Below are 56,979 nucleotides of genomic sequence, written 5' to 3'. Positions count from 1 at the left end.
AGGTTGGGCTAAATTTCCCCGATACCTTCTGGTTGTATGCTCTACTGGGAGTTGAGAGTATCTTGCTGTTTGCGATCGCTCGTTTCACCCTCGACTTAGCAATTTATCGCAGCTGGCTAAAACCCTTCAAGTCAAGCTAAACTCCTCAAACTCAGCTTGCCCATACATCATATTTCTGTCAACAGCTGACAAAACTTTATTATTAGCAGTATCAGACTCAAGACATCGACAAACCAATTGCGCCACATCAGCCCGATGAATTGTTCCCGCAACTCGCGGATCTTCCGTTAAAACTCCGTTACCAGTTGCAGGTTCAGACTTCAGCCCACCAGGGCGAATAATTGTGTAAATAAGTCCGCTTTCAATCAAATATTGCTCAGCTTTCTCTTTTTCTATTAAAACTGGTTTTAGAGTTTCTAAAGCTTGCGGCGGCAAAGCAACAACACTATTGCCACTGCCAATAGAAGAAACTAAGATAAACTTTTTCACCCCCGCTTTCACCGCCGCATCTATGAGATTTTTGTTGCCCAAATAATCAGCCCTTTCGCCGTCTTTAGGTAAACCGCCAATGGTACTAATTACAGCATGAATCGATTCTCCCAGCATTGCCTGCTCCACAGAGGCAACATTTAGGGCATCTCCCATTACTACTTTAATTCCAATCCCTTCCAAATCAGCGCGAGACTGATCGGAGCGCAACATTGCCTTTACCTTTTGATTTTCCCCTGTTAAGTAATTGGCAATTTCTCTACCTACACCCCGACTTGCCCCACCTATAAAAATGTATGATTCAGCCATCATCTGCAAATTCCTACAAACAACTCAAAACTTTTCTTCTTGCCACCATCACCAGCCAAGATTGAGCCTCGCAGGGCAAACCAGGCGGACGATAGTAGTGGTGCAAAATTTCAAAATCAGCTTTTTCTAGACAAGCAGTTAAAGTTTCATATTCCCAACCAACAACATAACGATAACCAGTTGGACGAACGCTATAACCCTCATCATCGCCGCGACAAATAGAAATAACAATTGCGCCGCCAGGAACAAGTGTTTGATGCAAATCTTTCAACACCCTAACCATTTCCGCACGGGGAACGTGAAGCAAAGAAGCATTGGCAAAAATGCCATCAAAAGTTTCTGGAGGTAACTCAAGCCGGAGAAACGACTGTTGCCAAACCTCACAATCTGCCGCCTGTTGCGCCATCTCCACAAACGCTGGTGTGGCATCCAAACCAATCACCGTATGCCCCTGACGCTTAAAAGCAACCAAGTCACGCCCAGGCCCACAGCCTAAGTCGAGTATCTTACCAGGTATCTTAGGCATAGCCGCTACCAGAGCATCGCGATTTTGAGAGACATCGTGATCCCAAGTTCCATCCCGGAAAGATTCCGCCGTCGCCTGGTACTCCGCAATTGTCAGATGCTCGTGTTGTTCCACACTCCCTCCCTTTCCTCAAACATACTAAAATCTTAGAGGATGTCTGAGAAGTGTCAAAAATTAGCTTGATCCCCCCAGCACCCTTTGTTCAGAGGGATTTAAGGGAATCTCCACCCTCTAAGCGTCTCGATTATGACTTTTCAGACATCCTCTTACCAGCACTAATCGCATTGATTTGAGCAGTATTGATGTAGGCAACATTGGTTTGGGCAACAGTGGCTAACCCCGTAATCGAGAGGGGACTTCCTGCCAGAATAGTGGGACTGCGATCAAACCAGCTATCAACTGAATGCCACCAAAGATCGCAAGAGAAGGCCCAAATCCAAAGCGCAGTAGCTCTCCAAATATGAAACTGCCTACACCAAATCCAGTAAAGAGAGTAAATACCTTCAGTCCCATCGTTTGCCCCAAATTGTTGTCATCTCCGAGATCGGTCACAATTCCGACAAACAACGGTTGAGTCAGGTCATACCCTAAAGACAAAATAAGAACTGCGATCGTCGTTCCGATTGGCGGAATCTCAAAAATCATTCCAATCCCAGCCAGAGCAGCCATGACCAACCCGGCTGGAACTAGCCAACGCCGTCCCCACCGATCCACGGCTTGACCAATTAGAGAACTCAGCAATAATCCGGGAATGCCGTACCCAAGAATGTTTAAACCAATGCTCAAGGCATCCATGTTGTACCGTTGCGATAAATACAACCCTAGCCATGTATATACCCCAGAGTGGTAAATACCATTCCACAGAACATAAATATATGTACGTTTTCCCCGAAAGGTGGCTAATATCTGGCTGTATCCCCTAAATATTTGGCGAATAGTCGGTAATTTCGTGACTTTTGGTGTATCAAATAAAGAGCCGTAAGGATGAAGCCGCCAAAGGACAACAGCAGCAAGCACAGCAGTACCTATAAAGAGCGATCGCCAACCGACAAATGGCTCAAGAATCGCTCCCCCCGCAGAGCCTGCTGCCATTCCCCCTTCCATTGCTGCAAACACCAATCCTAGCTTGCCACCTCGCTGATTAAACGGGAATAAATCGCCAATTAAGGCGAAGGTAAGAGGAATCACACCACTTGCTCCAATCCCGGTTAATAGCCGCCAGGTTGCCATCTGCGAAGCAGTTTGAGCGGTGGCAGTTAAAGCAGTGCAAATGACAAAAAGAGCAAGCGAGATGCGAATAATAGACCATCGACCAAAGCGATCGGACAGGAGGCCGAAGAATAATGCCATCAGTGCATAGGACAGCATATAGGCTGGAACGATAAAGCCGATTTCCTGAACCGGAACATTAAAAACTTCAGCCAAACGTGGAATCAGGGGAGCAATCATGTACCCCTGTAGAAAAATTAGCCCCGCCGCGATTGAAAGCAATAAAAACAGGTCTTTATGCTGCTTTAGGCGAATCCCGAGATCGGCTGATTCGGTATGGGGTAAGTGATTAAAAGATTCTTTGGATTTCGGCATTGATTTGGGAGATTTCAACTCACATCACATTTCACAGACGACTAAAATCTGAGAACTTAGCTGGAGTGCCAACGCCAGCAACCAAAGGCAATAGCCTGGTGAAAGCTTGGAATGCCTTCCCAACTCTAGAACTCACAAGTTTTGCAGGTGTAGAAGCTATTTGTTAATGTCAGGATAACTTGATAGATGTCATGATTTAAATAAAAATTGTATATTTAGATACAGAATTTTTTATATGAATTATTAAAGCAGGCTATCCACAAAGCTAGAACTTACCAGAAATCTTTTAATCCCACAAAGTTGTTTTATGGCTGTGCGATCGCATTCAATTTCCCAATGAATCGAATGTGTAGCGAGAAAATCTACACATTCAAGTCGGCTTCGTAAACGAAAAATCCCCGAAATGCTATTTCGGGGATTCTCAAGAAGATTAAAAAGGTTACAAAAACTCCCATCCAGTGCCTTGATATCCGAAGTGGAAGATGTCTGGATGGATAATTTCGGCTAATATCTCCAAAGAGTCTACTAATCTAGGGCCGGGACGGTTGAAGTAGGCGTTGCCATCGGTAAGATAGATTCTGCCAGTTTGTACAGCTTGCAAGCTTTGCCATTCGGGACGCTGAATTACCTCAATTGCTTCAGAACGGGTGCGGCTTAAGTCGAAACCACAGGGCATGAAGATAATTATGGCAGGGTTTGCGATCGCCATCTCTTCCCACTTCAACCACGGAGAATGCTCTCCCGCAACACCAAACAGCGATTCTCCTCCCGCCATTTTGACTAATTCTGGAATCCAATTTCCCGCCGCCATCAATGGATCGATCCACTCGATACAAGCAACAGTGGGACGAGTTGTTAAGGATAGCGATCGCGTCTTTTCCACACAACCATCAATCCGAGATTGTAACCCAGTCAGAACTGGTTGCGATTCCACCCCCAAAGCCGCAGCAACTCTGGCAATATCATCCCAGACATCGCTCAAGAAATTGGGCTGTAACGAAATAATTTGCGCCTGACTATGGGTAAGACTGGCAACAGCTTTCTCAACTTCTGCCAGACTAACAGCACACACTTCACATTGAGCTTGAGTAACAATGTGCGTAGGTTGCAGCTGTTCTAGAATGTCGGTTTCAACTTTATAGACACTCAGAGCCGATTGCAACAAATCCGTAACGCGATCGTGAATTTCTGGACTGCTGCCTTCAGGATTAAATTTAGGCTGAGTACAGACAGGTAGATTTTGGATTTCTCTTGGATAGTCGCATTCATGCGATCGCCCAACAATAGCATCAGTCAGCCCCAATATCGCTAAAATTTCGGTAGCACTCGGAATAAGAGAGACAAGTTTCAATTCTTTTTGTTTCATTATTTTTTAGTCAATTCATCAATTGTCAGTGATTAGGATCACTTCTTATTAGAAAAATAACTAAGTATGTAGACATAATTAAACTAAACATCTGATATAGGGAATGCTTGAGGAACGAAACCCAACATTGACTGGGGTTTGATAGGTAACGCTCGCGTCGTACCCATAATAATTATATCCATCTACTTATAACAATCCTAAATCCTCCATAAAATCGTCTGTCTCTCTTCTTTCTCTTCCTTGGCGCTCTTTGCGTTCTTTGCGGTTCATTATTTTCTCCAACTCCGGCAAGCATTTCTATAACAACTTAAAACTAACAACATACACTATCAAAGCCAACCCAAAATTATGCAGCAAACTAACTTGCGTCTGAGCAAATACCTGCAATCAATCTCTCAATCTGCCAGTATTATTGTATTTGCAATTGGCTGTCTTGTCATAATCGGATGGATTTTTGACATTACCATCCTCAAGAGCGTTTTTCCGGGATTTGTGACAATGAAAGCCAACGCAGCACTTTTGTTTATCCTCGCAGGTGCTTCCCTGTATAAAGAAGGCAAGAGGCGAAAGGTAAAAATGAATAAACTGGAAATTGGCGAATTTTCAAAAGTTAATAGTCAAGATTCAAGAGTCCCGATTTATCATTTAGTTTTACCTTTTATCGTTGCTTTAATTGGTTTATTGACGTTGATACAATATGGGTTTAGCGTAGACTTCGGTATCGATAAATTACTGATAAAAGACTCAATTAATGCCATTCACAGTTTCCCTCCAGGCAGGATGGCATTTAATACAGCTCTAAATTTTCTCATTCTTGGCGTTTCCCAGATATTACTATTAAGAAAACGTCCCAATTATCATTTTGCTCAGATGTTGAGCATCGCGGCTTTTTTAGTCGGATGGCTGGCTTTTTTGGGGTATTTATATGGCATTTCCTCATTTTACGGAATTAGTGTCTACACCAAAATAGCGCTGCACAGTGCGATCGCGTTCATGCTGTTGAGTATCGGGATTTTATTTGCTTGTCCGGACAAAGGATTGATGGCGGTCATCACCAGCAATAACGCTGGCGGCATGATGGCGAGGCGTTTATCTTTAGCTGTAATTCTGATTCCGCCAATCTTATCGTGGTTTATCCTCGTCGGTTATCGTCACGATAAGGTTAATGCCGAAGAAGGATTTACAGTAATTGGAGTGATGAATCTGGTGATTTTTAGTATTTTGATTTGGGGAAATGCCAAATCATTAAATACTATAGACGAGCAGCGGCAAAAAGCAGAAGAGGAACTTCGCCAACTCAATGCAGAACTGGAGGAGCGAATCGAGCATAACATGACAGAATTGAAACGCTCTAACGAACAATTAGCAAGTGAAATCGTCGAACGTCAACAAGCTTTAGTGGCGCTACAGGAGAGTGAAGAACGCTTCCGTCAGATTACTAATAATATCCGGGAAGTATTCTGGATGAGTGACCCGGATAAGAACAAGATAATCTACATTAATCCTGCATACGAAGAAATTTGGGGACGCACGCGAGAGAGTCTTTACGAGCAACCTAAATCTTTTGTGGATGCTATCCATGAGGAAGATCGCGATCGCATCCTCGCTGATTTCGCCAAACAAGCTTCAGGCGAGTATGATGAACAATACCGGATTATTCAGCCAAACGGTCAACAATGCTGGATACGCGATCGCGCTTTCCCCATTCGTAATGCCCAAGGGCAAGTTTACCGTATTGTCGGCATTGCCGAAGATATTAGCGATCGCCAACAAGTAGAGTCAGCGTTGCGAAAAGCCACCGAAGAATTAGAAATTCGCGTTCAAGAAAGAACGGCAGAACTAGCATTAGCTAATGCAGATTTGCAAGAGCAAATACAAGAACGTAAAGCAGCGGAAGCGGCTTTGCAAAGGACAACCAGCCTGCAACGGGCAATTTTAGATGGTGCCAATTACACAATTATTTCTACTTCAGTAGATGGCACAATTCTTACCTTTAATCGAGCGGCTGAAGCCTTATTAGGATATGCTGCCGAAGAAGTAGTGGGGAAAACAACCCCCGCCATATTTCATGATACAGAGGAATTAAAGCAGCGATCGCTCTTGCTTGGGGAACAAGCGGAGCAGTTCCCATTATTCGAGGTTCTTATTGCCAAAGCTCGTCTCGGAGAAACAGACGAGCAGGAGTGGACTTATATCTGTAAAGATGGCCGCCGTTCTAGAATGCTGCTGTCGGTGACAGCTTTACACGACGCAGAGGGGAACATCACCGGGTTTCTGGGAATTGGCAGCGACATCACTGAGAGTAAAAAGGCTCAGGAGGAACTGAGAGAAAGCCAACAGCGCCTACAGGCAATTTTAGATAACTCCCCAGCGTTCATTTACTTAACTGATACTCAGAATAAATACCAGTTGGTCAATCGCAGGTATGAAGAATTGTTCCGGGTTCCTAAAGAGCAGATTGTAGGTAAAAGCCTGTACGACATTTGGCCATTGGAGATAGCCGATAGATTTGCCGAAAATAACTTGAATGTACTTCAAGCCACAACTTCTTTAGAGATTGAAGAAAGTGTTCCTCTTGACGACGGGATACACACTTATCTTTCCATCAAATTTCCCCTTTATGACTCTAGTGGTGTCCCTTATGCCGTTTGTGGCATTTCCACCGACATCACCCAGCGCAAACAAGCCGAGGAAGCTTTACAAAAACTGAATGCAGAGCTTGAGAGCAGAGTAAAAGAGCGTACATCTGAGCTAACGCTGGCTAATGAACACTTAAAAATTGAAATCCTTGAGCGCCAGATAGCCGAGGAGCGACTACAACATCTACTCACTTCTAGCCCAGCTGTAATCTATAGCTGCAAGGCTTCAAATGATTACGGTGCCACCTTCATTAGCGAGAACGTCATCTCGCAACTTGGCTATGAAGCGCGGGAATTTATCGAGGATTCCGGCTTCTGGATGAACCATATTCACCCGGAGGATAGACCGGATATTCTTGCTGGGCTGTCAAACCTATTTGAGCGCGGGCATCATAATCATGAATACCGCTTCCTACGTCCGGATGGTACCTATCGCTGGATGCACGACGAATTAAAACTGGTGCGGGATGAAGCTGGCAACCCGATAGAAGTTGTCGGTTCTTGGTGGGACATTACCGAACGCAAGCTCTCAGAAGAAGAACGCGCCCACCTTTTGTTGCGGGAACAGGCTGCTCGTGAGTTGGCTCAGGCAAACGAGCAACGCTATCGTTCTTTAGCCGAAGCGATGCCACAGATCGTGTTTTCTGCACAGCCAGATGGTAGTTGCGATTACTTCAATCAGCGCTGGGTTGATTATACTGGTTTAACTCTACAAGAAAGTCTGGGCTACAAATGGGTATCTGCGGTGCATCCGGATGATCGACAGCAAATTCGCCGCGACTGGTATCACGCTGTTGGCAGGGGCATAAGTTACGAAGGCGAACATCGCCTGAAGCGATCGCTTGATGGACAATATCGCTGGCACCTGAATCGGATAGTGCCTCTGCATGACCAGGATGGGCAGATTGTCAAGTGGCTCGGAACTTCTACAGATATCCACGATCGCAAGCAGATGGAGTCGGCCCTGCGAGAAAGTGAGACGCGGTTTAGGCGGGTTGTTGATTCCAACATGATTGGCATCAACTTCTGGGATGTTTTCGGCAACGTTACCGAAGCCAACGATGCTTTTTTGGGGATGATCGGCTACACGCGGGAGGATTTGCTTTCCGGGAAAGTGCTTTGGAAAGACATGACACCTCTGGAATACAAAGCGCTGGATGAGCAAAAACTCCAAGAGGTAGCAGCTACCGGAATTTGTACACCTTTCGAGAAGGAATTCATTCGCGCTGATGGCAGGCGCGTCCCGGTTCTGATTGGTGGCGCTCTTCTCGAAGGAAATGAATATCAAGGTGTGTGCTATATCATCGATATTACCGAGCGTAAGCAGATGGAGGAGACACTTTCTAAACAGGCACAAGAACTAGCCCGCTCCAATGCTGAACTGGAAGAATTTGCTTATGTCGCTTCCCACGACTTGCAGGAGCCGTTGCGAATGGTTGCCAGCTATACCCAGCTTTTGTCTCGGCGTTACAAAGGGAAACTAGATGAAGATGCCGACGAATTTATTACATTCGCGGTAGATGGTGCCAACCGGATGCAAAGGTTGATTAAAGATTTGCTGGAGTATTCGCGAGTGGGAACGCGAGGCAACGAGTTTGATCCCGTCGAGTGCGAGGATGTGTTACACGAAGCGATCGCTAATCTGGAATTCGCTATTGATGAAAGTAACGCCATCATCACTTACGATCCGTTACCCACGGTTAGGGGAGATAGTACGCAACTCGGTCAACTGTTACAGAACTTGATCGGCAATGCTATCAAGTTTCGCCAAGATACTCCCCCTCGGATTCACATTGGTGTCCAGCCAACAGAGAATGAATGGATCTTCTCAGTTCGCGATAACGGCATTGGTCTAAATCCCCAAGAGTGCGATCGCATCTTTGTCATTTTTCAACGCTTACACGCTCGCGAAGCTTATCCCGGAACAGGGATTGGTTTAGCTATCTGCAAAAAAATCGTTGAACGGCACGGCGGACAAATCTGGGTAGAGTCTCAAGTGGGGCAGGGAAGTGTATTTTACTTTACAATTCCCCGAACAGGAGTGCATTAAAGGTGAATTCGGGTGATATACCAGTGGAAATTCTACTAGTTGAAGATAACGAGGGTGATATTCGTCTCACTAAAGAAGCGTTTAGAGAAAGTATGGTTTGGAATCACATGAATGTTGTCAGGGATGGTGCTGAGGCGCTAGCTTTCCTACGAAGAGAAGGTAAGTATACAAATGCCATTCGTCCCGGTATTATCTTGCTTGACCTCAACTTACCCAAGCGAAGCGGTATTGAAGTGCTAGAAGAAATTAAGCGCGACAACGAACTAAAACATATTCCTGTGGTAGTTCTCACCTCCTCGCAAGCCGAGCAAGATATTCTCAACAGCTACAATTTCCATGCTAACTGTTTCATCAGCAAGCCTCTTGACCTTGAACAGTTCCTGCAAGTGGTACAGTCAATAAAAGACTTCTGGCTGACCATAGTCAAATTGCCACCAGCTAACTAGTAGCTAATTTCTTGGGTGAGGTTTCTCAAACGCCACGCACCGAGGGCGTTATTAACACAGCAAAGGGGTGGCTCCGATTCCCTACAACTAGATATTTTCCCGGCACGGGAAACAGAAAGATTATTTTACTTATTAGAAAAATTTTCATAAATCAACCTGAAATTCATCTAAAACAGATTTCCGAGGCAGAGCCTCGCTTATCAGCGTTTCCACGCTCAGTCTGGGAACGCACAAAAAATTTTTTGGTTTAGAGTTTCTTTATGAGTGTATAATGAAAGTTTTGCAAAGTTAAAGCAGAATAGCCAAGAGGAAGGTATATGTCCCGATATAGAGGCCCACGCCTCAGAGTTGTGCGTCGTTTGGGTGAACTGCCTGGTTTAAGCCGCAAGTCGCCGCGTCGCGCATATCCGCCCGGTCAGCACGGGCAAGCCCGCAAAAAGCGTTCAGAGTATGCTATCCGACTTGAGGAAAAGCAAAAACTCCGCTTTAACTATGGGTTGAGTGAAAAGCAGCTGCTGCGTTACGTGCGTAAGGCACGTCGCGCCACGGGTTCAACGGGTCAAGCATTGCTGCAATTGTTGGAGATGCGTCTGGATAACACCGTCTTCCGCTTGGGGATGGCTCCCACGATCCCTGCGGCGCGTCAGTTAGTGAATCACGGTCATGTGACGGTTAATGGTCGCATAGTCAATATTCCTAGCTATCAGTGTCGCGCTGGAGAGGCGATTGGTGTCCGCGACAATGACGCATCCCGTCGTTTAGTGCAAGCAAACCTGGAATATCCAGGTTTGGCAAATATGCCAAGCCATTTGGAGTTTGACAAAACCAAGCTGGCTGGTAAGGTGAATGGCGTTATTGAGCGCGAATGGATCGCGCTGCAAATCAACGAACTGCTGGTGGTTGAATACTACTCACGGCAAGCGTAAGCAAGGGGCTGGGGACTGGCGGATAGGGACAGGGACTGGGGACTGGATAAGATTCTCCCCAATCCCCAATCCCCAATTCCCAATCCCCCATTACCCACCAATTTGCGACATGGTGCGGCTATACGCACCAGTCGTTCCTGAATCTCGCTGCTTGAAGTTAATTTCTGGTTTCAGAAAGAGCAACTGCCGCACTTTCTCGCGTAGTTCAGCCATTTCCATGCCAGTGCGGAGGGCAGTTTTCAGGTCAATTTGACCAGTTTCATTGAGCAGACAGGGGCGCAACCAGCCGTCTGCTGAAAGACGCATCCGGTTACAGCGATCGCAAAAACATTCTGACATCTGACTGATAAATCCCAGCGTACCTTTGGCTCCGGGGATCTGGAAAACATCCGCAGGCCCGTTACCACGGACGGAAGATTCTGTCAAGCCAAAAACGTCGCGAATGCGTTGCCGCAAATCCGCAGAGGACACCCAACCCTTTCCCGCAAAAAGCTGGTCGTTGCCAATGGGCATGAATTCAATAAACCGGACGTGCCATTGTCGCTCAAGTGTCAGGGCGGCTAAATCTAAAACTTCGTGGTCGTTGACACCAGGAATCACTACTACATTGAGTTTCAGGGGATCAAAACCGACGCGATGAGCAGCTTGGATTCCATCCCAGACTTCTTGCCAGCGGGAACGGCCGCGATTACCACTAATTTGGGCAAATGTATCTGGATCGAGAGAGTCGAGACTGATATTGAGCCGTCGCAAACCAGCATTGTAGAGGTCTTGCGCTATCGGGGAAAGTAAAAAGGCGTTAGTGGTCATCGAGAGGTCTTGGGTTTCTCTTAGGGATGCGATCGCGCTTACCAATTCCACCACCCGCGGACGCAGCAAAGGTTCGCCACCAGTCAGGCGAAACCGACTAAATCCCACAGGGATAAACACCTCTTTAAGCAGGGTAAGCAGTTCCTGATTAGTTAACAGCTCCTGCTGCAAAATATAGTCAAGTTCAGCCCCCTCCGGCATACAGTATTGACACCGAAAATTGCAGCGGTCAATTAAGCTGATACGGAGATAATCTACTTGGTTCATAAGATTTGCTGACCCTTACCCAGTTTTGTTGTTAATCACCACTACTGGGAACACTGGGGTATATTCACCATACTAAAGACTGCTCCAGAGGAAAGCTTACCTGATACAGTCGTTGACAACCTTTGGGGCTTAAATCATGTTTAATAGAGTCACTTCCCAGACCAGCCGCGGCTGAGCATAGCCCCGGAGATATTCGCGGGCTTTTTCTAGATGCTGTAAGGGCAATTTAGAAATTTTTCTGTCTAAGAATTGCTGCCAGTAACTGTGCTGTAAATAATCAACCAACCACAGTTGGGCTTCTGTATCTAGAGTTTTATCAATTTTTTTGGCGAGTTGGAGAGCATTGCGATGAGATTTGGGCAACTGGGTAATGTCTTGGAGTAAGTCTGGGGGAATGGTGGCGAGTTGCGTGAAGGATGCGATCGCATTTCCCGGACTGCCTTGCGCGATCGCTAACACTGGTGGATGCTTCAAAATCTCTTCGTGACCCGTTTGCAGCAGCACTTGCTTCATCGCCGCCTTATCTAAACCGTAAAAAGGAATCCGCTGACAACGCGATACCAGCGTCGGTAACAACGAGGACTCTGATGGTGCCATCAAAATCAGTGTTGCCTGTCCCGGTTCTTCCAGCGTTTTGAGTAAGCCATTCGCCGCCGCCTCTGCCATTGTTTCCGCGGCCTCCAGCACCACCACATTCCTTGGTGCCTCCAGAGGATAACGTCCCAAAAACTGACCGATTTCCCGAATTTGCTCCAGCCGTATTTGTGGCGGGGCCTTGCGCTTCACACCTTTCTCGGCTGCTTGGGCGGCAGATAATCTTTCCCCCTGGTGGAGATAAGTCGGCTGCACCCACAGCAAATCTGGATGGTTGCCAGCAGCCAAGCGTTTTTGTAACGCGAAACCATGTTTTATGTTTGCCTCGTCAGCAAGCGTATTGGAATTTAGTTTTGCCAGATGGGTGCAGAATAGAAGCTCCACAAAGCACCGGGCCGCTATACTTCTGCCAACACCTTCTGGCCCAGTAAACAGGTAGGCAGGTGCAACCCGGTTTTGGGCAACTGCCTGGGTTAGTAACTCAACGGCTCGATTTTGTCCTACAAGTGGTGCAAAAAAGTTCATTAAACTGGTGGATAAAGGCAGGGAAAGGAGCAAATAGAGACAGATTATCTATTTTCTCGTTCCCAGGATTAGTCTGGATACCATTGGGCAAATTTCTGAGTCAAAATCATCTGAATTTGCTCTTGTACTTCTGCCTCGCTGCGACTGGCATCCACCCGTACAATCCGATGCGGATGGGCTGCTGCCAATGCGGTGAAGCCTTGCTGTACCCGTCGATGAAACGCTAAGTCTGCTTGCTCCATCCGGTCAGCAGTTCCACGAGCCTTGGCTCGTGCTAAACCAACTTCGACATCAACATCCAGCCACAGGGTGAGGTCACTTGTCCTACCATCGGTCGCTACCTGGCAGATATTCTCGATTAATTCTAGGCTAAGGCCGCGACCATAACCTTGATAGGCAATTGTGGAATCTGTGAAGCGATCGCACAAAATAATTCCTCCCGCCAAGAGAGTCGGGTTAATAACTTCCTCAACGTGTTGAGCGCGATCTGCTGCAAAAATTAGTAGTTCAGTCCTGTCTTGGATTGGGTGCTGGTGTCCTTGCAGCAACAATTGGCGCAAACGACTGCCTAATGTTGTCCCTCCCGGTTCCCTGGTTACTACAACGTTGGATGGCTTTTGATTCATCCTTTCCAGAAGCCAATGGCGCGATCGCTGTATCTGGGTGGTTTTACCGCTACCTTCGACTCCCTCAAACACAATCAGCTTGCCCTGCATTACCCAATTCTCATCATCACAGCACTTTTTTCCTTTTACATTCAGCCCTCCGTCCTATTCTGGTTCTTTCCGGAGAGATGACTGGTATGCTAGAAGCTGATAAAAGCTTTATTAATGGCTCTAGCCTTAGAAGAAAGCATACTTATTATGACCCTAAACTAAGGTTCGGTATGATGAGAGGGTCTAGGGATATGACTCGGGGGTTTATTTAATGGCTCGCTATACCTGTTCATTTATCATTGCAGTTCCCCTTGAGCGTCTCCAACAGGTGCTCATAGAAGTTTTGGAGTCCTGCAATTTCGATATTATCTACAACACTGGAGACTACCTGATGGCGAGGGAAATACCAGGCCACGTCTCCTTTGCCAAGCTGGTGACGGTCGAGGTGCTGATTGATAAATCTACCGCCACAGAGCAAGAAGTGCGGATGAATTTTGTGATTAAAAACGAAGAATTGCCCCTCCAGGTTGACAACCACTGTCATCAAATGTTCCACCAGGTGCAGCAGGCGATCGCCCAAAATCGCCATTGGCAACTGGTTGAAAGCGTAGCCGGATAGGCGATCGCTCACTTTTGGGAGCCGGAGGTTGAGCTTTCGATGTGAAGAGCTTAAGTTTCGTCTTCGCCTACCATGTTGGGGCTAATCAGAGTGATGTCCCACTCATCGGGAGGCCCCGTCGGGATTGATTCTTTCTTCAAGTGGAAATATCTCGCCCGTACTTGCGGCCCAAAAACAATCTCGTCCTCATCTTCAAGATCGTGGGATTGAAGTTTACGCCCGTTAATCAACAGTCCGTTGGCACTAGGCTTGCCTTTGTCGCCATCGACAATCCTGTAGTAATAGGAGCCATCCCCACGCATTTTTTGCACTAAAGTTGCGTGCCTACGGGATACAAACTGTGAGTATAGCCGAATATCGCATTTTTGGTCTCTGCCAACGCAATATTCAGGCTTTTCTAAGGTAAACTCCTTGCGTCCCTGATCATCCTCAATAATCAATAAATGGTTCAGATGCAGTTTTGAAGGCATTGAAAAAATAGTTTAGAGAGAGCGGTTGGTTGGGAAAAAACAGTTACTTCAACTAACAATGGCACCATCTTCAACTGGCGGGGTAAGCGCCTGTGCCTGCACCCGGATTGACAACCAGCAACCAGATATTATCTTGAGGAAAACAAGAGTAGCTATGGCTGATGTTGTCCGGACTCCAGCGTAACACCCTCTACACCTTTGAAGCCAGTATTGTCAAGTTGCAGCAGGCATGATAGTGCTTTTGGGTTACAATGTTCCCCCTATCATATTGTAGTTATTAGAGATCCCGTAATGACTACAACCGATAACCTACAAACTCCGGACAAACTTCAATCCTGATTTTTCAGGCTTTGACGGAGTAACAACGAATTGGTGACGACGCTTACAGAGCTAAATGCCATCAATGCTCCGGCGGCAGATGGGCCTAAAACAATGCCGAAACTTGGTAGTAAGATGCCAGCAGCAACGGGCAATGAGAGTGTATTGTAGGCAAAAGCCCAGAAGAGATTTTGACGAATTTTGTTGAAGGTGGCACGGGAGAGTTGGATTGACTGCACCACGTCAGATAAGCGATCGCGTATTAAAACAATTTGGGCAGTTTCAATAGCAACATCTGTCCCACCTTGGAGAGAAATTCCAACATCGGCTTGTGCTAACGCCGGAGCATCGTTGATGCCATCGCCAACCATTGCCACTCGTTGTCCTAAAGTTTGCAACTGTTGCACTGCGGTGGCTTTAGCCTCTGGGCGGACGTTTGCCAAAACGTCATCAGGGTGCAGTTCTAGTTGAGATGCGATCGCGACAGCAGCTTCCATCCTATCCCCAGTCAGCAGCATCACCCGCAATCCCATTGAACGCAATCGCTCCACCGTAGCTTTCGCATCCGGTCTCAGGGTATCGGTTACAGCAATCAACCCAGCTAAATTACCGTCCACTGCCACATAAACCACCGTTTTCCCGGCAGCAAATAGCGATAAAGTGCGATCCGTCGCTGTATCGCTAATCGCAATCCCCTGCTTAGTTAGCCAGTCAGCGTTACCCAAGAAAACCCGCGAATTATCTACTAAAGCCGATACCCCCAACCCCGGTTCCGTATAAAACTCCACAGCCGGGGGAATTGCTAATTCTTGCCGATGTGCTTCCTCCAAAATTGCCTTTGCTAGAGGATGTGTCGTGCCACTTTCTGCCGCCGCCGCTAGTAGGAGAAGAGTTTCTGGGGTGATTCCTATTGGCAAGCAATCTGTCACCGTAGGATGACCAGTCGTTAGCGTTCCCGTCTTATCAAATACCACTGTATTCAGATGGTGTACCCGTTCCAGCACGTCCCCACCTTTGATCAACAGCCCGCGTTCTGCCCCAAGACCAGTCCCTACTAGAATTGCTGTGGGTGTCGCCAAGCCCAAAGCGCAGGGACAGGCGATGACCGAGACAGAAATCGCCAGCTTCAAACTTAATAACATTGGTGAGTGGTTGCTGAGAGCGTGGTGCATTGTGGCATGGTTATCAATGCCAACAACCCGCAATATGGAGACATCAGGCCAAAGTTGAGAGCCGACAAAGTACCAGAATAGGAACGTTAAAGCCGCAGCTGCTAGAACCCCATAGGTGAAGTAACCCGCCACCGTATCCGCCAACTGTTGTACTGGTGCTTTACGGGTTTGGGCTGCTTCCACCAATGCCACGATTTGAGCTAAAGTCGTGTCCTTGCCAGTACGAGTTGCCTTAATAGCGATCGCTCCCGACTGATTGAGCGTCCCCGCAGCCACCGCGTCCCCTGGCTGCTTCATTACTGGTACAGGCTCCCCCGTCAGCATCGACTCATTCACGGTCGTCTGCCCAGCTACCACTTCTCCATCGACTGGGATCTGCTCACCTGGTAACACCCGCAACCACTCGCCCACACGGACTTGATCGACTGGGATTTCTACTTCTGATTGGGGATTGGGGATTGGGGATTGGGGATTGGGGATTGATAAATCTGCTCCTCTGCCTTTCTCTCCTGCTCCTCTGCCCAAATTAGTTGGATTGGCAATCAAACGAGCTACTTTTGGCTGTAATGCTAATAATGCCTCAAACGCCGCAGCCGCACGACCTCTTGCCCGTTGCTCCAAAGTGCGCCCCAGTAAGATAAATCCCAATAGCATTACAGGCTCATCAAAGAAACACTCCCAACCCAGCTGGGGGAAGAACAGCGCCACACAACTTGCTGTGTATGCCGTCAGGGTTCCCAATCCCACCAGCGTGTTCATATTGGGAGCATTTCGCCGCAAACCTCGCCAGCCATCTAGTAATATTTCGCGCCCTGGTAACAGCAACGCCGCTGTTGCTAATCCCCAGTGAAACCAAATATTTGTCAGCAGTAACAACTGCGGCAAAAGTAAAGAGTGTTGCCCAAGATGACCAATTCCGGAGAAGAGAATCAGCACACCCGCAACTACCAAGCGCCACATTTGCTTACGATTTTCCTCGGCGTGTCGCTGGGCTGGACTCAAAGCCTCTTTTCCATCGCCTGTAGTAGCTACGCGAGACTGGGTGGGAAATCCAGCGTCACTCACCTGCTTTGCCAAAGCTGTTGGATCTACTGCGCCAGATTCGCATTCTACGACAGCCACTTCTGTCACCAGATTGACGCAGGCGGAAATGACACCTGGATGCTCTTTGAGCTGCTTTTCTACAACCTTCACGCAGCCTGCACATCTCATTCCCCCCACGTCGAGGGTAATAGTCTCTACCGACGATTCGGGGGTAGCAACTACAGATTTGGTCGAAACTTGCATAGATTTGGGACTTACCGCGACACCAAGAGTGCCAGATTAATCTAGCGCCTCTATTTTGAGGTTAGGCGAAAGTCCGCGTCTTGGAGCAAAAATTGTGAATTTTTTTTAAGTTACTTGCCCCTGGTTGGGTCAACGATTCGCCCAGCGCAGATAAAGCACAAAGCATCATGTAGAGCCACTGCCTAAGATGAAGAGACTCACAAGGGTGGCGCTATTCCAGAGAGAGTGGAGGAGCATGGGGGCGAGGAGGTTGCGCGATCGCGTGTAAACTGTACCCAAAACAAACCCCAAAGTCGCCAAAGGCAGGATTTCCGAGAGGTGGAGGTGAACAACAGCAAATAGTAAGCTAGAGACCGCGATCGCGCCCCACACTGGCATGTAACGAGTCAAAGACGGCAACAGAAACCCGCGAAACAAAAATTCCTCAAACAGCGGTGCCGCCACAGCCGCCGTCAAGAAAAATATCGTCAGTGCCACGCTATCCCGTCCCTCTAGGGCAATTGGGAGAATCGGATTACTCCCGCCTTGTCCCTGCCATAGTTTTTGGTTAATCAGCGACACTATGATCACCAGCGGTAGCGCTACCAAGTAGCCTCCCAATCCCCACAAAATCCAGTTTCCCCGCCAATCAAAGCGAAACCAACCTTCAGGCAGCGGAAAAAATGGTTTTATGGAGAAATACAGCACTAAAAGACACGGAATTGCCAAAAATAGGTAAGTAGCTAGAACGAACAAAGCTTGCGTCCGACTATCGAAGCTGGCTCGGTTTAGCGGCAGTAAGCTGAAAAAGATCGGCAGCAGAAATTGACCGATAAAGAAAAAGCCGACAACAAACACTTGCCAGATAGTTTCCCCATTCCAGGGTGTTGTCCATTTAACATCGCCATTGTGAGCCAGAAGGGATTCTTTTCCCTTAATCAATCGTCCAGCTAACAGAAAAATTAGCAATCCTATGCCGACAATTACCCCGAAAAGCGGCACTGTAGCGACCATTGCTAATTTAAAAACTGCTTGTTCGGCTATTTCCTGTTCTTGTGCTTTGAGAGCCGAAAGCGCCTCTGTTCGCTCCTGTAATTCGTACAGCTTGCTTAAAGCGCGATAGCGGAACCAACCGTCTAAATGCTGTTCAATTTGCTCCTGGGCATTTGGCAACAGGCGCGGGGGATTGCTCCAAAGCCCGATCAAAACATTAGCCGTTTGAGAGCGCGATCGCTCACCCGTCTCTTTCCAGGTTGCGATCGCTGCATCCGTTTCTCCTGGCACCTGTAAGATTCCCACTCGCAAGTACAGCTCATCAATCACTTTTTTTAACTTGTCTATTGACAAAAGTAATTGCTGCAGATCCAATTTATTTGGATCTGTATCAGCTTCAACTTGCAGCTTTTTCAGTTGCCCTTGGAGCTTTGCGAGGGTATTTTTATCCTCCGAAAGTGCATCCTGATACTGCTTTTGGGCAGCTTTTAAGGGTTCGTCACCCAAGATGGCGTTACGGGCGGTCGTCAAATTTGAGCCACCGGAATTTTCCGGCTGCCACTCGGTTGCGTGCAGCAACAGATTCGTTTGGTACAATTCCAAACGACTTTGAATCTGAGGCTGACTCCAGCTGCCTTGCAAGGACAGGGCAACTTGGACAATAGCCAAAATTGTCAGCAACCCCAAAATCAACCGCTTAATTGTCATGCGTTCTCCTATAAACATTTAGTATCGTGTCGCCTCTGGAGAATATCTTAGCGACGTGTCCCGAACAGGTTAAAATTCTCCTGAACCTTTTTTGTTCACTGATTGAGGCAGCAGCCTTGCTCAACTCGTTCTCAGGCAGCAGCCCAAAAACGAGAAATCCTTGCATCCGATCCCCCCTACCCCCTTATCAAGGGGGGTGTCTAAAATCTAAAATCTACAATCGATTCGCGGAGGATATTACCCTGAATACTCGTGTCATTCTCGTGCGTCATGGTCAGAGCAGCTATAACACTGAGCGTAGAATTCAGGGCCGCTGTGATGAATCAATTTTGACCGAAAAAGGTCGTGTCACTGCTGGTCAACTTGGTGCTGCTCTAGGTGGCATAAAATTTGATGCAATCTATACCAGTCCCTTACAAAGAGCAAAACAGACAGCAGAGGTAATCGTATCCTGTTTGGCGACACCTGCGCCCTTACAAGCGTCAGATAAGCTGATGGAAATCGATTTGCCTGCTTGGGAGAAAATGCTTTCTTCTGAGGTGAAGGAGAAATTTTCCGAAGATTATCGCTGCTGGCAGGAACGTCCCCACGAACTGCGAATGATGATACAGGAAGCGGAGGGCGTGAGGGAACATTTTCCAGTTTTAGCTCTTTACGCGCAAGCGCGACAGTTTTGGCAGGAAATTCTCCCGCGCCATGCGGGGGGAACTATTTTATTGGTGGGGCATAACGGCATCAATCGAGCTTTGATTGCGAATGCGATCGCTATGTCACCTGAGCGTTACCATTCGATTCAGCAGTCGAACTGTGGCATCAGCGTACTAAATTTTGCTGATGGCTGGGGCAAACCTGCTCAATTAGAGTCGATGAATTTGACTGCTCATGTGGGCGAAACTCTGCCTAGTTTTCGTCCGGGACATAAGGGGTTACGTTTGTTGCTGGTACGCCACGGCGAAACTGAGTGGAATCGTCAGAAACGCTTTCAGGGACAAATTGATGTCCCGCTTAACGACAATGGGCGAGAACAAGCCGAAAAAGCGGCTGAATTTCTCAAAGATGTGCAAATTGACTTTGCTGTTAGTAGTCCACTGCTGCGTCCCAAGGAAACAGCGGAAATTATTCTCAAATATCATCCCCATGTCCAGATTGAACTACAGCCACCTTTGGCGGAAATCAGTCACGGACTGTGGGAAGGGAAATTTGAGGAAGAAATTGAGCTAACGTACCCAGGTATGTTGGAACAGTGGCGAGATTACCCCCAGACCGTGCAGATGCCAGAGGGAGAAAATTTGCAGCAGGTGTGGGAACGCAGCGTAGCCGCTTGGCAAATGGCGATCGCATCTTATTCTGGAGATCAGCCAAAAACTGGTTTAGTGGTGGCTCACGATGCCACTAACAAAGTTTTGCTTTGTCACATTTTAGGTTTAAAGCCAGAAAATTTCTGGAGCATTAAGCAGGGTAATGGGGCAGTCACCGTAATCGATTATCCCCAAGGCCCGGATGGTATACCAGTGCTGCAAGCGATGAATATCACAACTCACTTAGGGGGAGGTGTTCTGGATAAAACGGCTGCTGGTGCGTTGTAATTGAATCTTGCACCATTCTCAATAAGCCTCAAAACCAGCCTAAAAATAAATTTTCTGGCTAATCGCGAAAGTCTATTAAAATAGACTGAAATCTTTATCTGGTAAGCCTTTAGTCGTCTTAAGAGGAATGGTGCTTAATTGAGCCAGGAAATTTATCTCCGGCTTAAAGCTAAAGTAAGCGAAAGCTTACTGAATAAGTCTTTCAACTCTTTAAAACGGGTTACAAGCTTTGGGTCTGCCGATTTAGTTCAGGGCATAAGTCAATGCCATTCGTCTTAAGAAAACTTTCGCTATTAGCCAGAAAAATCTCTGGCGGGTTATTGCAACTGGTGCAAGATGTGGTTTGTAAACAACTGAGAAGTTCAGGACTGAGGGCTGAGAACAAACAGAATTAACAACGTCCTCAGTCCTTAGCCCTCGGTACTCATATATGAATAGTGAACTACTTCAACAAGTAAGGGTAATAGATCCTGTTTCTGGAACTGACCAGATTGCCGATGTTCTGATTGCGGATGGTTACATAAAAGCAATCGAAACTCAAATTTCTGCAAATCCCGCAGAAACATCGGTGCGGGATTGTCGTGGATTGGTGCTGGGGCCAGGACTGGTGGATTTATACAGCCACTCCGGTGAACCTGGGTTTGAAGAACGGGAAACCTTAGTAACGCTTGTTTCCGCGGGGGCGGCTGGAGGCTTTACCCGGTTGACAATTTTGCCGGACACATTGCCAGCTATCGATAACCCAGCTGGTTTAGCTTATCTTCAACAATCCACAATCCGAAATCCACAATCGAAAATTGGATTTTGGGGTGCTTTAACTTTGGGTGTGCAAGGCCAGCAAATGACAGAGTTGGCAGAACTTGCAGCGGCTGGAGTGGTGGGTTTTGCTGATGGTAAGCCGATATCGAATTTGGCGCTGCTGCGAAGAATTTTGGAATATCTTCAGCCTCTAGGAAAACCAGTGGCTTTGTGGGCTTGCGATCGCCATCTTTCTACCAATGGGGTGATGCGAGAAGGTGCGGCTTCAATTCGTTTTGGTTTGCCAGGAAATCCCGCGATCGCGGAAACATCTGCTCTGGCTGCTTTGTTGGAAGTGGTAGAATCCACTGGCACGACCGTCCACATCATGCGCGTTTCTACAGGTCGCAGCGTTAAGCTAATTCAGGATGCTAAGGCGCGGGGTTTGCCAATAACGGCGAGTACCACTTGGATGCACTTGCTGCTGAATGCTGAGGATGTGGGGAGTTATAATCCTTCTTTACGTCTGGAACCACCTCTGGGCAACCCATCTGACCAAGCAGCATTAATTGAGGGTGTGCGGAGTGGGGTACTTGATGCGATCGCTATTGACCACACTCCCTACACTTACGAAGAAAAAACCGTCGCCTTCGCCGAAGCACCAGCAGGCGCGATTGGTTTAGAGTTAGCTTTGCCGCTACTTTGGCACATCCTGGTCGAGAATGGCGACTGGAGTTCTTTAGAACTGTGGCGGGTTTTGAGTACCCGTCCCGCCCAGTGTTTACAACAAAAACCAGCTGCGATCGCAGCTGGTCAACTCGCTGAAATTATTTTATTTGACCCCCAACTAACTTGGAAAGTCGAGAGGCAAAACCTCAAATCCCTCTCACTCAACACTCCCTGGCTAGGTCAACAGTTGCAGGGTCGCGTCGTCCAAAATTGGAGTCACGGCTAATCACAGCTAATATAAATGAACAATTAGCCCTCAGGCTTCTGGCAAAAGCCTTAAATAAATTTTAGGCTTAAAACTTAAACCCGTTTTAACGGGTTGAAACATTTACCCAGTCATTAAATGACTTTAGCTATTAGCCCGAACTAAAGTTCAGGGCTGACTTTTGCCATTAGCCATTAGCCCTTTCACTTATCCGAGGAATCAACTGGAGACTGATCCACTTCTCCGGCGCGATTCAAAGGCCAGAAACGTACTATCGCCCGACCAATTATCTTGTCGCGGGGGACAAAACCCCAGTAATGGCTATCATAGCTGTTGTTGCGATTATCACCAAGTACCAAATAAGCGTTAGGTGGCACCTTCACTGGGCCATAACGGTAATTAGGCTGTTCGTCTATATATTTTTCCCGCAAGGCTTGATCGTTGACATAAACTCGTCCCCCTTTCACCTCTACCTTGTCTCCCGGTATACCAATCACCCGCTTAATGAAGGCATCGTGGAAATTTTGCTTTTCTAGGGCTTCGGTGGGATTAAATACTACAATGTCTCCCCGTTCTGGAGAGGTAAACTTGTAACTAACCTTGTCTATAATCAGACGGTCATTGATTTGTAGCGTTGGTAGCATCGATCCGGAAGGGATGTAGCGTGCTTCTGCTACAAAAGAGCGAATTCCAAAGGCTAAAATGGCGCTAAGCCCAATCGTTTTAATTCCCTCTATAAAGGGATTTTCAACTTGTTGTTGGGTTTTGCTGTCTGGTTCTTGATTCTGCACGTCAGTCATAAACGGTTAATCACTCAAAGCAAAGGGATATAACGGATTACCCATCTAATGATTTATATCAAGGAAAACAATGTTTCTACCTATATTTTGTCTAAATTTTGCCTAAATACATCCTGCCATCATTAAAAATATTTGGCTGGCGTGTTTACCGTAATTTCCTCGGCTCCAGTAAAAAAATGCCTTATTGCGCTAAAGTCTAAGCACAGCATACACTTTTCGCGCTCACTTGACGATTGCATAAACCACTGATTGCCATGCTCCTCTGTTTATCCGCAACGCTAACATTCTTCTGCCCAATGGTGAGTTTTTAATTGGGGATGTCGAAACTCGTGGCGGGGAAATTGTCCAGGTTGCGTCAGAAATCCCAAGAGATGACTCTGGTAAAGAAATAGACGGTTCGGGTCTGACTTTGTTGCCGGGAGTTCTTGATCCGCAGGTACATTTCCGGGAACCGGGGTTGGAACACAAAGAAGACTTGTTTACTGCGAGTTGCACTTGTGCCCAGGAGGGGTAACGTCATTTCTGGAGATGCCTAATACTCGCCCTCTGACAACTACGCAGGCGGCTTTGGATGACAAGCTGCGGCGGGCGCAAGAAAAGTGCTTAGTTAATTATGGCTTTTTTATTGGGGCAACGGCGGAAATTTTGCTGGATCTTTTAGAGGCGCATCCGACTCCTGGAATTACAATTTTTATGGGATCGATGCACGGTCAGTTGTTGGTAGAACAGGATACGGCGCTGGAGTCCATTTTTGCACAAGGCGATCGCTTAATTGCGGTTCACGCTGAAGATCAAGCCCGAATTAATCAACGTCGTCAGGAATTTGCCGGGATCAACAATCCGGCAATCCACTCCCAAATTCAGGATAATCAAGCTGCCCTTAATGCTACGCAACTGGCGTTAAATCTTTCTAAAAAATACCAGCGAAGGTTACATATTTTGCATATGTCTACAGCTGAGGAAGCCCAGTTACTGCGTCAGGATAAACCGAGTTGGGTGACTGCGGAAGTAACACCGCAACATTTGCTGCTAAACACTAGCGCTTATGAAAAAATTGGCACACTGGCGCAGGTGAATCCGCCTTTGCGATCGCTTCATGACAACGAAGTTCTCTGGCAAGCTCTTCTCAATGGTGTAATTGATTTTATCGCTACCGATCATGCTTTCCAGACTTTGGAAGAAAAAGCCCAAGTCTACCCCAATACTCCTTCGAGAATGCCTGGTGTTGAAACATCTCTACCGCTGATGTTAACTTCTGCTATGCAGGGACGTTGTAGTGTTGTCCAAGTTTCTAACTGGATGTCTGCGGCTGTAGCCCAAGCTTATAATATTCCCAAAAAAAAAGGCGCGATCTCTCCTGGTTATGATGCCGATTTAATCTTTGTTGATTTGAACAGTTACCGTCCTGTTTTGCTCGAGGAATTACTTACCAAATGTGGTTGGAACCCCTTGTAAGGGTGGAACCTCACTGCCTGGACTGGTGTGACTATTGTCGGCGGTCAGGTTGTTTACGACCGAGGAAAACTTAATACAGAAGTCCGCGGTCAAGCTTTATGTTTTTGCTAATTTCTAACTTTTAAATTAGTCAATCTTTTTCGCAGAAACGGCTTGACAAACTCTTGTAATTATAGTTAAATAATAATCCAACAAGAGTTGACACGGTAGGCATCATGCCTACCGTGTAATTTTTTAAAAGGCAAGATGTAAACGCAAAGGTAGGCAAAGTTCTTTGCGTTTACCTTTGCTACCTAGAGCGTTTAAATCTTTAATGACCCCAAATTAAATGCACCTGCTGGGACAAGTTCAGCTTGACGACCATTATCAGCTGAATAAGTTAAGTGGATGCTCAAGAAGTTTAACGGTTTATACTGCAAACGTTCCGCCCATTCAATGGCGACAATGCCCAAAGGGACTTCAATGCCTTCCCAGTAAGTTTCCAAGTTTAACGCTGTCACTTCGGTAGGTTCTAAGCGGTATAAATCCAGGTGATACAGAGGAATGCGTCCTTCTCGATACTCGTTAATTAAGGTGAAGGTGGGACTAACAATTGGATCGATAATGCCCAAGCCTTCACCAATGCCTTGAACGAGAGTAGTTTTGCCAGCACCCAAGTCTCCTTCTAGCAAAATCGTACTACCAGCACTTAGCGATCGCCCAAGATTTACGCCCAGCGATCGCGTAGCTGTTGCATCTAGTAGAGAAATTACTTGCAATTCCTAACTTCCAACTCCTAACTCTATCCCTTGAGCGCGACTATACCACCTCAGCAAAATCCTAGCTAGACGTTGAGGATCGTGCCTTACATAACCTGTTTCTTCATCCTCATCCATCACATTCGCCAGAACAATTCTTCGCCCCAACTCTCCTACAGCTTCTCTGTCTAAAAAAACCGGATGAGAACTTTCCTGAGCATATCGAATCAGAGTATGAGCAGAGGGAACTTTTTTATGTACCAGGACGGCGTTAAATAATTGTTGACCGCAAGCAGCGTCAATGGCGCGGATGTGGTCTGAGACAGTGTAGCTTTGGGTTTCCCCTGGCTGGGTCATAATGTTACAGACGTAAATGATCGGAACTTGTTTTTGAGCGATCGCTGCGGCAATTTCCGGTACTAACAAATTCGGGATCACGCTGGTATAAAGGCTACCAGGGCCAATGATAATATAATCGGCTTCATGAATTGCCTGTAAAGCTTTGGGCAAGGCTGGGGGATTGCTGGGAATGCAACCAATTTTTTTAATTTTACCCCCCGCTTCCGTGATGCTGGACTCTCCTTCAATCCGCCGCCCATCTTCTAATTCTGCCCAGAGACGAACATCACTCAATGTTGCTGGTAACACCCGTCCCCGCACAGCTAAAACTTGGGAACTAGCAGCGATCGCTCTCTCCAAATCTCCAGTAATATCGCTCATCGCCGTTAAGAACAAGTTACCAAAACTGTGACCTACTAAACCATCCCCAGCCTTAAAGCGGTATTGAAACAGTTCTGTTAATAACTTCTCCTGGTCTGCCAAAGCCGCTATACAGTTGCGAATATCCCCAGGAGGTAGCACCCCAATTTCCCGCCGCAGACGACCGCTAGAGCCGCCATCATCTGCCACAGTGACAATAGCCGTAATATTGGCGCTGTAGTGCTTCAATCCTCTAAGCAAAGTAGAAAGCCCCGTACCGCCGCCAATTGCGACAATTTTTGGACCTCGGTTCAGTTTACGATGAGCTAACAGCACATCAATCAGTTGTTCATCTGATGAGGGCTTCAGCACCGAGGTAATCGCTCCCATAGAGCGAGTTTGCCCCAAAAAAATCAAAAACACCCCGAAAGCGATCGCAATCGGGCCAGACACATAGTTAGGAAGGATGGTGGTAATCGTTTCCAGTAGCTCCCCAATGAACTGAATCAACCAAAAAATCGGTGTCAGCTTCACCCAAATTGCCAAACCCAAAGTGGTTAGCAGCACACCACCCGCACTAATCACCAACCAACGTTTTACCAACAATCCGGGAGCCAACCATTTAAACCAGCTATTGACTCGGTGGGGAGTTCTGGAGTTCAAACCCCACGGGATGTGCGACTCTTGTCTCAGGGTGCGTAAGGCTTGTTTAAAAATAGCGTTTGACATTGCTGATTCCTGGGGAACACGAAGGCAAGATTCGACTTTAACGAGAAAGGGCGCAAAATCACTGAAATAGGAACGCTCCCATAAATCGCTTCTACGAGTTGATTGGACTGGCACACTTGTGTCTAAGTTGCCACTTTTAAAGAGCAACAGGGAGCCTTTGCCCATCAGAATACATTTTTTGCAGCTTCTTGGGATGTGACATACGAAACTAATAAAGTTTGTCTCCAAATTTTTAACTGAGCTTATGATACGCTTGCGACGTTCAGCAGCAAAATCAGGAATTAGAGGGAGCTAATATAAACATTGCATCAGAAGTCAGCTTGAGTCGCCATTTTAGGCGGCAGCTCGCTTGGTTTATCCCGTAAACTTGGCTAAATGGAAAAGCGAATTTTAGGATTAGACCCTGGACTTGCCACATTAGGATTTGGCGTAATTCTCTGCAAACCACCTGACTGCTTAGCTGTGGCGAATCTTCCTGCTGCCAAGCGCCCAGTAAAAACCGCGCCAGAAGTAGCAACATTGCTGGATTTTGGTGTTATCCAAACCTCCGCCAAAACGGAGATGGGAGAACGACTCCGCACAATTTACGACGATTTGCACACTTTGCTGGATCAGTGGGAACCCGATTTGGTGGCGATTGAGAAATTGTTCTTCTATCGGATGGGGAACACAATTTTGGTGGCTCAAGCGCGGGGGATAATGGTGTTAGTGTTGGCCCAGCACGGTATCCCCTATGTTGAATTTACGCCAGCACAGATTAAGCAGGGGCTTACTGGCATGGGTAATGCTGATAAGTCAGAAGTGCAGCAAGCCGTAGCGCGGGAATTAAATTTAGACTATATTCCCAAGCCAGACGATGCCGCAGATGCCCTTGCGGTGGCGCTGACAGCGTGGTATGGGCAGTAGCCGCAATCTACACATCCGTACAAAGGAAACACGCTCAGCCTATTTGCGTCATCAATCTTATGGAGTCATCCCTCTTAAATTCGGCTACTTACCTTTGAGTGTCATGAAACCTGAGCGCTGGTTGTTGTGTGCTGCTTCCCTTTGTTTGCTCAATACGCCTGCCGTGAGCAGTGTTCCCGTTCCCACGATTCTTGCCCAAGCTCAAGGTGAAGAACAAACTAGCATTGATGTTTATCGCACTGTCAGTCCGGCGGTAGTCACTATCAGTACCGGGAGAGGTTCCGGTTCTGGCACTATTGTTAGTCCAGAAGGGCTGGTTTTAACTAACGATCACGTTATTCGCAGCGCCAGAGGTGGTGTGGTGAGCGTCAGTACCACTACAGGCAAGCGCTATACCGGGCAAGTAATTGCTACTGACCGACCGAATGACTTAGCGCTAGTAAGATTGAATACGAGCGATCGCTTCCCCAGTGTCAAGCTGTCCAATCCCGCAAGCATTCAAGTCGGTCAGCGCGTCTTTGCTATTGGCAGCCCCTTTGGATTGTCGGGAACGTTGACAACAGGTATCTTAAGCCGTGTTGGTCGCAATGGCGACTTACAAACGGATGCAGCACTTAATCCGGGCAATTCCGGAGGACCTTTGCTTAACTCACGGGGCGAACTCATCGGTGTCAACAAAGCCATTCTCAGTCCCGGTGGCGGAGGCAATACGGGGATTGGGTTCGCTACCAGTGCTACAGTTGCCAGAAATTTTATTCAACAAAACCGTAACCGAACCGCTCCCCCGATTACTACCGCTCAAAGTCCGTCTGTGCCTTCAACTCGTGGCTTGGGTGTGACTGTAGATACAGGGACACTGGTAGTTTTGGGGGTACAGCCAGGCTCGCCTGCTGCGAATATCGGAATCAGACCCGGAGACAGAATCATTGCTATTAATGGTCGTCGTCTTAGGGGAGTTCAAGACTTGCAAACTTTCTTAGCTCGTCGTCCAGCTTCGGCAATTCTCACGGTGGGACGGAATCGCCGTTTGGCTGATGTCCGGGTGAATTTTTGAAGTTGGGAAAAAATGTGTCTTGAACTACAGGACTTACGCAGTTAATTAGTGAATGGCTGATTCTGTCGTAGGGGCATGGCAATGCCATGCCCCTACAGTGTGTTGACGTGCGTAAGCCCTGAACTACTGTAGGGCGGGCATCTTGCCTGCTCCACACGAGCCTACCCAATAACTTCACTTCCCGCACACCGCTTGACAATATTCCCCTTTTTCATGTATTTAACACTAATTTTTCTGTATGCTATTTGACTAAGAAGCTTCCGCGAACTTAACTATCCTATTGCTTAGTGATGTAGGGACGGGTTGATAGAAATGCGCCAGCTAATCAGTCAACCATTATGAAAAACAAGTCTCGACTGCGGGGATGCTTTTCGATGTGGAAGCTTCTAACACAAACGTTTTGGTGAGATGAGGAGTGTAGCGTATGAAAACAAAGAGCCACTGGGCAATGCCTGTTACCCTGTTTGCTGTCGGATTAACCGCTGCGGGGGGCTTGAATCTCTCCGCCACTGCGGTCACTAACAGCACCACATATAGCTCTATTCAAGAATCACAACCAAATTCTATTCAGCCTCAGGGCGAGTTGCTACTAGCACAGGGACTTGTGGGACAGTGCCGCGCCGTTAATCAGCGGATTTTTGTCTACGCACAGCGTTCAACCACGAGTCAAACGATTAGAACCTTAGCTCCCAACGAAACAGTTACTCTGGCAGATAATGGTAGTGCTGGTTGGATTGCCATTAATGCGCCTGCTACGGGTTACGTACAGGCACAATACCTTAAACCCTGCACTGGAGCAAACAATCCTCCCCCTGTTCAACCTTCCAGCCTCTGTCGCGTAGTTACGTACAGAGGAAGTGAGGGTTTGGCTATTCGTAGTGGCCCCAACAAAACTGGCACCAGAGTTGGTGGAATCAGACTTGGCGATCGCGTTACTCTCGCGAAGAGTCCTCCAGACTTAACTTACGATAGCGATCGCCGTGCTTGGGTACAAATTACCGCCCCGGTTGCCGGATGGATTTCTTACGGCTATCCTAGTTCAAACTCATTGAATGTCGGTCGTTGTCCGTAGTATTTTAGCCTAAACTCATTAAGTTAAAATCACCCCATATTTTTACCAAGTTTCTTGGAAATGGGGTGATTTTTTTGACAAGATTCAATTGAGTGGCTGTTTCCTTCTATTTATAGAATGCGTTAATCACGCTTAACAACCTAATACTTTGAACCAATTGAAAATCCAAACTTGACATTACTCTACTTGACGTACTGACATTCTGTGTAGCGGGAGAGACAGTATGCAAGAAAAGGTCAACAAGTAAGAAAAAGCAGCCGTCAACCTCAAATTAATTGATAAGATTTCCCACTCAGGATGCCAAAGCTTCAGGATACCTACCATGACGCAGTGTACTATCCAGTAAGAAAAGCTCATTGATAACAGCATTTGCTCACTTGTCTCAAGCTCAGAAGCTTGAGTTGAGTCGCCATCAGATAGTAAAAAAAGTCCCGCAATACTAGCAACTAAAGAAGCGAAAAGTAAATAATCGTGCCAGTGCAGATTTGGCATTTATCTAACCCTGCTTATCTCAAATTTATGAATTGCAACTCAGTCTAAAGGATAATTTTCCGGAGATAAAGCAATAGTTACAAACTGCAACCTACGACACCTGAAAACTTAAAGTTTTGCAACAAATGCCAATTAGCGACTTAGCAACCCTCTTGTTGAGTTTCGCAAGCACCAATACTCACCCAACTACTAGAACCATCCGCCCAATGTTCCTTTTTCCAAATTGGAGCGTTGTGCTTTAGGGTATCAATCGCATATTGGCAGGCTTCAAAGGCTTCCGAACGGTGAGGACAACCCACAGCTACTAGCACGCTGATTTGACCAATTTCTAAGCGTCCGATGCGATGGTGAATTACAACCCGATTGACATCTTGCCATGTTTGGCGGATATCAGCGGCAATTTGTCTAAAGATTTGTAAAGCCATCGGCTCATAAGCTTGATACTCCAAGGCAACTACTGGTCTACCATCGGTTTGATTGCGAACCATTCCACTCATCACCACAATGGCACCGTTACCTGGGTCATCTCCTAAGGCATAAACTTCTTCCAGTGACAAGGGAGCAAAGGAGATGGCAAAGTTGTCTCCTTTGTGGTGTTGAGTGGGAGTGTTTAAAAGACTGGTGACACCATTCATCAAGTTGAAATCCTGAGCAAGGAACTGGATCTATTGTGATCGATCCAGCGCCCTAAGCCTATGAAAATATTAACAGTGAGGGGATGGCAAGATGCTGACCCACAAATTAAGATTTACCGCTGCCCATCAGGTAAAGTAGTGCCATGCGAACGGCAACGCCGCTCGTCACCTGCTGGGAGATTAAACTGAACTGGGGGTCGTCCATCAGGTCAGAACTAATTTCCACGCCACGATTAACTGGCCCTGGATGCAGCACTTTAACGTTCTGTTGGCAGAGTTTCAGGCGATCGCGTGTTATCCCATACCGTTGATGGTATTCTCGCAGACTAGGCAGCAAATGCTGAGTCATGCGTTCCTTTTGCAGCCGCAACGTCATCACAAAATCGGCATTTTGTAAAGCTGGTTCTAAATCCCAGTGGAGAAATAGCTTTCGTTGGGGATTGGGGATTGGGGATTGGGGAATTGCCTCTCCCTCAAGTCCCTGGCTACCGTAGGCAGCAAAAAGCTGGGGTAAAAGAGTGGGTGGCCCAGCTAGATGAACCTCTGCGCCTGTCGCTGTCAAACTCCAGATATTCGATCTGGCTACCCGCGAGTGGAGAATATCGCCAACAATGACAATTTTTTTGTCTTTGAGGAGTTCGAGTCGCGGGTGGCCTGGGTCTAAAAGAGTGCAGATGGTAAACAAGTCTAAGAGTGCTTGGGAAGGGTGTTCGTGCTGACCATCACCAGCATTGAGGACACCTACCCGCGATCGCAAACGATCCATTTCCAAGGCGATCGCTTGCGGCACTCCCGCCTCCCGATGGCGAATCACCATCATATCCGCACCCATTGCCAGATAGGTTTTCGCCGTATCCAGAATTGTCTCGCCCTTCGTCAAAGAAGACGTTGCTGCTGCAAAATTCAGCGTATCAGCAGAGAGGCGCTTTGCTGCCAGTTCAAAACTACTGCGAGTACGGGTAGAAGATTCAAAAAACAAATTAGCGACTACCTGACCTTGTAGCGTTGGTACTTTCTTCGTGCGCCGCGAAAGCACCTCTTGAAAACTGGCAGCAGTTTGCAGCACAGTGTCGTATTCATCTGGCGTAAAATCTGCCAAGGAAAGAATGTGGTGACGAGTCCAATTGGTAGTAGGCATCAGAAAAATAATTAAAAATTAAAAATTAAAAAATCAAGATATGTTCTTTCATTTTTAATTTTTAATTTTACATTTTTAATTGTGGGCTACTACCCTCAAAGCAACCGAGATCAGCGATAAGAAGGTCAAAAATCCCACTGCATCCAGCATTGTAGTTAATAACGGGCCGCTAATTAGAGCTGGATCGAGGTTAACCCGCTTCAAACCCATTGGCAGCAAAGTTCCCAAAGTCGCGGCTACGATAACATTAACAGCCATCACCATTGCGGCAACTAAAGCCACCCATCGGTCATTTGGCGGCGACCAAATTAACGAAAGGATGCCAAGGGCAAAACTTAAAGCTAAAGCCGTACCCAACCCCGCTAAGATTTCCTTGCGGAGAATTTTTAACGTATCTTCCGGTGTCACTTCACCTACACCGAGTCCGCGTACTGTCACTGATAAAGCTTGAATAGCGACATTGCCACTGGTGTTGGACAAAATCGGCATGATGACCGCAAGAACTGGCACAACCGAAATTACACCTTGGAAGGGCGCGATCGCACTCGCCGCACCAATATACAAACCAATATTACCCAACAACCACGGCAGTCGCTTGCGAAGCGTAACGTGGGGAGGCGACAAAGCGGCTTCATCACCACCACTCACCCCAGCGAGTTTCTGAATGTCTTCGGTTGCTTCCTCCTCTAGAATGTCCACCACGTCGTCAATGGTAATAATCCCCACCAATCGGTCTTCGCGGTCAACTACAGGTACTGCAATCAGGTCGTAACGCTTCATTAGTTGCGCGACTTCTTCCTGGGGCGTTTCCGTAGTAGCTTTGACAACGCGATCGCTGGCAATATCACGGATCAGGGCATCGGGAATTGAAAATAACAGCTGCCGCAAAGACACCACCCGAACCAGTTTGCGGTTGTTGTCTGTGACGTAGGCGTAATAAATTGTTTCCTTATCTTCGTCACTCAGACGGATTTTGCTTAAGGCTTCTCCCACCGTTAAGCCTTCCCGCAACCATACATATTCTGTAGTCATCACGCGCCCAGCAGTACCTTCTGGATAACCCAGAATTCTCGCTGTTGCTTGCCGTTCCGAAGGGCTGAGTTGTTGCAAAAGCCGCCTTACGACTCCAGCTGGCAACTCATCAAACAATTCTGCCCGGTCATCAGGGCGCATCGCCTCGACAATTTGCACCACCTGGTTGTCATGCAGCGAATTAATCAATTCTTCCTGCACCTCTGGCGGCAGATATTCAAATACATCAATAGCCGGATCTTTCTTCAGTAATCGGAATGCGATCGCCCGCTTTTCTGGAGGCAATTCTACAATGTAATCCCCCACATCTACCGCTGGCAAACCATTCAATTCCGACTTTAGCTGATTTAAGTCGCCAATATCCGCCAGTGCAACACGTCCTTCTTGAGTGAGCATTCTTCCTTCCTATTCCTAGTCTCCCCACGCGCTGGCAAAGACTAGATCGCCCACCAGACGCTAGAGGAGTTTACTACTGTCACCTAATGGACTTCGGTCCATAAATTCCGCAGAAATCTACACTGATATCGCTAAGCAATGCCAGTAAATATATGCTATCCCCTCAAGGTGCATTTCACAATTGGCGCGATCGCACCAATCTATCCAAATACCAAATATAAGTTTGAAAAATTATGCAACTTATAAAAAAATCTATCGCCCCGCTTTTAACTGGAGTAATCGTTCTCAACCTAAGTAGCTGTACTACTACTCCTACCAACCGCAAAACAGACAACGCAGTTAATCCAACAACAATTTCAAATACTGCTGCTAGCACAACTACTACCACGACCTCAAGAACCACCATCACTGTCACCATCTACCAACCGGATAATCAGTGTCAGGAATTAGTGCCAGAAAAAGTAGCTGTCTCAGATAAAAATTCAGTAGCAGCAGCAGTTGGTAAAGTTTTGGAAGAAAGGGACACAGCCGACTTCAATTTAGCTGGGTATCGCGTCAAGGTTAATCAAAAAAGTGGCGTTGCTACTGTTGATTTGCGACTGGCACCCAATCAAGAACGGAAGTTTGTCTCTTTGTCAACTTGCGAACAATTCGCTCTATTCGGCAGTTTGCGAAAAACGCTGATTAGTAATCAAGCGTGGAAGATTAAAGATGTCCGCTTCACAGACCAAGGACAGGAAATTTATCTCTAGAGTTTGGAAACAGCCGGACAGTTTCCCAGATACCACCGCCAAGGCAAATCAATCCCCTGAGTTAAACCAATCCGAGTCGTCTGGACGATTTCGGGTGTAAATTCTGAGGAGCGATGTTCTAACCACAGAGGTTGACCGGGTTGTAGAACTTGTGCATTGAGAGTGCTGTCAATTTGCAAGGCGCGACAGAGTTTACCGGGCCCAGCGGCAATTCGTGATGGTTTTACTCGGTCGCGCTCATTTATCCATCTGGGTAATGACTCTAGCTGCAAAGCCCGAATTAATACTGCACTAGGAACGCCGTCCCGGTCTGTCACAACGTTGAGGCAATGATACATCCCATAGATTAAATAAACATAAGTTCGTCCCGCCTCCCCAAACATCACCGAGTTTCGCCCAGTTCGCCGCCGATAGGCATGACACGCTGGATCGTTTTCTCCGTAAGCTTCAGTTTCCACTATCAGCCCCCGGATAATTTCTCCGTCTGCCATTTGCCGTACCAGCGTACAGCCAATTAGGTCGGGTGCAACTTCCGTGGATGGACGTTCTAGCCAGGAAAGTTCTACAACTTGATTATTTTTGATACAATTCATCGTAAATATACTTAATTACGCCTTAGGGGACATAAAAACAAATGGATGTGAAACTGGTTTTAGTGGCATTAACAATTCTTTTTACTGTATCGTGCCTGTTTTTTGGCACCAAGAATGGATTCTACGATTCAGACAACTATCATGGAAACGGTTCTGCCCATTAATTAATTTTGGATTTTAAACCGATTTGGATTGAGTCGGAATCCACAATTTTAAATTGCAAATATCAATCGAATAATGAGTCAAGCTCCCCCGGCATCATCTCACGGCTACGATGATCTAGCCTATTTGCCCTATGGCGTTGGTCATAGCGACGAAGGGGTATGTTTGCTGGTGCGGTTGGGCCCATACCGCGTTCTTTTAGACTGTGGTTTGGCGGATATTTCGCCGCTTTTGAAAGCAGGAAATCCTCCAGCAGATTTGGTGCTGTGCAGCCATGCACACTCGGATCATGCTCGTGGGTTACTGGCGTTACGTCAGGCTTTCCCACAGTTGCCAATTTACGCCAGTGAGGTGACAACCCAACTACTGCCGCTGAATTGGCCAGAGGTAGATACTAAGGATATTCCACAATTGTGTCAGGCTTTGCCGATGCGATCGCCTGTGGAATTCCAAACCGGACTAGCGGCGGAATTGTTCCCAGCCGGGCATTTACCAGGCGCTGCAGCAATATTGCTTACCTACACTGCTCCACAACGCACCTACTCGCTACTTTACACAGGTGACTTCTTTCTCTCCAATTCCCGGCTGGTGGAAGGTTTGCCCCTGGAAGCTCTGCGCGGCTTAGAGCCTGATGTGCTAATTGTGGAAGGCAGTTATGGCACAGCACGTCATCCCCACAGACGAAACCAAGAAAACATCCTTGCAGAGCGAATTAATCAAGCGATCGCTGGGGCGAAATCTGTCTTAATGCCCGTCCCGACTTTAGGGCTAGGGCAAGAACTCCTAATGCTGTTGCGGAGTCACCACCTATTCACTGGTCAAAATTTAGACATTTGGGTAGATGGCAACGTTGCAGCTGGCTGCGATGCCTATCTGGAACTGCTACCCTCTCTCCCATCATCAGTACAAAATTTTGCCCGACATCAATCTTTATTTTGGGATGAGCGGGTGCGCCCTCGTGTGCGCCGGTTGCCTTCAGAACAGCGTTCCTCAATTGGAAAGTCTCCCTGTATCGTCCTCACCGATGAAAGTCATGATTTAAGGGAATACTGTCAACCAGGCACCGGGCCTTGGGTATTATTACAACCTCAGCAACGTAGGAACATGGCAATGCCATATCCCTACAGCCTCATTACTGGCGGCGAAGCACTGATTGCTCAGGACTATTTACTGGCCCAGCATTCGGATGGTTTGGGAACCACCCAGTTGATCCATAATCTCCGTCCGCAGCACGTAATTTTTGTTCACGGCTCCCCGACTTATTTGGCTGATTTAACTGGTTTGGAGGAGTTACACAACCGCTACCACTTGCATTCTCCAGGCGCGGGAACGTTGGTAGAACTCCCGATAGGCGAGACGTTTGTGCAACCTGCGGCACCAGAAACCAGCTATGAAGGGGAACTGTCGGAATTGGGAGCTGTGGTGACAATTACTTTACCAGAAGCGATCGCTCTAGACCCCCGCTTTACTAACTTTTCTGACACTGGTTTAGTAGAAGCCCGATGGCAGGGTGAAGAACTGGTATTGCGCGGCTTGTCCCAACGGGAACTACTTAGTCAGAGCAGCGATGCCAAAGTTCCCCTGAGTATTGAATGCTGCGGCAATTGCCTGCACCAACGGGGGCAACGCTGTTGGAACCAGGACTCGCCCCTCTATGGTTTTAAGGTGACACCGGAGGGATACTGTCCAGTTTTTGAAACGGCGCATCCCGCCGCTACACCCTCTGATACCGACTTAGAAAGTCGTGAAGAGTGAAGTAACGACCACCAAGTCCGAGTACTGATTATGGTGGTGGCTTCGAGTTTCATTGTGAAAAAGGCAAAATTGAAAAGTTAAATTTTGCCTTTTTAACTGTTTAATCTGGATTCGAGTCTGGGAAACTCGGACGAATCTGCTCAGCTTCTGGGCAATCGTCAGATACAAGAGGTTCCACATTCCCTCGCGGTACTGAAGCCAACTTCTGAGTTACAGCACCGATGCTTTCCAAGCGAACCATTTCTTCCCAAGAACAAACTTCATCTTCTTCTTCGGTTTCATACCGGAGTGTTACTAAATCTCCTTCAATGTCAAGAATGCGAGCGCGTTCTATCCAGCGTTGTTGGTCCCGCAAGAAAATACAGACCTCACGACCATCGCAACAGAGTTGATAAATCTTGCGGTGTAGCATGGGTTGCTTCTCCTGAGCTGATAAGTTTTTAATCCGTAAGAAACCTGTGAACCAATTTTTGGGTACACAACTTCTTTCCAACTTGATACGATTTGACTGCCCCACTTCTGGCAAGTTCCACTTTTCATCTTTACCCACTTTTCCCCAAATTCTCGAAACTTGAAGCAAATTTGAGGATATGGATTTTTCCCCGACAGGGAGAGGGAAAAAGAATTTTTCCTCCAACTCGCTCTCCAAAATCTCGCAGGTGGGATTTCCTTTCCAGGTTCAGGCTGGAAATCCAGTTTTTGGGCTGGCGAGGATGCCTTTTGGTCTGCCCAGCGCCGATTTTTAGGAATATGTGGGAATTGAGGGTAAGGACAAAAATTCAAAGTGAGGGTTCTAAATGATGTTACCGATTTAATCTCAAAGTTTAGCTTGAATCCTGTGGTATTTAAGATTGTAATTTCACAATACTCCCCAGCTACAAGCTCCTAGACGCCAAGTTGCTTCTCTTAAAAGCTCGCTTCCATCCTCGTTCAAGGTCATTGGCTGACTAGAAAAACTTGAATTACGATAGTTGCGGGTCTCACGCAAGCGCTTTGAGTAGAGTAGATGGAAGGTTACTGATGAGAAAAGCACCGACGGGAAACAAGTCAAGCTGCGGCAGCCATCAATTTTGACATTACTACTCGCGTTTTTTCCAAGAAGCGCATCTAAGCTGCAATTGGTAGTTCTTATTAATCATTCTAATAATTCTTGGGCAAAGTCGGCGGCTAGAACGGAGAAATTTTTATGAATATATCAATATATGTAGCTTTCCGGTATTGCGGCATCCCTGAATAAATTAATCAAGACGCTTTGCAGCCCTCTGCTAAGGGTCTGAAAGCGAGGACTCCTAAAGATACCATTGCCACACCCGCACCCGCCTCTCTTTTGATCTGACCTGCATCCACTGCCTCATAAAGGGCATGAAGAGCATCTAAATCCGATGACTGGTAGCATTTGTTTACCAGCACCTGGCGAATCAATCCCTCTGAAGCAACGCTGAGACAACCTGTTTGGAAAGCCGATTGTACAAGTGTGCGAATCATGATGTAGGCGTGCATCCTTCGAGTGTGTATTCTTAGTATCTAATACTTTTCAAACGTGGATATTGATTGAAATCGGTCATTAAGTGTGATTTTAGGCGGTATTCACCTGTGATTTGCGTCACAGCTAAGGCGAGCTATTTGAGGGTTTACTGATTGACTGTTCGCTCTTGCTGATTTGTGCATGGAGACTCCAGCGTTTGACCGAAGTAAAATATATTGCCCATCTCTTAGTGACAGCTTAGAAGAACAACTGTTAAAAAGGCATAAACTTAATGAGGATGGGTATAAAAGTTTGTTAAAGTTTGAGACTGGTAGCTGATCACCCGATAAGTGGGAAAACAAAACCGTGTTTGAGATCGCCATTAAGCAGCAGCAATACAAAACCTATGTCCTCTCAGACCAAGCCGCCCAATCTCACCTAGAGGTTGTTCCCGAACGAGGCGGCATTATCGCCAGCCTACGTCTCAAAGGTCAGGAAATCCTCTACCTAGATGCAGAGCGGTTTGCCAATCCAGACTTGAGTGTCAGAGGTGGGATTCCGATTCTCTTTCCGATTTGCGGGAATTTACCCGAAAATACATACACTATCAACGGTCAGTCATACCATCTCAAGCAACATGGCTTTGCCCGCGAACAGCCTTGGGAAGTCACTGACCAAGAGACTCAAGACAAAGCAAGCCTTACCCTTATCCTAAACAGCAACGACTCCACACGCGCCGTTTACCCTTTTGACTTTCAACTCGCCTTCACCTACGTTCTGTTGGGCAATACGCTAGAAATTCGACAGCGCTACACCAATCACTCAGGGACAGTGATGCCCTTTTCCACAGGTTTGCATCCTTACTTCTGGACACCGGAAAAGACTCAACTAAGCTTTGAAATCCCCGGTACGGAATACCTGGATCAGCGCACCCACCAAACCCATTCGTTTACTGGTGCCTTTGACTTAGACGCTGATGAAATTGATGTTGCTTTTCGACAGCTTAGTGGGAATTCTGCCACAGTTAGCGATCGCGCTCGTCACTTACAGCTGACCCTCAACTGGGACAACAACTATTCCACCTTTGTCTTCTGGACGGTCAAAGGCAAAGATTTTTACTGCATAGAACCTTGGAGTGCGGCCCGCAATGCGCTAAATACTGGTGAGCAACTAATTCACCTGGAACCAGGAGCCAGTTTGGAGACACTTGTGCGCCTAGCCATAAATTTTGTCTGAAAAAAGTTTTGCATTTCTAGTAATTCGTGTTATCGTTATGAACGGTGCGAAAAACACAAATTTCTTCGGGTCGCTAACTCAACGGTAGAGTACTCGGCTTTTAACCGAATAGTTCCGGGTTCGAATCCCGGGCGACCCATATAAATATAAAAACAAATATAAAAAGACAAAAGGCAGAAAAAAGAATTTTCTACTTTCTCGCGCTTGGTATATAAAACAAGTTTATAGTTGCTGTAGTTAGGGATAATCTATGAATTGACTAAGATAATTCCCTAGAGACTGGTAAACTATCTTAAGATTATCGTAATAATTTCGCTCGTCTAGAACAAATTAACTTGACGACCACTAACTAGGAGGATCATATATTATGGCGCTCGTACCAATGCGGCTGATGTTGGATCACGCGGCCGAAAACGATTACGGCATCCCTGCTTATAACGTAAATAACATGGAGCAGATCCAGGCAATTATGCAGGCTGCCCATGAAACAAATAGTCCCGTGATTTTGCAAGCCTCTCGCGGCGCTCGCAAGTATGCTGGAGAAAACTTTCTGCGCCATCTGATTTTAGCGGCAGTGGAAACTTACCCCCACATCCCCATTGCCATGCACCAAGATCATGGTAATTCACCATCTACCTGCTACTCTGCCATGAGCCACGGTTTTACCAGCGTCATGATGGATGGCTCCTTAGAAGCAGATGCTAAGACTCCAGCCAGCTTCGAGTACAACGTCGAAGTCACCCGGAAAGTGGTAGAAGTTGCACACTCCATCGGCGTTAGCGTCGAAGGCGAACTGGGTTGCTTGGGTTCTCTGGAAACTGGCATGGGTGACAAAGAAGATGGTCACGGTGCGGAAGGAGTTCTCTCTCACGACCAGCTGCTGACTGACCCAGACGAAGCCGTTGCCTTCGTGGAACAAACTCAAGTAGATGCTTTGGCGGTTGCTATTGGTACCAGCCACGGTGCTTACAAGTTTACCCGCAAGCCGACTGGGGAAATCCTGGCTATCAGCCGCATTGAAGAAATCCACAGCCGTCTGCCGAACACGCACCTAGTGATGCACGGTTCCTCCTCTGTGCCGGAAGACCTACTGGCTCTGATTAACCAGTATGGCGGTACAATTCCAGAAACCTACGGTGTACCTGTAGAAGAAATTCAAAAGGGTATCAAGAGCGGTGTTCGGAAAGTGAACATCGACACTGATAACCGCTTGGCTATCACAGCAGCAGTGCGCGAAGCCCTTGCCAAAGATACTAAGGAGTTTGACCCCCGCCACTTCCTCAAGCCTTCTATCAAGTATATGCAGAAGGTTTGTGGCGATCGCTATCAGCAATTTGGCGCAGCTGGTCAAGGCACCAAAATTAAGCAGGTGTCTTTGGATGATTTCGCTGCTAAGTATGCTAAAGGCGAGTTGAGCGCTGTCACCAAGAAGGCTTTGACTGTCTAAGCAAATTTTGGATTTTGGGTTAATCGCCAATCTAAAATAGAAAATTTTCCTTGGCGGGTAGCTTTTTAGCTACCCGTTTTTGTATATCAAAAGAGTGGCTTGGCAAACTTTCAGGAACCAACCAGAGCAACCTTGTAGAACTGCATATCGTTGTTTTTCAAGAGTTTGTTATTTTTATGGCTACTAAGAAAAAGTTTCAGCCTTCTAACATTGGCAAGCCCGCAAGACGGCAGGGAAGCGCCCCGAAAAATACTAGCACCCAAAATACTACTAAGCCAAAAAAGCCTGGTCAGTAAGGTGCAAAGTGTGGGTGTTAACACTTCGCGGGACTTTTTCCATTCAACAATACTGGCGGCAAGCAGCTTTATTCGCATATCGCCAGTATTGTTAAGGAGAAGTTACATGAAAACTCGATGTTGCAGGGAAGGCATCTGACGGCGGACTTGTTCGAGGCGAGAGGGGTTGATTTCTGCGATCGCTACCCCCGGTGCATCCCCCGCATCCGCTAAAATAACACCCCAAGGATCAATAATCATCGCGTGTCCGTGAGTCTGCCGCAAGGCATAGTGTTGCCCAGTCTGGGCTGGGGCGATAATGTAGCAGGTGTTTTCAATTGCTCTGGCTTGGAGTAATACTTGCCAGTGGTATGCGCCAGTGTAGGCGGTGAAGGCAGCTGGGACAAAGAAAATGTCGGCTCCCATCTGCGCCAAGTGCCGATAAAGTTCCGGAAAACGGACATCGTAACACACCGAGAGTCCTAAATTACCTAAGTGCTTTGAGGGATAAACTGGCGGTATGCGAGTGCCAGCCATAACTGTGCTAGATTCTCGGTAGGTGTTGCCGTCGGGCAAGTTAACATCAAATAGATGCACTTTTTCGTAACGGGCGAGTTCTTGCCCTGAAGGATCGATGAGCAGGGCGGTGTTATAGACTTTTTGGCTGTCAACGGGAACCGGGAACCCGCCCCCTAAGATGGTAATTTGAAAGCGCTGTGCCATTGTTTTGAGGAATTTTTCGCTCTTTGTGGCGATCGCATCCCCAAGAGCAATCTTATCTTCCTCTTTTCCCAGGAAGGAAAAGTTTTCTGGCAAGCTCACTAACTCGGCACCCTGCCGCACGGCAAGATCGATCAGTTCTTCTGCCTGTACCAGGTTTTTTTCCAGGTCTGGCAAGCTAGTCATTTGTATGGCGGCGGCAAGATAGGACTTCATGTGGCTCTCGTGGATTATTTAAATCAGCCTAAATGCTGGTGATGTTGGGAACATAGAAATATATGTTATTACTTTGCCGCCTCTATGGCCAGTAATAAGGTGATAGTTCAGACAATCTAGCTTTTAGATATAGATATTTAGCCTACTCCTTTGGATAGATATAGGGTCTATCTATCCGGAAAAGCGAAACAAATCTTAAGCAAGGTTGGTCTTCAGTTAAAATGCTGTATAGGAAATTCGCGTGTTCTGATGGGAATAACTATGAGTCTAATCCGTAAAATTGTTCAACAAGCTTTAGCGACTGGGTATCTAACCGTGGAAGCAGAAGATCAGCTACGTCAACTTTTACAGACAAAGTACGATTTCGAGGACTTTACGGCTTTTATTACGTTACAGAAAGAGGCGATGGAAGGTCGGGTACGGCAAGAGTCGCGGGAATTGCTGCACTCAAAGCGTCTTGCAGCGTTGGTATGACTGGCGAGTAGCGATCGCCCACCAGAATGACCAGTGATGATGTCTTAGAGAAAGGCTGCAAGGCGCAAGAGGAAGAGAGAAGAACAGGGCGATCGCTTCTGTGAGATGAGGTAAGCGATTGTTTGGGCTGCTTCTTCAGGAAAAGATTAGAGAAATATAACCGCAGGTAGACGCGCTGGGATGCGAAAGAAGATCCAGGGCGGCTAAGGTAAAAAAATCAGAAACAGGCGATCGCTAGTCGGGGCTGGAGGCTGCTGACTTGTTAGTTTTAGATCGACCTTCGGAATGGGGAAATTTTAGAGCGATCGCATTACGGTTGAGGAAACATTTCGTAAACTTCAATCGTGGATATCTCTGTTCTGGTCAAAACCTTTGTTGCTGTGTTTGTCTTGGCAGATGCTTTGGGCAATGCACCGATATTTCTAGTCCTGACTAAGGGCATGGAATCAGAGCAAAGAGACAATGTGGTGAACCGCGCAAGTATTGTGGCGACGGGGGTGTTGCTGCTATTTGCCTTTGGCGGTAAATGGATTCTAAAATATTTAGAAATCAGCATGGGGTCTTTGCGGGTAGCTGGGGGCCTGTTGTTGCTGTTAATTGCCCTTCAAATGCTCCAGGGAGAACTGGATACACCTGTCGTTGATGAAACGCGGGATGTGGCAATTACTCCGCTAGCTTTTCCGCTTTTGGCGGGGCCAGGAACGCTGACTGCGGTGATGCTGTTGATGTCTGAGTCTCCTGATGCTCATCTAAGCGTGGTGGTAGGTATTGTGTCTGCTATGCTCGTGACTTGGTTTATTGTGCGTCTGTCTGCTCGCGTAGACCACTTGATCGGGCCAGAAGGGGCAGTTATCATTACTAAACTTCTAGGTTTTCTTCTAGCAGCACTGGCGGTGGAAATTGGCAGTGCTGGAATTCGGGAATTGTTTCTGACTTAAGATGCGATCGCGTTTTCATAAACGGCAGAGATGCAGAGGAAGAGAGGGCGATCGAATTCTCCATGTAAGGGCTTTAGCATTTCTTACGGGGGATCGCGTTTTGATAAACGGCAGAGATGCAGAGGAACAGACAGCGATCGCATTCTCGATGTAAAGGCTTTAGCATTTCTTCCGGGGGATCGCGTTTTGATAAACGGCAGAGATGCAGAGGAAGATAGAGCGATCGCATTCTCCATGTACGGGCTTTAGCATTTCTTACCGGGGATCGCGTTTTGATAAACGCCAGAGACGCAGAGGAAGAGAGAGCGATCGCATTCTCCATGTAAGGGAAGGGCTTTAACATTTCTTACGGGGGATCGCGTTTTGATAAACGGCAGAGATGCAGAGGAAGAGATGGCGATCGCATTCTCCATGTAAGGGCGAAGCATTCGGGTGAGTTAGTTTGTCGGAAAAGGGTAGATTAATACCCCGAATGCTTCGCCCGAACGCTAGGCGATCGCGTTCGTGAGATGAGGTGAGGCGATCACTCACCTTATCCACCACGAAAAATAAGGGTGATTGATAACTTTAACTCAATCCTAGCTGTTGCTTTAAAGCTTCTGGCACATTCTTGGCTGTTGCCAAATTCCGAATATTCTCCCACTTCGTATACTTATCCCAAGAAATGTTTTCGAGGTTTGCGCGGCTGAGGTTTGTGCGGCTGAGGTTTGCGTCGCTGAGGTTTGCGTCGCTGAGGTTTGCGTCGCTGAGGTTTGCGCCGCACAGGTCTGCGCCGCACAGGTCTGCGTCGCTGAGGTTTGCGTCGCTGAGGTCTGCGCCGCTGAGGTCTGCGCCGCTGAGGTCTGCGCCGTTGAGGTCTGCGCCGTTGAGGTTTGCGCCGCACAGGTCTGCGCCGTTGAGGTCTGCGCCGTTGAGGTCTGCGTCGCTGAGATTTGCGTCGCACAGGTAGGCACCGCTGAGGTCTGCGCCCCTGAGGTCTGCGCCCCTGAGATTTGCTTCGCATACCTCTGCGTTACAGAGGTATGCGTCGCACAGGTCTGCGCCGCACAGGTCTGCGCCGCTGAGACTTGCGTCCCACAGGTCTGCGCCGCTGAGATTTGCGTCGCACAGGTCTGCGCCGCACAGGTCTGCGCCGCTGAGATTTGCGCCGCTGAGGTTTGCGCTGCTGAGGAATCGCCAAACTGTTTCTATAAAGCCCCTAATACCGATACATTCGCTGTAACCGATGCTGCGACGCAATCGATATTTATCAAAACTATCAGTATCTTTTTCACCGCAGGGAAAGAAAGCAATTTTGTCTTTTAAGTCATCGTTTAACTGGGCATAGCGGTGTAACTCTAAGAGCAAGATAGTGACATTCAGCCCTGTATAAACATCTACCTGTCGCTGCCCGATCAACTTGGAATCTTGCGTTTGCCCCTTCATTTTCCGCATCTTTTCCTGAGGCAGATTCTCTGGCGGTGCATCGATAAACTCACCATCGCACCAACGCAGATAAAAATCCTCTAATCGGTTGAATAATTCTACTGGCTGAAACTCCTTACTGGCAGCTAATAAAGCCATTAAATATTCCACAATTTCTAGTGTCAGCCCACCATAGCCAAACAAATCGTAGATTTCCCAGTCCATTTTGTCGATAGATATCTCAAACTCCTGCGGTTTTTTTCCCGGTTGCGTCCAGTCTTCTATACTTTTTTTGAGTCGTTCCGCACACAAAAATTCCCCAAAACTCTTGTGGGTAAACTCCACCGAACCGCCTTTGTCAGCTGCCGCAGGCTGGAGATAAAAAGCCGCCAAAGCATTTTTCAGCGCATCCTCTCCGTGTCGTTCTCTAGCTTGGCGAATCAACTTCATTGCACTGTCATCGTCAGTTAAACGAGACTCAATTGTTTGCATCTCGGCACATTCCCCACCGGACTGCACGACGCACAATCCCGCCTCTGCCAAAATGCGTCGCAGCCCTGCCGTTTCCTGTCCGGTTAGCTCTCGATTCAGCCATTTTTTACGTTGTTCGGTCAGTACCCACTCTAAAGATTGCTCGTAAATCAGAATTTTTGCCCCGACACCGCTAGCACCCTCAAACATTTCCACCGTCAATTTGCCATCTCGGTGCATCGCCGCCAATAGATATAGCAATAGCGGTTCTTTTGCTAATTCCCGCACCCGATCCGGACAGCGTGTATCTTGCAAAAATTGCTGAAATGCTAAAGTTTTATCACCTCCAATTTGAGTTTCCCATTTGGTAAACCACTGCTGCTGGAGTTCGTCATCCATCGGCAGTAGTTCCACTCGTTCCATGTTGGGAGGTATACTTCCTTCGATACCTTGTAGTGCCAAGAGTCTGCCTGTAATAATAACCCGATGTCCTTTTTCAGAATTTCGCTGGCAGCTACCTTGGAAATTTTCTATTTGCCAGAGGAAATCCTTTAATTCCTGGCTGGTTCCTCTTTCCATCACTAACTCATCAAATCCATCCAGCAGAAATAAAAATCGGGTATTTCTATCGGTTAACCAGCCATCATCTTTTACGGAAAAATTACAACCTACTGCTGCTTGCAAAGTTTTTTCAAAACTCTTTTCAAATGTCCTAATAGCCCGCAACCGAATCAAGATTGGTGTCCAAACTGGATGTAAATGCTGCCGCGCCCAGTCGGCAAACATCCGACAAAAAACACTTTTCCCTCTTCCCGGCCCCCCTTGGATAAACATCACCTTGTCTTGTTTCTGGGCATCTGCTAGCATCACCTTTGCCCAGCTTTCGAGCTCAATTGGTTCTGCATCCTTATCAATCTCTCCCTTCTTCAGATTCACTGGTTGTACCTTCAACGGCACGTAAATATCTTTGAAAGTGAAAGTCTCATCAAATACTGGCTCTAGGGGCTTAGTCGCAATTTGTTCATCTAAATAAGTATTGATACTGTAGTATTTTTCCGATTCTTGTCGCCTTCCAGCTAGATACAATTCCGCCCGTTGTCTGACAGAATCATCAGCATCTTCTAAGGCTTTTTTCAGGTGTTGATGAGTCTTCCAAGCTACCCAAGCTGTTAAAACCTCAGCGTCGTACTTATTTATCCCTGCTTGTTGCAGTTGGTTCGACAAAACCTGATTTAAAACTTGGGCTAATTCCGATTCGTGGAAGCAGGTGAGAACATTTCTAGCGAGATGTTCATCTAGTTGAAATTCTCCCAGTTTTACGCTTTGCTGTTGGGCGATATTTGCGGGAGAGGTTGTACTTGCTGGCTCTAGATTGGCTGGTTGTAAATTGATTTGCTGTAATAAGTCATTACTTTGCACCAATTCATTAAAGCTTTCTAGATAAGCGAGAGGAGATGCGATCGCTACCCATTCCTCTAGGGATAGCTCTTGACGCTTCTTTTTGCGGTACAGCCTCACGCCTTGGATCGCTAGTTTCGCCCCTGATAGCCCCGCTATAGCAATTCCAGCAGGGCTTGCAGTTGCAGAGAATAAACCTAAAGCCACTGCGAATTCCAGCGCAAATTTAGTAATCTCTGTCCCCGTCTCAGCTACATCTCCGGGTTTCCCTAATTCCCGAATATCAGTATTCAACCACTGCCAAATCTGCTTGATTGTAATCATGCGATCGCTACTCTCCGTCCTGATGAGTCGAAGATAACTCAACTACTAAGCATCTGCCCTCAGTTGGATACTTCTCATATTTTCTGGAGAAAGCGCGATCGCGTTCTTGACAAAAACTAGAAAAATCAACGATGATAGTAGATTGTCTGTCTATTCCTGCTCGGATCAGGTTGAGACATTCCAAAAGCTGGCATCACTGACATAGCCTGCTCTCGTCAGGCTTAGTTTGTGTAGCCCCACCCTTCATGGTGCGGGTGTCATTTACTAAACATGAGCCAGCTACCTGTACGGCAACCCCAAGGACTATCCCATGAGTTACGCAATTATTGAGACTGGCGGCAAACAGCTGAGAGTCGAACCAGGCCGCTTTTACGATGTCGAACTGCTTCACGTCGAGCCAGACACGGATATCACCATAGATAAGGTGTTGTTCGTTCAGAACGACGGCGATGTCACCATCGGTCAACCTTTCATCGAAGGCGCGACTGTAGAAGGAACGGTGATGAGACACCGCCGAGGCAAGAAAGTCATCGTCTACAAGATGAAGCCCAAAAAGAAAACCCGCAGGAAGAAAGGGCATCGTCAAGAAATTACCCAGCTGATGATTAACTCCATCAGCATGAATGGCTCAGTGCTATTCTCACAGCAAGAATCAGCCCAAACGCCAGTGCTTGAAGATCCAGATACTGCGCCATACCCATCAGAACTCCCCGAAACCCCGGCGGTAGAGGAGTCTGTTGCTGAGGAACCAGCGCCAGTGGAAGTCATAGCTCATGCGATAGAAGAAGCTCAAGAAGCTGTTGGAGAGCTGGTTGAGCAAAACCCAGATGCTGAAGAGTCTGCGCCAGTGGAAACTCTGACCACATCGCTAGATGAAGCTCAAGAAGCTGTGGAAACTCTGGCAACTGAGGAATAAAACTACAGCACAATAGTAAATAGATAAGAAAAATTGAGGAAACTATGGCTCACAAGAAAGGTACAGGTAGTACGCGCAACGGTCGTGACTCTAATGCCCAACGTCTAGGCGTTAAACGCTTCGGCGGTCAAGTTGTCAGGGCTGGTAATATTTTGGTGCGTCAGCGGGGAACTACATTTCACGCTGGTCAAAACGTCGGTGTCGGCAAAGACTATACTTTGTTTGCTCTAGTCGATGGCGTTGTCACCTTTGAAAGAAAGGAAAGATACCGCAAGAAGGTAAGCGTTTACCCAGTGCCAGCAGCAGCTGAAGCACCTGCTGAGGCAGAACTGGCAACCGCACAAGCCTAATTGTTTTGTCGGTAATCTAGAGGCACCCGGCGGGGTGCCTTTTTATTTCAAAGGATATGTGGCAAAAGTAGGAGGTGCCTCTATTTCCTACTGGGCAAGATGTCAAAAAGGATACTTTGCCAAAATTAGGGGGAGACAGAACCTGCCCTCCTTCCCTATCAGGCTGAGCCTGGTAACTAGATGTCACAGAACTTTACGAAATAATAGAGTTGCTACAGGAAACAAAACGATAAACTTTTTAAACCAGCAAAAAACAGTTTTAACAATTAACAACTACACCAAACGCCATGTTCCCTATACATCGCCCTCGCCGCCTTCGCACTTCACCCCAACTACGCCGGATGGTGCGCGAGACAGTTCTTACCACAAGCGATTTAATCTATCCTCTGTTTGCGGTGCCAGGACAGGGAATCGCTAAAGAAGTGAAATCTATGCCGGGAGTCTATCAACTATCGGTAGACAAAATTGTGGAAGAGGCGAAAGAAGTTTATGACCTCGGCATCCCAGGCATTATTCTATTTGGCATTCCTGAAGATAAGGATACAGATGCGACTGGCGCTTGGCACGATTGCGGAATTGTGCAAAAAGCAGCAACGGCGGTGAAAGAAGCGGTGCCGGATTTGATTGTGATTGCCGATACTTGCCTGTGCGAGTACACCAGTCACGGTCACTGCGGTTATTTACAAGTTGGCGACTTGTCTGGTCGCGTTTTGAATGACCCGACGCTGGAGTTGCTAAAGAAAACAGCAGTTTCTCAAGCTAAGGCTGGTGCTGATATCATTGCGCCTTCCGGGATGATGGACGGTTTTGTACAGGCGATTCGGGAAGGATTGGATGCGGCAGGGTATGAAGATATACCGATTCTTTCCTATGCTGCGAAGTATGCTTCAGCTTACTATGGCCCTTTCCGGGATGCTGCTGACTCTGCTCCTCAGTTTGGCGATCGCAGAACCTACCAAATGGACCCAGGTAATGCCCGCGAAGCGATTAAAGAAATTGAACTTGACATCGCTGAAGGTGCAGATATGCTGATGGTTAAACCCGCCCTAGCTTATATGGATATTATCTGGCGGGTGAAGGAAGCAACCAATTTACCAGTAGCCGCCTACAATGTCTCTGGCGAATACGCGATGGTTAAAGCGGCTGCTTTAAATGGCTGGATTGACGAACAGCGAGTGGTGATGGAAACTTTGACTGGCTTTAAGCGGTCTGGTGCCGATTTGATTCTCACCTATCACGCTAAAGATGCTGCTCGTTGGTTGTAATTTAGGTAATAGGTAAAGCCAAAATTAGCTGAAAATCAATTGAATTTCGGTGACGTTGGACACCAATCGGCTGCTGTCTGGTTAGTAAAATGACCCAGTACGAAAATCTAGGTTACTGATGACGATGGATTGCCGTCATATCCAGTTTTGTGACAATAAATCAAAGATCGACTTCAAACAACTGCTGGAGTTGTTTCAAATAGCAGCCTTCTGGGCGCAGAGTCGAAAAATTGAGGATTTAGAAGTGGCGATCGCTAACAGTGAGCCGGCGATCAGCGTCTGGGATGGCGATCGCATGATCGGATTCGCCAGAGCCACTTCCGATGGTGTCTACCGTGCCACTATCTGGGATGTGATCATTCACCCGGACTACCAAGGTGCAGGACTCGGACGCAAGTTAGTGGAAACACTTATCAGCCATCCCCGCCTGAGCCGAGTAGAGCGCGTTTACTTGTTGACTACCTATCAACAAGGCTTTTACGCCCGTATTGGATTTGAATATAGCAATCCCAGTACAACGATGGTGCTGTATAATAACCAGCCGGTAGCTGAGCCTATGGCTGTCCAGGTTAGATAGTTTCTGGTGTCACGAGGGGAATCGAAAGCTGAAGCCGGATAAGATTTTCTGGTGCTGAAGTAGCAGGGGTGTCGGCTGGTTGTCCCGCCACCACTTCTAGTCGTCCCTGCATGACTTCCAGCAAAGTTTGATTGATTAACAGATTCATCCCTGCTGATAGCAGTGGCTCTTTTACAGGCTGCTTGTCTGGATTTTTTACCTGTTCTTCTGTCTTTTTCACGGTATTGAGCAAATCCACAGGCTCGCTCCAAGGGTGGGAGGGAACCTCCCCTTGAACGTCAATCCAGATGTGGAGATGATCAGATGCTGGTGAGGGAGAAGCGGAAACTCGAATGCTACCTCCGTCCATACGAGCGATCGCGCTATCAACTAAATTCAGCACCACTTGTTGTAACCGTCGCGGATCTGCCAAAACGTAAATTTCTGGATCGGGGGGCGATACTTCCAAGCGAATGCTGCGATTAGCTGCTTGCAGGTACGTAAAGTTATAGACTTGCTCAAAAACATTAGCTATCTGTACAGGCTGAATTTCTAGCCGATTGGTGCCATGTTGGGTTTTGGCAACGGCAATAATTTCGTCTAAAAGTTTTACCAGTTTAAGTGCAGAGCCTTGAGCTTGGGCTATGAACTCTCGTTCTTCCTCTGGAGAGTCACACAAATCTGACAAAATTAGCTGATGTAGACCGATTAAACTGTTCAAGGGCGATCGCAATTCATGAGAAGTCCGCGCCAAAAAACCCGCTTTAAACTGGCCCATTTCTGTTGCCATGTTACAAGCAAGTTGGGTTTGCTTGAGTTCCTCTAAAATGGCTTCCAAGTTTGAGTTAGCGTCTTGGGGCATAAAAATATATCGGTTTTTAGATTTTGAGGGTTGGGTAAAAGTTACCCTGTAGGGGGAATTAGAAATTAATCATCAGAAAATATCTCTAATCAAGGGTCTTTAATTCCCAGTTCCTTCCAATTTAACTGCTCCTTGCCGCAAAATTTCCCATTTACTGTCTGTCCATTTGGCAACGGTGGAAGGAACGCCAAGCGCCAATTCTTCAGTCTTTAATTCCGAGGGTAGTAGAGTTAAGACATCGGGAAACTGCGCTTCGATTTCGGTCATTGTTTCGAGGGGTGGCTCCCCAGAACGATTGGCGCTAGTAGTTGCTAAGGGGCCAGTTTGCGCCAGAATTTTACGAGCGATCGCGCAATTTGGCACTCTCACTCCTATTGTGCTGGGATCAGTCGGGTTCATGGTTCTTGGGACGCGCTCTGAAGCTGGCAATACTAACGTTATCGCTCCCGGCCAATATTGCAAAGCAACTTGTTGCCAAATCTCCCATTCCGCCGCACTTCCAGTTACAAAAGTCCATAAATCTGCTGGCGTTGCTCCCATCAAAATCAACGGTTTATCTCCACTCCGCTGTTTTGCCGCAAAAATTAGCTCTGAGTGTTCCGGCTGTACTGCCAATGCTGGTACTGTATCTGTGGGAAAGCTCACCAAACACCCAGAAAGAGCGCCTTTTATCAGGGCATCGATTGAAACTTGTGCCATTCGATTTTGGATTGAATTTATCTTGATTTTCTGCTTTAAAATTAACTTACTATTATTAACTTTTTATTTTTCGCTATAGGCCTTTTATGGTATATTTAGATAATGGAAATCCGTCCTTTTTTTTTGAAAGATTTACATATTTCTAGTATGAAGAAAACTACTTAAAATCTTATTATAAAGTTAAATATACCATATAAAAATAGGCAGTTCAAGAAAATTCCTAATTTTTAATATAAGCAAGAGCAAAACGTTCAATTCCAGCGAAATCGGCATGAATTGAAATGTCGCAGTAACGCCCTTCTTCTTGCAACAATTGAACAACAGCATCGGCTTGTCCCGCCATCATTTCAATTAGCCAAATACCGCCCGGATGCAGGTATTCGGGTGCTTTCTTTACCAAGTGGCGAATGCAATCAAGCCCATCCTTGCCCCCATCAAGGGCGAGATGGGGTTCGTGCTTCGCCACTTCCGGTTGTAGAGAAGGCACCAGACTGCTAGGAATGTACGGCGGGTTGGAAACCATGCCGCTGAGTTTGCCTTTGAGGGCATGTAAAGGGTCCCACCAGGAACCTTGATAAAAATGAATCCGAGTGGCAAAACCCAGATTAAGAGCATTGTATTGGGCGATCGCAAGAGCCTCAGGGCTAAAATCGACGGCGTGAATTGTTGCCTGTCTTAACCCATCTGCTAAACCAAGAGCGATCGCGCCACTACCTGTTCCCAAATCTGCCCAGTGTCCTTGCTTTAAGCTTGGGGTGACTTGGCCTTTTTCAGCAGCAGTAACTGCCAAATCAATCAGATATTCTGTCTCCGGTCGGGGAATCAACACCGCCGGAGTTACCGCCAAAGAAAAATTACGCCAAGGTGTAACACCAGCGATGTACTGTATCGGCAAGCGATCGCAAATTCGCCGTTGCCACATCTCGGTTAACACTGATAACGGCAGCTTTACCTTTATCTGGGTTCTGCCTTGGAAAGAATCTAACCGCAGCGCCAACCGATTTACATCGGCAACTTCTAAAAGCAGCCAGTCCACTTCAGTTGGGTCAACATCAGCAGACTTAGCCGCATCTCTTGCCCAGTTGCGCCAAGACAAGAGTTCCCCACCTGAAACTGTTGGCGACTGCGGGTCGTTCATATCTCAACGTCTGGGTTGTTGAGGTCTTGCTGGCTGTTGTTGTTGAGGTCTTGCTGGCTGCTGTTGTTGAGGTCTTGCTGGCTGAGCTTGATTCTGCCCAGCTGCGGGTTGCAGGGTGCGGATAAATTGTATTGACTCCTGCGATGGATACAAGACAATTTTGCTTAGACCAGGATCATTGCTGGTTAGCAAGGTTTGAATAACACTTTGCAAATCCACTACCTGAATCTCAGTGTTAGCGGCTTCAGCAGGGACAGCTTGCTTAAAACGGTCTATGAGAGCGATCGCTTGCTGTTTGTCAAAGTAGAAAGGAATAAACCGCTCATTGCCCAGTGGAATAGTCAGATAATTATTATCTTTCTTAAACTTCGGTACAAAGAGGGGAATACCATTAAATTGCTGCCCTTGTTGGCCGCTCTGAGTCAGCAGCGTTCTTGCCAATTCAACCTGTTGCTGCGCGGGAACTAGAGTAAAAACTGTACCATCTGGCTTCTTTTTACTGGCTTGAGCCATCGTGTAAAAGTCTGCCAAGGACACGGCAACCACCTTCATTGTGTTTGCCAGCTGAGGATTCTCCTTCTTCAGCCGGTCGTCGAGAAATTTTTGAGCATCCTGCTTGCTGACAAAAAAGCCCACCTGTGAAACAGTCTGGTTTTCGTTCTTTATCGAGCGAACCACGAAGTCACCTTGAGCATTGGTGAGCGTAAATACGGGTACTTCAGCTAGCTTTTTTACGACCTGATCTTCTGGCAATGCGATCGCCCGCAGATTTTCCATTGCGGGTAGTCCTCCCAGGAGGATACCGCCAACTAGACCCAGTGTTGCGCCCAAACGAACTAATGATTTCATCAGAATTCCCTCAAATTTTTCCTTTGGATACCTCGTCTTACCAAATAGAGTCCAGACCAGGCGAAATGTTTCCTCTTTCAAGCAGCCCCCGTTCATCCGGGTCAAATTTTGTTTCTAACTAAACTGTATCTGTTCTGCTGTTTTGTGGCGACTGCCATTTTTGAATACTTTAATCCCCCATATACTACTTCCTGACACCTAATGTCAATACAATATTAGCGATCGCTAATATTCTCATCCTCAATGCCTTCTACTGGAAAATAGGATTCCCTAAGTAGTGGTGCTGTGTCATGACGGCCAATTGTCACATTACAATGACTATCTAAGCTTCGCCTCGGTTCCAGCCCCTACTTCGCTAGGTTATCCGCTTTTTTCCCACGGCAGCATCTGATTGTTACATAGCTGCTCAGATCCTGAGAAATCCACACACCAAAATTATAAGAAAGCTCTCCGATTTCGGTTGCCTTGAGGCGCTAATTCTTTTTACTACCAAGAATCAGGATGACCGGATTTAAGAAGAGTCTGTAAGTTTAAATGTCCGCAGTATTGAGGTGTTCTAGCGCTTGTAATCCCTGTAAGGTAATGAATGCGGTTACTAGCTAATAGCTCCTTTTTGATACCCAATTTACAGGCTACTGAGAGGTTCATTAGGCAGCATCTAGCGATTTTTTCAGTTGTGCTATCAACTACTACGGAGCCAACCGCCGTACTTTTATTACTTGAGTTTGCTTGCATACTCATTTTCTAGCACTTGTTGACTTTTTCTCAAGTGTGCTACCAGAACGATTAACAAAATACTCCTCCTAAGAGAACGCCACTACTCCTTTGACCCGGCTCTCCTAAAATAAAAACCCCAAAACCCAGACTAATCAAGGGTTTTGGGGTTTTTATTTTAATCGGGATGACAGGATTTGAACCTGCGGCATCCTGCTCCCAAAGCAGGCGCGCTACCAAGCTGCGCTACATCCCGTTCAAATTGAGCGATCGCATTTTGAATATTTTGTACATTAGTTTGTGTACTAATACTGCGCCAGCGACCTTTGCTTATTATAGCGTACTTGCTGACTTTTAGCTCACCAATTTTCAAATTAATCTGGATACCAAAACATTCCTTTAATCCCTTCCGGGTCTGCAATAAAATTTATTCCCCGGTAAAAATCCACAACTTGAGGATCAGCGAATAGAGTAATGTTACTTATATCTTCGCTGCGAAGTTTCTTGATAGCGTACTTCATTAATGCCTTACCCAGCCCCTTGCCTTGGAAATCTGGGTGAACTACCACATCCCAGATAGTGGCATTGAAGGCATGGTCAGAAGTGGCACGAGCAAAGCCAACTAGCCGTCGCTGAGTTCCCCGCACGTCCCACATTGAAACTACGAGGAAACTGTGTTCAATAGCTTTCTTTACCTTGCGTAACGGTCGCCGCGACCAGCCAACCGCATCGCAGAGTTCTTCCAGTTCATACAGGTCAATGTCACGCTCAGTGCTAAAAAAGATGCGAGAACCATTGCCTGTGCGATCGCCTGCACCTTCCATAGCATAACCTTCACCAGGCGTCATCTTCGACGCGGTGCTGCTGTCAGAACCGCTAAACAAGCTTTTCCAAAAACCCATGCAGGTGTGGCTAAGGTATTTATATTTTCCTGTTCCTACCGATCGGTAGAATTCCCACCTTACAGATGAGACTTGCTGATTTACTGATCCCAGTTAACGCTGAAAGAAGCTTAACTTCTAGCGCCAATCACCCCATCTTCACAGGTATTAATGCCCATGTACGAATGAGAGTAACGAAGCAATCTAATAAATCAATTGATATTGCCAGAATCGCGTACACTTTTTGATAGTGAGATAGTTTCAGTATCTGAGATACCTCTTATTGCTGCGAATCTGAGCCAAACATCACGAAATAGATGATAACACAATTGCCCTGTCTTTTAACCCACTACAAGCGTTGCTTATCCACATCGCTTGCGGTGTTGGAGCAAGTACAGCGCAATCAGGCAAGACTTTAGTTAGACTGGGGTCTTGAGGGTTCACACTCCGCAGCTTTTCTCTAAATCCTAACCTACCTCTGTTGTTGGAAGGGCAGAAGGCACCAGTTCCTCATGACTTAAGTAGTAGGCTTAAAAAAGAAAATTATGTACGGGCAGCTTCTAATGATACTACTGTTTAGTTACTTCACCTTGAGGAGTTTTAGAACAAAACCCGTAACGGCTATTGGCACCAACTTAGGAAACTTTACCGGAAGCGGGTATCGCGTAGGTAATTTTTTTAGGATTTGTGAGAGATTAACCAGAAGAGAAGGTTCTTTGGTGAAAGGGACTTGGCTCTATGTCCCAAAATGCTTTTAATCTGGCAAGCGAGTCTTGACCCCCATCTATGGCAGCGGGTTTAAAATCATCGACAATGGAACTCCTGAAGCGCTTTAATCGAGCGTTTCCTCAGTTTTACGAGCAGTTTGTCAGCAGTGAGATCCAGCTACAAAATCTTAGACTCGCCTATCGGCTCTACAAAACTAGGAGAGCTGTAATTGAGCTGAAACCTGAAGGTAATAAAAGTGCCTTGCATTTTGCTTACCGTAACCAATCTTTTCTACTAAGTGATATTTTTGGGGTTCTGGCTGCCTATGGGCTGACTATCCACAGTCTCAGTCTGTACGGTCAGATATCCCCGCCCATGCTAGTTTTTATCAAACTTGTGGTGTCTCGTGGTAGCAAAGCACTGACAGACAAAACTTCAGAAAATGTCTGCCGCGCCATTCGGGAGGCTTTGGCTGGGCGTTTTGAAGTAGAAGAGATGCTGGCCGTGGAATTTAACCTAGACGCTGGTTTAGAACAGGTGGAAACGGAATTTTATGTAGATCCTGTATTCCATCTGCCAGCGCTGTTAATTGAAGCAGACAACCAGCCTGGTTTGTTTTATAAGGTGATGTACGCTATCTGGCAAGAGGATTTATTGGTGGTCAATGCCAACTTGCTAGTCTGGCGGGGGCGAACCCGCTTGATTCTCTACTTATTGGGGCCTAATGAAAGCATAATTCCGGAGTATTTGGGGCAGAAAATTGCTGAAAGTGTGCGACAGCGATTGCTGGGGCGCAGATTTTAATAAGCTGACGGCTAATAGGTAAATGGCTTTTGACAAGCCATTAGCGACTGACCTGTTAACTAAGGAAGGCGGAACTTCAGGATAGGATCAATATATGGCAACTATAGAAATCCTGGGAGTTCGGCACACCTACGATTTGACGGCTCCCACTGCAACATCTACCCCTGTCTTGGTCTTCATTCACGGCTGGCTCTTAAGCCGTCGGTATTGGCAACCGTTAATTGACCGACTCTCGCCAGATTATCAGTGTCTATCTTATGATTTACGAGGGTTTGGGGGTTCCCAACCTCCGCCAAAAGAACATAGGCAGGAAGCAATAAAAAATAGAAACAGGGAGAATCTTGCCGAGACGCGATCGCTTTTGTCTAAAACTGGGAAAAATCAAGAATCTCTCAGTTTAAGCCTTTGGCAGTACACTCCAGCTGCCTATGGCCGCGATTTGGGTATTTTGTTACAAAAGCTGAATATTTC

General features: G+C 47.0%; 53 protein-coding genes, 2 tRNA genes and 2 pseudogenes (2 of these 57 running past the window's edge). 27 read left to right on the top strand and 30 right to left on the bottom strand.

Annotated elements, in window-relative coordinates:
- On the top strand, nt 1-140 hold the 3' portion of the coding sequence (locus NDI42_RS06940) for a hypothetical protein (protein ID WP_190459618.1). Its footprint begins 280 nt before the window's first position; 140 of the gene's 420 nt are visible here — the last part of the coding sequence; its start codon lies beyond the left edge, outside the window; the stop codon is at nt 138-140.
- Here NDI42_RS06940 and NDI42_RS06935 read toward each other — a convergent pair.
- From NDI42_RS06935 to NDI42_RS06925, 3 genes are all read right to left on the bottom strand, one after another.
- Nucleotides 127-801 (bottom strand): SDR family oxidoreductase, encoded by a 675-nt coding sequence (locus tag NDI42_RS06935; RefSeq protein ID WP_190459616.1) that lies wholly within the window; start codon nt 799-801, stop codon nt 127-129. The two genes, NDI42_RS06940 and NDI42_RS06935, sit on opposite strands and share 14 nt — an antisense overlap.
- Nucleotides 802-811: 10 nt before the next feature.
- The gene (locus NDI42_RS06930; protein WP_190459615.1) at nt 812-1,438 is read right to left on the bottom strand and encodes a methyltransferase domain-containing protein; all 627 of its coding nucleotides are present in this window, start codon (nt 1,436-1,438) and stop codon (nt 812-814) included.
- A 219-nt stretch (nt 1,439-1,657) separates the two neighbouring features.
- Nucleotides 1,658-2,908 carry an MFS transporter gene (locus tag NDI42_RS06925; protein ID WP_190459613.1) on the bottom strand — a complete coding sequence of 417 codons (1,251 nt, stop codon included), beginning with the start codon at nt 2,906-2,908 and terminating at the stop codon, nt 1,658-1,660.
- Between NDI42_RS06925 and NDI42_RS06920 the strand changes: the two genes are divergently transcribed.
- The gene (locus tag NDI42_RS06920) at nt 2,908-3,075 is read left to right on the top strand and encodes a hypothetical protein (RefSeq protein WP_348231386.1); all 168 of its coding nucleotides are present in this window, start codon (nt 2,908-2,910) and stop codon (nt 3,073-3,075) included. The two genes, NDI42_RS06925 and NDI42_RS06920, sit on opposite strands and share 1 nt — an antisense overlap.
- Before the next feature lie 272 nt (nt 3,076-3,347).
- On the opposite strand, the gene NDI42_RS06915 is transcribed toward NDI42_RS06920, so the two are convergent.
- The gene (locus tag NDI42_RS06915; RefSeq protein WP_190459611.1) at nt 3,348-4,274 is read right to left on the bottom strand and encodes a cobalamin-binding protein; all 927 of its coding nucleotides are present in this window, start codon (nt 4,272-4,274) and stop codon (nt 3,348-3,350) included.
- A 348-nt stretch (nt 4,275-4,622) separates the two neighbouring features.
- Here NDI42_RS06915 and NDI42_RS06910 point away from each other — a divergent pair, with 348 nt between their 5' ends.
- From NDI42_RS06910 to rpsD, 3 genes are all read left to right on the top strand, one after another.
- The gene (locus NDI42_RS06910; RefSeq protein WP_190459609.1) at nt 4,623-8,963 is read left to right on the top strand and encodes a PAS domain S-box protein; all 4,341 of its coding nucleotides are present in this window, start codon (nt 4,623-4,625) and stop codon (nt 8,961-8,963) included.
- Between the two features lie 2 nt (nt 8,964-8,965).
- Nucleotides 8,966-9,409, top strand: a complete 444-nt coding sequence (locus NDI42_RS06905; RefSeq protein ID WP_190459607.1) for a response regulator — start codon at nt 8,966-8,968, stop codon at nt 9,407-9,409.
- 317 nt (nt 9,410-9,726) lie between these two features.
- Complete coding sequence (rpsD, locus tag NDI42_RS06900) at nt 9,727-10,335, top strand: 30S ribosomal protein S4 (protein ID WP_190459605.1); 609 nt, start codon at nt 9,727-9,729, stop codon at nt 10,333-10,335.
- A gap of 90 nt (nt 10,336-10,425) precedes the next feature.
- On the opposite strand, the gene moaA is transcribed toward rpsD, so the two are convergent.
- The 3 genes from moaA to tmk all read right to left on the bottom strand — a co-directional run bounded on the left by moaA (nt 10,426) and on the right by tmk (nt 13,247).
- Nucleotides 10,426-11,412, bottom strand: coding sequence for a GTP 3',8-cyclase MoaA (gene moaA / locus NDI42_RS06895; RefSeq protein WP_190459602.1), 987 nt, complete (start codon nt 11,410-11,412; stop codon nt 10,426-10,428).
- 129 nt (nt 11,413-11,541) lie between these two features.
- Nucleotides 11,542-12,531, bottom strand: a complete 990-nt coding sequence (locus NDI42_RS06890) for a DNA polymerase III subunit delta' (RefSeq protein ID WP_190459600.1) — start codon at nt 12,529-12,531, stop codon at nt 11,542-11,544.
- Nucleotides 12,532-12,599: 68 nt separating this feature from the next.
- The gene (gene tmk / locus NDI42_RS06885) at nt 12,600-13,247 is read right to left on the bottom strand and encodes a dTMP kinase (RefSeq protein ID WP_190459598.1); all 648 of its coding nucleotides are present in this window, start codon (nt 13,245-13,247) and stop codon (nt 12,600-12,602) included.
- A 211-nt stretch (nt 13,248-13,458) separates the two neighbouring features.
- On the opposite strand from tmk, the gene NDI42_RS06880 reads away from it, so the two are divergent.
- Nucleotides 13,459-13,806: a hypothetical protein gene (locus tag NDI42_RS06880; protein ID WP_190417675.1), complete on the top strand. Its 348-nt coding sequence runs from the start codon at nt 13,459-13,461 to the stop codon at nt 13,804-13,806.
- Between the two features lie 50 nt (nt 13,807-13,856).
- On the opposite strand, the gene NDI42_RS06875 is transcribed toward NDI42_RS06880, so the two are convergent.
- Nucleotides 13,857-14,276, bottom strand: coding sequence for an FHA domain-containing protein (locus tag NDI42_RS06875; RefSeq protein WP_190417673.1), 420 nt, complete (start codon nt 14,274-14,276; stop codon nt 13,857-13,859).
- 58 nt (nt 14,277-14,334) lie between these two features.
- Between NDI42_RS06875 and NDI42_RS06870 the strand changes: the two genes are divergently transcribed.
- Nucleotides 14,335-14,460, top strand: coding sequence for a hypothetical protein (locus NDI42_RS06870; protein ID WP_277873846.1), 126 nt, complete (start codon nt 14,335-14,337; stop codon nt 14,458-14,460).
- Nucleotides 14,461-14,605: 145 nt separating this feature from the next.
- Here NDI42_RS06870 and NDI42_RS06865 read toward each other — a convergent pair whose 3' ends face one another.
- Together NDI42_RS06865 and NDI42_RS06860 are read right to left on the bottom strand one after the other, a co-directional pair.
- Nucleotides 14,606-17,053 carry a heavy metal translocating P-type ATPase gene (locus tag NDI42_RS06865; protein WP_190459597.1) on the bottom strand — a complete coding sequence of 816 codons (2,448 nt, stop codon included), beginning with the start codon at nt 17,051-17,053 and terminating at the stop codon, nt 14,606-14,608.
- A 165-nt stretch (nt 17,054-17,218) separates the two neighbouring features.
- Nucleotides 17,219-18,733 carry a CPBP family glutamic-type intramembrane protease gene (locus NDI42_RS06860; RefSeq protein ID WP_190459594.1) on the bottom strand — a complete coding sequence of 505 codons (1,515 nt, stop codon included), beginning with the start codon at nt 18,731-18,733 and terminating at the stop codon, nt 17,219-17,221.
- 242 nt (nt 18,734-18,975) lie between these two features.
- On the opposite strand from NDI42_RS06860, the gene NDI42_RS06855 reads away from it, so the two are divergent.
- Nucleotides 18,976-20,319 carry a histidine phosphatase family protein gene (locus NDI42_RS06855; RefSeq protein WP_190459657.1) on the top strand — a complete coding sequence of 448 codons (1,344 nt, stop codon included), beginning with the start codon at nt 18,976-18,978 and terminating at the stop codon, nt 20,317-20,319.
- 430 nt (nt 20,320-20,749) lie between these two features.
- Entirely contained in the window at nt 20,750-22,012 is a 1,263-nt protein-coding gene (locus tag NDI42_RS06850; RefSeq protein ID WP_190459592.1) for a dihydroorotase, read from the top strand.
- A gap of 182 nt (nt 22,013-22,194) precedes the next feature.
- On the opposite strand, the gene lepB is transcribed toward NDI42_RS06850, so the two are convergent.
- Nucleotides 22,195-22,791, bottom strand: a complete 597-nt coding sequence (gene lepB / locus NDI42_RS06845) for a signal peptidase I (protein ID WP_190459590.1) — start codon at nt 22,789-22,791, stop codon at nt 22,195-22,197.
- Nucleotides 22,792-23,053: 262 nt separating this feature from the next.
- On the opposite strand from lepB, the pseudogene NDI42_RS06840 reads away from it, so the two are divergent.
- Nucleotides 23,054-24,357, top strand: a pseudogene (locus NDI42_RS06840) (dihydroorotase).
- A 191-nt stretch (nt 24,358-24,548) separates the two neighbouring features.
- On the opposite strand, the gene tsaE reads toward NDI42_RS06840, so the two are convergent.
- Entirely contained in the window at nt 24,549-25,004 is a 456-nt protein-coding gene (tsaE, locus tag NDI42_RS06835; RefSeq protein WP_190459588.1) for a tRNA (adenosine(37)-N6)-threonylcarbamoyltransferase complex ATPase subunit type 1 TsaE, read from the bottom strand.
- 3 nt (nt 25,005-25,007) lie between these two features.
- Complete coding sequence (locus NDI42_RS06830) at nt 25,008-26,411, bottom strand: gluconeogenesis factor YvcK family protein (protein ID WP_190417663.1); 1,404 nt, start codon at nt 26,409-26,411, stop codon at nt 25,008-25,010.
- A gap of 375 nt (nt 26,412-26,786) precedes the next feature.
- Between NDI42_RS06830 and ruvC the strand changes: the two genes are divergently transcribed.
- The 3 genes from ruvC to NDI42_RS06815 all read left to right on the top strand — a co-directional run bounded on the left by ruvC (nt 26,787) and on the right by NDI42_RS06815 (nt 29,443).
- The gene (ruvC, locus tag NDI42_RS06825; protein ID WP_190417661.1) at nt 26,787-27,317 is read left to right on the top strand and encodes a crossover junction endodeoxyribonuclease RuvC; all 531 of its coding nucleotides are present in this window, start codon (nt 26,787-26,789) and stop codon (nt 27,315-27,317) included.
- Between the two features lie 103 nt (nt 27,318-27,420).
- The gene (locus tag NDI42_RS06820; protein WP_190417659.1) at nt 27,421-28,371 is read left to right on the top strand and encodes a S1C family serine protease; all 951 of its coding nucleotides are present in this window, start codon (nt 27,421-27,423) and stop codon (nt 28,369-28,371) included.
- A 424-nt stretch (nt 28,372-28,795) separates the two neighbouring features.
- A complete protein-coding gene (locus tag NDI42_RS06815) occupies nt 28,796-29,443 on the top strand; it encodes an SH3 domain-containing protein (protein WP_190459586.1) in 648 nt (215 codons plus the stop codon).
- Nucleotides 29,444-29,620: 177 nt separating this feature from the next.
- Here the strand turns inward: NDI42_RS06815 and NDI42_RS06810 are convergent, their stop codons facing one another.
- From NDI42_RS06810 to mgtE, 4 genes are all read right to left on the bottom strand, one after another.
- The gene (locus NDI42_RS06810; protein ID WP_190417655.1) at nt 29,621-29,935 is read right to left on the bottom strand and encodes a hypothetical protein; all 315 of its coding nucleotides are present in this window, start codon (nt 29,933-29,935) and stop codon (nt 29,621-29,623) included.
- Between the two features lie 140 nt (nt 29,936-30,075).
- Nucleotides 30,076-30,570 carry a molybdenum cofactor biosynthesis protein MoaE gene (locus NDI42_RS06805; protein ID WP_190459584.1) on the bottom strand — a complete coding sequence of 165 codons (495 nt, stop codon included), beginning with the start codon at nt 30,568-30,570 and terminating at the stop codon, nt 30,076-30,078.
- A 106-nt stretch (nt 30,571-30,676) separates the two neighbouring features.
- On the bottom strand, nt 30,677-31,708 hold the full coding sequence (locus NDI42_RS06800) for an aspartate carbamoyltransferase catalytic subunit (RefSeq protein ID WP_190459582.1): 1,032 nt from the start codon (nt 31,706-31,708) through the stop codon (nt 30,677-30,679).
- Nucleotides 31,709-31,783: 75 nt separating this feature from the next.
- The gene (gene mgtE, locus NDI42_RS06795; protein ID WP_190459580.1) at nt 31,784-33,136 is read right to left on the bottom strand and encodes a magnesium transporter; all 1,353 of its coding nucleotides are present in this window, start codon (nt 33,134-33,136) and stop codon (nt 31,784-31,786) included.
- Nucleotides 33,137-33,369: 233 nt separating this feature from the next.
- Between mgtE and NDI42_RS06790 the strand changes: the two genes are divergently transcribed.
- On the top strand, nt 33,370-33,888 hold the full coding sequence (locus NDI42_RS06790; RefSeq protein ID WP_190459579.1) for a sporulation/spore germination protein: 519 nt from the start codon (nt 33,370-33,372) through the stop codon (nt 33,886-33,888).
- Here the strand turns inward: NDI42_RS06790 and NDI42_RS06785 are convergent.
- Nucleotides 33,885-34,481: a DNA-3-methyladenine glycosylase gene (locus NDI42_RS06785; protein WP_190459577.1), complete on the bottom strand. Its 597-nt coding sequence runs from the start codon at nt 34,479-34,481 to the stop codon at nt 33,885-33,887. The genes NDI42_RS06790 and NDI42_RS06785 overlap by 4 nt on opposite strands.
- Before the next feature lie 41 nt (nt 34,482-34,522).
- Here NDI42_RS06785 and NDI42_RS29065 point away from each other — a divergent pair, with 41 nt between their 5' ends.
- Nucleotides 34,523-34,645 (top strand): hypothetical protein, encoded by a 123-nt coding sequence (locus NDI42_RS29065; protein ID WP_488656608.1) that lies wholly within the window; start codon nt 34,523-34,525, stop codon nt 34,643-34,645.
- A 73-nt stretch (nt 34,646-34,718) separates the two neighbouring features.
- Nucleotides 34,719-36,398, top strand: a complete 1,680-nt coding sequence (locus NDI42_RS06780) for an MBL fold metallo-hydrolase (protein WP_190459576.1) — start codon at nt 34,719-34,721, stop codon at nt 36,396-36,398.
- A gap of 100 nt (nt 36,399-36,498) precedes the next feature.
- On the opposite strand, the gene NDI42_RS06775 is transcribed toward NDI42_RS06780, so the two are convergent.
- On the bottom strand, nt 36,499-36,810 hold the full coding sequence (locus tag NDI42_RS06775; RefSeq protein WP_190417754.1) for a DUF6679 family protein: 312 nt from the start codon (nt 36,808-36,810) through the stop codon (nt 36,499-36,501).
- Nucleotides 36,811-37,640: 830 nt separating this feature from the next.
- On the bottom strand, nt 37,641-37,883 hold the full coding sequence (locus NDI42_RS06770) for a hypothetical protein (RefSeq protein WP_190459575.1): 243 nt from the start codon (nt 37,881-37,883) through the stop codon (nt 37,641-37,643).
- Nucleotides 37,884-38,229: 346 nt separating this feature from the next.
- Here NDI42_RS06770 and NDI42_RS06765 point away from each other — a divergent pair, with 346 nt between their 5' ends.
- The 3 genes from NDI42_RS06765 (at nt 38,230) to fba (ending at nt 40,546) form a co-directional block, all read left to right on the top strand.
- On the top strand, nt 38,230-39,099 hold the full coding sequence (locus tag NDI42_RS06765; RefSeq protein ID WP_190459573.1) for an aldose epimerase family protein: 870 nt from the start codon (nt 38,230-38,232) through the stop codon (nt 39,097-39,099).
- 67 nt (nt 39,100-39,166) lie between these two features.
- Nucleotides 39,167-39,238 (top strand) — tRNA-Lys (locus tag NDI42_RS06760).
- A 228-nt stretch (nt 39,239-39,466) separates the two neighbouring features.
- Entirely contained in the window at nt 39,467-40,546 is a 1,080-nt protein-coding gene (fba, locus tag NDI42_RS06755; protein WP_190445046.1) for a class II fructose-bisphosphate aldolase, read from the top strand.
- A 398-nt stretch (nt 40,547-40,944) separates the two neighbouring features.
- Here fba and NDI42_RS06750 read toward each other — a convergent pair whose 3' ends face one another.
- Complete coding sequence (locus NDI42_RS06750) at nt 40,945-41,757, bottom strand: carbon-nitrogen hydrolase family protein (protein ID WP_190459570.1); 813 nt, start codon at nt 41,755-41,757, stop codon at nt 40,945-40,947.
- Between the two features lie 261 nt (nt 41,758-42,018).
- On the opposite strand from NDI42_RS06750, the gene NDI42_RS06745 reads away from it, so the two are divergent.
- Together NDI42_RS06745 and NDI42_RS06740 are read left to right on the top strand one after the other, a co-directional pair.
- Nucleotides 42,019-42,231, top strand: a complete 213-nt coding sequence (locus NDI42_RS06745) for a hypothetical protein (protein WP_190417640.1) — start codon at nt 42,019-42,021, stop codon at nt 42,229-42,231.
- 344 nt (nt 42,232-42,575) lie between these two features.
- On the top strand, nt 42,576-43,169 hold the full coding sequence (locus tag NDI42_RS06740) for a MarC family protein (protein ID WP_190459569.1): 594 nt from the start codon (nt 42,576-42,578) through the stop codon (nt 43,167-43,169).
- A 73-nt stretch (nt 43,170-43,242) separates the two neighbouring features.
- Here the strand turns inward: NDI42_RS06740 and NDI42_RS06735 are convergent, their stop codons facing one another.
- Genes NDI42_RS06735 through NDI42_RS06725 form a run of 3 tightly spaced genes read right to left on the bottom strand, consistent with a single transcriptional unit; the run spans nt 43,243 to nt 46,766 of the window.
- The gene (locus NDI42_RS06735) at nt 43,243-43,512 is read right to left on the bottom strand and encodes a hypothetical protein (protein ID WP_190459567.1); all 270 of its coding nucleotides are present in this window, start codon (nt 43,510-43,512) and stop codon (nt 43,243-43,245) included.
- Nucleotides 43,506-43,709 (bottom strand): hypothetical protein, encoded by a 204-nt coding sequence (locus NDI42_RS06730; RefSeq protein ID WP_348231385.1) that lies wholly within the window; start codon nt 43,707-43,709, stop codon nt 43,506-43,508. Before NDI42_RS06730 ends, NDI42_RS06735 begins: the two co-directional genes overlap by 7 nt.
- Nucleotides 43,710-43,736: 27 nt before the next feature.
- On the bottom strand, nt 43,737-46,766 hold the full coding sequence (locus tag NDI42_RS06725; RefSeq protein ID WP_190459563.1) for a pentapeptide repeat-containing protein: 3,030 nt from the start codon (nt 46,764-46,766) through the stop codon (nt 43,737-43,739).
- A gap of 310 nt (nt 46,767-47,076) precedes the next feature.
- Between NDI42_RS06725 and rplU the strand changes: the two are divergent.
- From rplU to NDI42_RS06705, 4 genes and pseudogenes are all read left to right on the top strand, one after another.
- Nucleotides 47,077-47,511, top strand: a pseudogene (gene rplU, locus NDI42_RS06720) (50S ribosomal protein L21); the annotation flags it as partial.
- Nucleotides 47,512-47,726: 215 nt separating this feature from the next.
- Nucleotides 47,727-48,032: a 50S ribosomal protein L27 gene (gene rpmA, locus NDI42_RS06715; protein ID WP_190459559.1), complete on the top strand. Its 306-nt coding sequence runs from the start codon at nt 47,727-47,729 to the stop codon at nt 48,030-48,032.
- 287 nt (nt 48,033-48,319) lie between these two features.
- Nucleotides 48,320-49,297 (top strand): porphobilinogen synthase, encoded by a 978-nt coding sequence (hemB, locus tag NDI42_RS06710; RefSeq protein WP_190459558.1) that lies wholly within the window; start codon nt 48,320-48,322, stop codon nt 49,295-49,297.
- Nucleotides 49,298-49,421: 124 nt separating this feature from the next.
- Nucleotides 49,422-49,874 carry a GNAT family N-acetyltransferase gene (locus tag NDI42_RS06705; RefSeq protein WP_190459656.1) on the top strand — a complete coding sequence of 151 codons (453 nt, stop codon included), beginning with the start codon at nt 49,422-49,424 and terminating at the stop codon, nt 49,872-49,874.
- Here the strand turns inward: NDI42_RS06705 and NDI42_RS06700 are convergent.
- The 6 genes from NDI42_RS06700 to NDI42_RS06675 form a co-directional block, all read right to left on the bottom strand.
- Nucleotides 49,867-50,715 carry a sensor histidine kinase gene (locus NDI42_RS06700; RefSeq protein ID WP_190459556.1) on the bottom strand — a complete coding sequence of 283 codons (849 nt, stop codon included), beginning with the start codon at nt 50,713-50,715 and terminating at the stop codon, nt 49,867-49,869. The genes NDI42_RS06705 and NDI42_RS06700 overlap by 8 nt on opposite strands.
- A 99-nt stretch (nt 50,716-50,814) precedes the next feature.
- Nucleotides 50,815-51,414 (bottom strand): L-threonylcarbamoyladenylate synthase, encoded by a 600-nt coding sequence (locus tag NDI42_RS06695; protein ID WP_190459554.1) that lies wholly within the window; start codon nt 51,412-51,414, stop codon nt 50,815-50,817.
- Nucleotides 51,415-51,634: 220 nt separating this feature from the next.
- Nucleotides 51,635-52,552, bottom strand: coding sequence for a peptide chain release factor N(5)-glutamine methyltransferase (gene prmC, locus NDI42_RS06690; RefSeq protein WP_190459552.1), 918 nt, complete (start codon nt 52,550-52,552; stop codon nt 51,635-51,637).
- Between the two features lie 3 nt (nt 52,553-52,555).
- A complete protein-coding gene (locus tag NDI42_RS06685; protein WP_190459550.1) occupies nt 52,556-53,401 on the bottom strand; it encodes a Tic22 family protein in 846 nt (281 codons plus the stop codon).
- Between the two features lie 896 nt (nt 53,402-54,297).
- Nucleotides 54,298-54,371, bottom strand: a tRNA-Pro gene (locus NDI42_RS06680).
- A 118-nt stretch (nt 54,372-54,489) separates the two neighbouring features.
- Nucleotides 54,490-55,017, bottom strand: a complete 528-nt coding sequence (locus NDI42_RS06675; protein ID WP_190417617.1) for a GNAT family N-acetyltransferase — start codon at nt 55,015-55,017, stop codon at nt 54,490-54,492.
- Nucleotides 55,018-55,782: 765 nt separating this feature from the next.
- Between NDI42_RS06675 and NDI42_RS06670 the strand changes: the two genes are divergently transcribed.
- Together NDI42_RS06670 and NDI42_RS06665 are read left to right on the top strand one after the other, a co-directional pair.
- On the top strand, nt 55,783-56,508 hold the full coding sequence (locus NDI42_RS06670; protein ID WP_190417615.1) for a hypothetical protein: 726 nt from the start codon (nt 55,783-55,785) through the stop codon (nt 56,506-56,508).
- Between the two features lie 94 nt (nt 56,509-56,602).
- On the top strand, nt 56,603-56,979 hold the 5' end (the start) of the coding sequence (locus NDI42_RS06665; protein ID WP_190459548.1) for an alpha/beta fold hydrolase. It continues 577 nt past the right edge of the window; only the first 377 of its 954 coding nucleotides appear in the window; it begins with the start codon at nt 56,603-56,605; the stop codon falls past the right edge of the window.

Origin of the sequence: Funiculus sociatus GB2-C1, from assembly GCF_039962115.1 — a bacterium.
GTDB lineage: Bacteria > Cyanobacteriota > Cyanobacteriia > Cyanobacteriales > FACHB-T130 > Funiculus > Funiculus sociatus.
This window is presented reverse-complemented; position numbering and strand designations above follow the sequence as displayed.

What these genes read in the sequence shown, in the direction of transcription:
- NDI42_RS06875 (WP_190417673.1), bottom strand. Translation starts at nt 14,276, where the DNA reads ATGCCTTCAAAACTGCATCTGAACCATTTATTGATTATTGAGGATGAT.
- moaA (WP_190459602.1), bottom strand. Translation starts at nt 11,412, where the DNA reads ATGAACCAAGTAGATTATCTCCGTATCAGCTTAATTGACCGCTGCAAT.
- NDI42_RS06910 (WP_190459609.1), top strand. Translation starts at nt 4,623, where the DNA reads ATGCAGCAAACTAACTTGCGTCTGAGCAAATACCTGCAATCAATCTCT.
- NDI42_RS06820 (WP_190417659.1), top strand. Translation starts at nt 27,421, where the DNA reads ATGAAACCTGAGCGCTGGTTGTTGTGTGCTGCTTCCCTTTGTTTGCTC.
- NDI42_RS29065 (WP_488656608.1), top strand. Translation starts at nt 34,523, where the DNA reads ATGGATGTGAAACTGGTTTTAGTGGCATTAACAATTCTTTTTACTGTA.
- NDI42_RS06790 (WP_190459579.1), top strand. Translation starts at nt 33,370, where the DNA reads ATGCAACTTATAAAAAAATCTATCGCCCCGCTTTTAACTGGAGTAATC.
- NDI42_RS06870 (WP_277873846.1), top strand. Translation starts at nt 14,335, where the DNA reads ATGGCACCATCTTCAACTGGCGGGGTAAGCGCCTGTGCCTGCACCCGG.
- NDI42_RS06735 (WP_190459567.1), bottom strand. Translation starts at nt 43,512, where the DNA reads ATGTTAAAGCCCTTCCCTTACATGGAGAATGCGATCGCTCTCTCTTCC.
- prmC (WP_190459552.1), bottom strand. Translation starts at nt 52,552, where the DNA reads ATGAACGACCCGCAGTCGCCAACAGTTTCAGGTGGGGAACTCTTGTCT.
- ruvC (WP_190417661.1), top strand. Translation starts at nt 26,787, where the DNA reads ATGGAAAAGCGAATTTTAGGATTAGACCCTGGACTTGCCACATTAGGA.
- NDI42_RS06750 (WP_190459570.1), bottom strand. Translation starts at nt 41,757, where the DNA reads ATGAAGTCCTATCTTGCCGCCGCCATACAAATGACTAGCTTGCCAGAC.
- rpmA (WP_190459559.1), top strand. Translation starts at nt 47,727, where the DNA reads ATGGCTCACAAGAAAGGTACAGGTAGTACGCGCAACGGTCGTGACTCT.
- hemB (WP_190459558.1), top strand. Translation starts at nt 48,320, where the DNA reads ATGTTCCCTATACATCGCCCTCGCCGCCTTCGCACTTCACCCCAACTA.
- NDI42_RS06865 (WP_190459597.1), bottom strand. Translation starts at nt 17,053, where the DNA reads ATGCAAGTTTCGACCAAATCTGTAGTTGCTACCCCCGAATCGTCGGTA.
- lepB (WP_190459590.1), bottom strand. Translation starts at nt 22,791, where the DNA reads ATGACTGACGTGCAGAATCAAGAACCAGACAGCAAAACCCAACAACAA.
- NDI42_RS06805 (WP_190459584.1), bottom strand. Translation starts at nt 30,570, where the DNA reads ATGAATGGTGTCACCAGTCTTTTAAACACTCCCACTCAACACCACAAA.
- NDI42_RS06925 (WP_190459613.1), bottom strand. Translation starts at nt 2,908, where the DNA reads ATGCCGAAATCCAAAGAATCTTTTAATCACTTACCCCATACCGAATCA.
- tmk (WP_190459598.1), bottom strand. Translation starts at nt 13,247, where the DNA reads ATGCAGGGCAAGCTGATTGTGTTTGAGGGAGTCGAAGGTAGCGGTAAA.
- NDI42_RS06890 (WP_190459600.1), bottom strand. Translation starts at nt 12,531, where the DNA reads ATGAACTTTTTTGCACCACTTGTAGGACAAAATCGAGCCGTTGAGTTA.
- NDI42_RS06675 (WP_190417617.1), bottom strand. Translation starts at nt 55,017, where the DNA reads ATGGGTTTTTGGAAAAGCTTGTTTAGCGGTTCTGACAGCAGCACCGCG.
- rpsD (WP_190459605.1), top strand. Translation starts at nt 9,727, where the DNA reads ATGTCCCGATATAGAGGCCCACGCCTCAGAGTTGTGCGTCGTTTGGGT.
- NDI42_RS06670 (WP_190417615.1), top strand. Translation starts at nt 55,783, where the DNA reads ATGGCAGCGGGTTTAAAATCATCGACAATGGAACTCCTGAAGCGCTTT.
- NDI42_RS06695 (WP_190459554.1), bottom strand. Translation starts at nt 51,414, where the DNA reads ATGGCACAAGTTTCAATCGATGCCCTGATAAAAGGCGCTCTTTCTGGG.
- NDI42_RS06935 (WP_190459616.1), bottom strand. Translation starts at nt 801, where the DNA reads ATGATGGCTGAATCATACATTTTTATAGGTGGGGCAAGTCGGGGTGTA.
- NDI42_RS06830 (WP_190417663.1), bottom strand. Translation starts at nt 26,411, where the DNA reads ATGTCAAACGCTATTTTTAAACAAGCCTTACGCACCCTGAGACAAGAG.
- NDI42_RS06700 (WP_190459556.1), bottom strand. Translation starts at nt 50,715, where the DNA reads ATGCCCCAAGACGCTAACTCAAACTTGGAAGCCATTTTAGAGGAACTC.
- NDI42_RS06770 (WP_190459575.1), bottom strand. Translation starts at nt 37,883, where the DNA reads ATGATTCGCACACTTGTACAATCGGCTTTCCAAACAGGTTGTCTCAGC.
- NDI42_RS06815 (WP_190459586.1), top strand. Translation starts at nt 28,796, where the DNA reads ATGAAAACAAAGAGCCACTGGGCAATGCCTGTTACCCTGTTTGCTGTC.
- NDI42_RS06800 (WP_190459582.1), bottom strand. Translation starts at nt 31,708, where the DNA reads ATGCCTACTACCAATTGGACTCGTCACCACATTCTTTCCTTGGCAGAT.
- mgtE (WP_190459580.1), bottom strand. Translation starts at nt 33,136, where the DNA reads ATGCTCACTCAAGAAGGACGTGTTGCACTGGCGGATATTGGCGACTTA.
- NDI42_RS06685 (WP_190459550.1), bottom strand. Translation starts at nt 53,401, where the DNA reads ATGAAATCATTAGTTCGTTTGGGCGCAACACTGGGTCTAGTTGGCGGT.
- NDI42_RS06705 (WP_190459656.1), top strand. Translation starts at nt 49,422, where the DNA reads ATGGATTGCCGTCATATCCAGTTTTGTGACAATAAATCAAAGATCGAC.
- NDI42_RS06785 (WP_190459577.1), bottom strand. Translation starts at nt 34,481, where the DNA reads ATGAATTGTATCAAAAATAATCAAGTTGTAGAACTTTCCTGGCTAGAA.
- NDI42_RS06725 (WP_190459563.1), bottom strand. Translation starts at nt 46,766, where the DNA reads ATGATTACAATCAAGCAGATTTGGCAGTGGTTGAATACTGATATTCGG.
- NDI42_RS06780 (WP_190459576.1), top strand. Translation starts at nt 34,719, where the DNA reads ATGAGTCAAGCTCCCCCGGCATCATCTCACGGCTACGATGATCTAGCC.
- NDI42_RS06775 (WP_190417754.1), bottom strand. Translation starts at nt 36,810, where the DNA reads ATGCTACACCGCAAGATTTATCAACTCTGTTGCGATGGTCGTGAGGTC.
- NDI42_RS06850 (WP_190459592.1), top strand. Translation starts at nt 20,750, where the DNA reads ATGAATAGTGAACTACTTCAACAAGTAAGGGTAATAGATCCTGTTTCT.
- fba (WP_190445046.1), top strand. Translation starts at nt 39,467, where the DNA reads ATGGCGCTCGTACCAATGCGGCTGATGTTGGATCACGCGGCCGAAAAC.
- NDI42_RS06810 (WP_190417655.1), bottom strand. Translation starts at nt 29,935, where the DNA reads ATGCCAAATCTGCACTGGCACGATTATTTACTTTTCGCTTCTTTAGTT.
- NDI42_RS06880 (WP_190417675.1), top strand. Translation starts at nt 13,459, where the DNA reads ATGGCTCGCTATACCTGTTCATTTATCATTGCAGTTCCCCTTGAGCGT.
- NDI42_RS06860 (WP_190459594.1), bottom strand. Translation starts at nt 18,733, where the DNA reads ATGACAATTAAGCGGTTGATTTTGGGGTTGCTGACAATTTTGGCTATT.
- NDI42_RS06745 (WP_190417640.1), top strand. Translation starts at nt 42,019, where the DNA reads ATGAGTCTAATCCGTAAAATTGTTCAACAAGCTTTAGCGACTGGGTAT.
- NDI42_RS06915 (WP_190459611.1), bottom strand. Translation starts at nt 4,274, where the DNA reads ATGAAACAAAAAGAATTGAAACTTGTCTCTCTTATTCCGAGTGCTACC.